The sequence below is a fragment of the Streptomyces sp. NPDC096132 genome (assembly GCF_044763345.1).
Taxonomy (GTDB): Bacteria; Actinomycetota; Actinomycetes; order Streptomycetales; family Streptomycetaceae; genus Streptomyces.
On sequence record NZ_JBIWGA010000015.1, the window covers coordinates 1 to 55,199 of the forward strand.

55 protein-coding genes, 1 tRNA gene and 1 riboswitch (1 of these 57 running past the window's edge) are annotated in these 55,199 nt (G+C 70.9%); of the genes, 23 read left to right on the plus strand and 33 right to left on the minus strand.

Annotated elements, in window-relative coordinates:
• Positions 1-295 precede the first annotated feature (295 nt).
• Entirely contained in the window at positions 296-790 is a 495-nt protein-coding gene (locus ACIRF9_RS31225) for an ATP-binding protein (protein WP_403828804.1), read from the minus strand.
• A gap of 255 nt (positions 791-1,045) precedes the next feature.
• Positions 1,046-1,423, minus strand: coding sequence for an STAS domain-containing protein (locus ACIRF9_RS31230; protein ID WP_403828807.1), 378 nt, complete (start codon positions 1,421-1,423; stop codon positions 1,046-1,048).
• A 284-nt stretch (positions 1,424-1,707) separates the two neighbouring features.
• On the opposite strand from ACIRF9_RS31230, the gene ACIRF9_RS31235 reads away from it, so the two are divergent.
• Together ACIRF9_RS31235 and ACIRF9_RS31240 are read left to right on the plus strand one after the other, a co-directional pair.
• Positions 1,708-2,598 (plus strand): RNA polymerase sigma factor SigF, encoded by an 891-nt coding sequence (locus tag ACIRF9_RS31235; RefSeq protein ID WP_403828810.1) that lies wholly within the window; start codon positions 1,708-1,710, stop codon positions 2,596-2,598.
• 168 nt (positions 2,599-2,766) lie between these two features.
• The gene (locus tag ACIRF9_RS31240; protein ID WP_403828813.1) at positions 2,767-4,296 is read left to right on the plus strand and encodes a ricin-type beta-trefoil lectin domain protein; all 1,530 of its coding nucleotides are present in this window, start codon (positions 2,767-2,769) and stop codon (positions 4,294-4,296) included.
• 9 nt (positions 4,297-4,305) lie between these two features.
• Here ACIRF9_RS31240 and ACIRF9_RS31245 read toward each other — a convergent pair whose 3' ends face one another.
• Positions 4,306-4,719 carry an ATP-binding protein gene (locus tag ACIRF9_RS31245; RefSeq protein WP_403828815.1) on the minus strand — a complete coding sequence of 138 codons (414 nt, stop codon included), beginning with the start codon at positions 4,717-4,719 and terminating at the stop codon, positions 4,306-4,308.
• A gap of 208 nt (positions 4,720-4,927) precedes the next feature.
• Here ACIRF9_RS31245 and ACIRF9_RS31250 point away from each other — a divergent pair, with 208 nt between their 5' ends.
• From ACIRF9_RS31250 to ACIRF9_RS31260, 3 genes are all read left to right on the plus strand, one after another.
• The gene (locus tag ACIRF9_RS31250) at positions 4,928-5,779 is read left to right on the plus strand and encodes a helix-turn-helix domain-containing protein (protein WP_403829426.1); all 852 of its coding nucleotides are present in this window, start codon (positions 4,928-4,930) and stop codon (positions 5,777-5,779) included.
• 8 nt (positions 5,780-5,787) lie between these two features.
• The gene (locus tag ACIRF9_RS31255) at positions 5,788-5,976 is read left to right on the plus strand and encodes a DUF397 domain-containing protein (RefSeq protein ID WP_403828817.1); all 189 of its coding nucleotides are present in this window, start codon (positions 5,788-5,790) and stop codon (positions 5,974-5,976) included.
• Positions 5,977-6,267: 291 nt separating this feature from the next.
• Positions 6,268-6,441, plus strand: a complete 174-nt coding sequence (locus ACIRF9_RS31260; RefSeq protein WP_403828820.1) for a hypothetical protein — start codon at positions 6,268-6,270, stop codon at positions 6,439-6,441.
• A 9-nt stretch (positions 6,442-6,450) separates the two neighbouring features.
• Here the strand turns inward: ACIRF9_RS31260 and hutI are convergent, their stop codons facing one another.
• Genes hutI through hutU form a run of 4 tightly spaced genes read right to left on the minus strand, consistent with a single transcriptional unit; the run spans position 6,451 to position 11,916 of the window.
• A complete protein-coding gene (hutI, locus tag ACIRF9_RS31265) occupies positions 6,451-7,626 on the minus strand; it encodes an imidazolonepropionase (protein WP_403828823.1) in 1,176 nt (391 codons plus the stop codon).
• A 23-nt stretch (positions 7,627-7,649) separates the two neighbouring features.
• The gene (locus tag ACIRF9_RS31270) at positions 7,650-8,999 is read right to left on the minus strand and encodes a formimidoylglutamate deiminase (RefSeq protein WP_403828825.1); all 1,350 of its coding nucleotides are present in this window, start codon (positions 8,997-8,999) and stop codon (positions 7,650-7,652) included.
• Positions 8,996-10,222 (minus strand): allantoate amidohydrolase, encoded by a 1,227-nt coding sequence (locus ACIRF9_RS31275; RefSeq protein ID WP_403829428.1) that lies wholly within the window; start codon positions 10,220-10,222, stop codon positions 8,996-8,998. Before ACIRF9_RS31275 ends, ACIRF9_RS31270 begins: the two co-directional genes overlap by 4 nt.
• A 14-nt stretch (positions 10,223-10,236) precedes the next feature.
• Positions 10,237-11,916, minus strand: a complete 1,680-nt coding sequence (gene hutU, locus ACIRF9_RS31280; protein WP_403828827.1) for a urocanate hydratase — start codon at positions 11,914-11,916, stop codon at positions 10,237-10,239.
• 383 nt (positions 11,917-12,299) lie between these two features.
• Between hutU and ACIRF9_RS31285 the strand changes: the two genes are divergently transcribed.
• Genes ACIRF9_RS31285 through ACIRF9_RS31300 form a run of 4 tightly spaced genes read left to right on the plus strand, consistent with a single transcriptional unit; the run spans position 12,300 to position 14,689 of the window.
• On the plus strand, positions 12,300-12,716 hold the full coding sequence (locus ACIRF9_RS31285; protein WP_403828830.1) for a hypothetical protein: 417 nt from the start codon (positions 12,300-12,302) through the stop codon (positions 12,714-12,716).
• The gene (locus ACIRF9_RS31290; protein ID WP_403828833.1) at positions 12,713-13,726 is read left to right on the plus strand and encodes a transcriptional regulator; all 1,014 of its coding nucleotides are present in this window, start codon (positions 12,713-12,715) and stop codon (positions 13,724-13,726) included. Before ACIRF9_RS31285 ends, ACIRF9_RS31290 begins: the two co-directional genes overlap by 4 nt.
• 34 nt (positions 13,727-13,760) lie before the next feature.
• Positions 13,761-14,339, plus strand: coding sequence for a roadblock/LC7 domain-containing protein (locus ACIRF9_RS31295; RefSeq protein ID WP_403828835.1), 579 nt, complete (start codon positions 13,761-13,763; stop codon positions 14,337-14,339).
• A complete protein-coding gene (locus ACIRF9_RS31300; RefSeq protein WP_403828838.1) occupies positions 14,315-14,689 on the plus strand; it encodes a hypothetical protein in 375 nt (124 codons plus the stop codon). The genes ACIRF9_RS31295 and ACIRF9_RS31300 overlap by 25 nt, the downstream gene beginning before the upstream one ends.
• On the opposite strand, the gene ACIRF9_RS31305 is transcribed toward ACIRF9_RS31300, so the two are convergent.
• The 3 genes from ACIRF9_RS31305 to ACIRF9_RS31315 all read right to left on the minus strand — a co-directional run bounded on the left by ACIRF9_RS31305 (position 14,690) and on the right by ACIRF9_RS31315 (position 18,137).
• Positions 14,690-15,274, minus strand: a complete 585-nt coding sequence (locus tag ACIRF9_RS31305; RefSeq protein WP_403828841.1) for a hypothetical protein — start codon at positions 15,272-15,274, stop codon at positions 14,690-14,692. It abuts the gene before it with no gap.
• A 98-nt stretch (positions 15,275-15,372) separates the two neighbouring features.
• On the minus strand, positions 15,373-16,254 hold the full coding sequence (locus ACIRF9_RS31310; protein ID WP_403829431.1) for a MurR/RpiR family transcriptional regulator: 882 nt from the start codon (positions 16,252-16,254) through the stop codon (positions 15,373-15,375).
• Between the two features lie 14 nt (positions 16,255-16,268).
• Positions 16,269-18,137: an aromatic amino acid ammonia-lyase gene (locus ACIRF9_RS31315; protein ID WP_403828843.1), complete on the minus strand. Its 1,869-nt coding sequence runs from the start codon at positions 18,135-18,137 to the stop codon at positions 16,269-16,271.
• A gap of 157 nt (positions 18,138-18,294) precedes the next feature.
• Between ACIRF9_RS31315 and ACIRF9_RS31320 the strand changes: the two genes are divergently transcribed.
• The 5 genes from ACIRF9_RS31320 (at position 18,295) to ACIRF9_RS31340 (ending at position 22,123) form a co-directional block, all read left to right on the plus strand.
• A complete protein-coding gene (locus tag ACIRF9_RS31320) occupies positions 18,295-19,329 on the plus strand; it encodes an ABC transporter ATP-binding protein (RefSeq protein WP_403828846.1) in 1,035 nt (344 codons plus the stop codon).
• On the plus strand, positions 19,326-19,967 hold the full coding sequence (locus ACIRF9_RS31325) for an ABC transporter permease (RefSeq protein WP_403828848.1): 642 nt from the start codon (positions 19,326-19,328) through the stop codon (positions 19,965-19,967). The genes ACIRF9_RS31320 and ACIRF9_RS31325 overlap by 4 nt, the downstream gene beginning before the upstream one ends.
• 1 nt (position 19,968) lies before the next feature.
• On the plus strand, positions 19,969-20,631 hold the full coding sequence (locus tag ACIRF9_RS31330) for an ABC transporter permease (RefSeq protein WP_403828852.1): 663 nt from the start codon (positions 19,969-19,971) through the stop codon (positions 20,629-20,631).
• Positions 20,632-20,641: 10 nt separating this feature from the next.
• Complete coding sequence (locus ACIRF9_RS31335; protein WP_403828856.1) at positions 20,642-21,574, plus strand: ABC transporter substrate-binding protein; 933 nt, start codon at positions 20,642-20,644, stop codon at positions 21,572-21,574.
• A 123-nt stretch (positions 21,575-21,697) separates the two neighbouring features.
• Positions 21,698-22,123 carry a hypothetical protein gene (locus ACIRF9_RS31340; protein WP_403829432.1) on the plus strand — a complete coding sequence of 142 codons (426 nt, stop codon included), beginning with the start codon at positions 21,698-21,700 and terminating at the stop codon, positions 22,121-22,123.
• Between the two features lie 383 nt (positions 22,124-22,506).
• Here ACIRF9_RS31340 and ACIRF9_RS31345 read toward each other — a convergent pair whose 3' ends face one another.
• Positions 22,507-23,895 carry a cystathionine beta-synthase gene (locus tag ACIRF9_RS31345; RefSeq protein WP_403828859.1) on the minus strand — a complete coding sequence of 463 codons (1,389 nt, stop codon included), beginning with the start codon at positions 23,893-23,895 and terminating at the stop codon, positions 22,507-22,509.
• Between the two features lie 149 nt (positions 23,896-24,044).
• Between ACIRF9_RS31345 and ACIRF9_RS31350 the strand changes: the two genes are divergently transcribed.
• Together ACIRF9_RS31350 and ACIRF9_RS31355 are read left to right on the plus strand one after the other, a co-directional pair.
• The gene (locus tag ACIRF9_RS31350; protein ID WP_403828862.1) at positions 24,045-25,082 is read left to right on the plus strand and encodes an SGNH/GDSL hydrolase family protein; all 1,038 of its coding nucleotides are present in this window, start codon (positions 24,045-24,047) and stop codon (positions 25,080-25,082) included.
• 111 nt (positions 25,083-25,193) lie between these two features.
• Positions 25,194-25,520, plus strand: a complete 327-nt coding sequence (locus ACIRF9_RS31355) for a protease inhibitor I42 family protein (RefSeq protein ID WP_403828865.1) — start codon at positions 25,194-25,196, stop codon at positions 25,518-25,520.
• A 55-nt stretch (positions 25,521-25,575) separates the two neighbouring features.
• On the opposite strand, the gene ACIRF9_RS31360 is transcribed toward ACIRF9_RS31355, so the two are convergent.
• The 4 genes from ACIRF9_RS31360 to ACIRF9_RS31375 all read right to left on the minus strand — a co-directional run bounded on the left by ACIRF9_RS31360 (position 25,576) and on the right by ACIRF9_RS31375 (position 28,350).
• The gene (locus tag ACIRF9_RS31360) at positions 25,576-26,091 is read right to left on the minus strand and encodes a hypothetical protein (protein ID WP_403828867.1); all 516 of its coding nucleotides are present in this window, start codon (positions 26,089-26,091) and stop codon (positions 25,576-25,578) included.
• Between the two features lie 50 nt (positions 26,092-26,141).
• Positions 26,142-27,251: a C1 family peptidase gene (locus ACIRF9_RS31365; RefSeq protein WP_403828869.1), complete on the minus strand. Its 1,110-nt coding sequence runs from the start codon at positions 27,249-27,251 to the stop codon at positions 26,142-26,144.
• Positions 27,252-27,520: 269 nt separating this feature from the next.
• Entirely contained in the window at positions 27,521-27,946 is a 426-nt protein-coding gene (locus ACIRF9_RS31370; RefSeq protein ID WP_403828872.1) for a hypothetical protein, read from the minus strand.
• A 2-nt stretch (positions 27,947-27,948) separates the two neighbouring features.
• A complete protein-coding gene (locus tag ACIRF9_RS31375; RefSeq protein ID WP_403828874.1) occupies positions 27,949-28,350 on the minus strand; it encodes a hypothetical protein in 402 nt (133 codons plus the stop codon).
• Positions 28,351-28,699: 349 nt separating this feature from the next.
• Here ACIRF9_RS31375 and ACIRF9_RS31380 point away from each other — a divergent pair, with 349 nt between their 5' ends.
• The gene (locus ACIRF9_RS31380) at positions 28,700-29,920 is read left to right on the plus strand and encodes an acetyl-CoA C-acetyltransferase (RefSeq protein ID WP_403828876.1); all 1,221 of its coding nucleotides are present in this window, start codon (positions 28,700-28,702) and stop codon (positions 29,918-29,920) included.
• Positions 29,921-30,204: 284 nt separating this feature from the next.
• A complete protein-coding gene (locus ACIRF9_RS31385; protein WP_403828879.1) occupies positions 30,205-30,996 on the plus strand; it encodes a hypothetical protein in 792 nt (263 codons plus the stop codon).
• A gap of 118 nt (positions 30,997-31,114) precedes the next feature.
• On the opposite strand, the gene ACIRF9_RS31390 is transcribed toward ACIRF9_RS31385, so the two are convergent.
• On the minus strand, positions 31,115-31,426 hold the full coding sequence (locus ACIRF9_RS31390; RefSeq protein ID WP_403828882.1) for a hypothetical protein: 312 nt from the start codon (positions 31,424-31,426) through the stop codon (positions 31,115-31,117).
• A gap of 104 nt (positions 31,427-31,530) precedes the next feature.
• Here ACIRF9_RS31390 and ACIRF9_RS31395 point away from each other — a divergent pair, with 104 nt between their 5' ends.
• Complete coding sequence (locus ACIRF9_RS31395) at positions 31,531-31,758, plus strand: DUF4287 domain-containing protein (RefSeq protein ID WP_403828884.1); 228 nt, start codon at positions 31,531-31,533, stop codon at positions 31,756-31,758.
• A 62-nt stretch (positions 31,759-31,820) separates the two neighbouring features.
• On the opposite strand, the gene ACIRF9_RS31400 is transcribed toward ACIRF9_RS31395, so the two are convergent.
• The 3 genes from ACIRF9_RS31400 to ACIRF9_RS31410 form a co-directional block, all read right to left on the minus strand.
• Positions 31,821-32,708, minus strand: coding sequence for a Bax inhibitor-1/YccA family protein (locus ACIRF9_RS31400; protein ID WP_403828887.1), 888 nt, complete (start codon positions 32,706-32,708; stop codon positions 31,821-31,823).
• A gap of 219 nt (positions 32,709-32,927) precedes the next feature.
• A complete protein-coding gene (locus ACIRF9_RS31405; protein ID WP_403828889.1) occupies positions 32,928-34,103 on the minus strand; it encodes a 4-hydroxybenzoate 3-monooxygenase in 1,176 nt (391 codons plus the stop codon).
• 179 nt (positions 34,104-34,282) lie between these two features.
• Positions 34,283-34,366 (minus strand) — tRNA-Leu (locus tag ACIRF9_RS31410).
• Positions 34,367-34,763: 397 nt separating this feature from the next.
• On the opposite strand from ACIRF9_RS31410, the gene ACIRF9_RS31415 reads away from it, so the two are divergent.
• Both ACIRF9_RS31415 and ACIRF9_RS31420 read left to right on the plus strand, forming a co-directional pair.
• On the plus strand, positions 34,764-35,564 hold the full coding sequence (locus ACIRF9_RS31415) for an ABC transporter ATP-binding protein (RefSeq protein ID WP_403828892.1): 801 nt from the start codon (positions 34,764-34,766) through the stop codon (positions 35,562-35,564).
• On the plus strand, positions 35,564-38,092 hold the full coding sequence (locus ACIRF9_RS31420; RefSeq protein WP_403828894.1) for an ABC transporter permease: 2,529 nt from the start codon (positions 35,564-35,566) through the stop codon (positions 38,090-38,092). Before ACIRF9_RS31415 ends, ACIRF9_RS31420 begins: the two co-directional genes overlap by 1 nt.
• Positions 38,093-38,139: 47 nt before the next feature.
• Here ACIRF9_RS31420 and ACIRF9_RS31425 read toward each other — a convergent pair whose 3' ends face one another.
• The 10 genes from ACIRF9_RS31425 to ACIRF9_RS31470 form a co-directional block, all read right to left on the minus strand.
• Positions 38,140-39,438 (minus strand): class I SAM-dependent methyltransferase, encoded by a 1,299-nt coding sequence (locus ACIRF9_RS31425; protein ID WP_403828897.1) that lies wholly within the window; start codon positions 39,436-39,438, stop codon positions 38,140-38,142.
• A gap of 185 nt (positions 39,439-39,623) precedes the next feature.
• Positions 39,624-41,018, minus strand: coding sequence for an FG-GAP repeat domain-containing protein (locus ACIRF9_RS31430; protein WP_403828900.1), 1,395 nt, complete (start codon positions 41,016-41,018; stop codon positions 39,624-39,626).
• A 192-nt stretch (positions 41,019-41,210) separates the two neighbouring features.
• Entirely contained in the window at positions 41,211-42,602 is a 1,392-nt protein-coding gene (locus ACIRF9_RS31435; protein ID WP_403828902.1) for an NAD(P)/FAD-dependent oxidoreductase, read from the minus strand.
• Positions 42,603-43,034: 432 nt separating this feature from the next.
• Positions 43,035-44,000 (minus strand): exopolyphosphatase, encoded by a 966-nt coding sequence (locus tag ACIRF9_RS31440; RefSeq protein ID WP_403828905.1) that lies wholly within the window; start codon positions 43,998-44,000, stop codon positions 43,035-43,037.
• Positions 43,997-44,602, minus strand: coding sequence for a DUF501 domain-containing protein (locus ACIRF9_RS31445; RefSeq protein ID WP_403828908.1), 606 nt, complete (start codon positions 44,600-44,602; stop codon positions 43,997-43,999). The genes ACIRF9_RS31440 and ACIRF9_RS31445 overlap by 4 nt, the downstream gene beginning before the upstream one ends.
• Before the next feature lie 84 nt (positions 44,603-44,686).
• A complete protein-coding gene (locus tag ACIRF9_RS31450; RefSeq protein WP_403828910.1) occupies positions 44,687-45,163 on the minus strand; it encodes a septum formation initiator family protein in 477 nt (158 codons plus the stop codon).
• A 103-nt stretch (positions 45,164-45,266) separates the two neighbouring features.
• Positions 45,267-46,565, minus strand: a complete 1,299-nt coding sequence (eno, locus tag ACIRF9_RS31455) for a phosphopyruvate hydratase (protein WP_403828912.1) — start codon at positions 46,563-46,565, stop codon at positions 45,267-45,269.
• Between the two features lie 312 nt (positions 46,566-46,877).
• Positions 46,878-47,579 carry a transglycosylase family protein gene (locus ACIRF9_RS31460; protein ID WP_403828914.1) on the minus strand — a complete coding sequence of 234 codons (702 nt, stop codon included), beginning with the start codon at positions 47,577-47,579 and terminating at the stop codon, positions 46,878-46,880.
• Between the two features lie 4 nt (positions 47,580-47,583).
• Positions 47,584-47,753: riboswitch (cyclic di-AMP (ydaO/yuaA leader) on the minus strand.
• Between the two features lie 205 nt (positions 47,754-47,958).
• Positions 47,959-48,948, minus strand: a complete 990-nt coding sequence (locus tag ACIRF9_RS31465) for a transglycosylase family protein (RefSeq protein WP_403828917.1) — start codon at positions 48,946-48,948, stop codon at positions 47,959-47,961.
• Between the two features lie 155 nt (positions 48,949-49,103).
• Positions 49,104-49,634, minus strand: coding sequence for a transposase (locus ACIRF9_RS31470; protein WP_403828920.1), 531 nt, complete (start codon positions 49,632-49,634; stop codon positions 49,104-49,106).
• Positions 49,635-50,091: 457 nt separating this feature from the next.
• Here ACIRF9_RS31470 and ACIRF9_RS31475 point away from each other — a divergent pair, with 457 nt between their 5' ends.
• Positions 50,092-51,381, plus strand: a complete 1,290-nt coding sequence (locus ACIRF9_RS31475) for a cytochrome P450 (protein WP_403828923.1) — start codon at positions 50,092-50,094, stop codon at positions 51,379-51,381.
• On the opposite strand, the gene ACIRF9_RS31480 is transcribed toward ACIRF9_RS31475, so the two are convergent.
• The 4 genes from ACIRF9_RS31480 to ACIRF9_RS31495 form a co-directional block, all read right to left on the minus strand.
• Positions 51,346-52,368, minus strand: coding sequence for a nucleoside triphosphate pyrophosphohydrolase (locus ACIRF9_RS31480; protein WP_403829433.1), 1,023 nt, complete (start codon positions 52,366-52,368; stop codon positions 51,346-51,348). The two genes, ACIRF9_RS31475 and ACIRF9_RS31480, sit on opposite strands and share 36 nt — an antisense overlap.
• Before the next feature lie 89 nt (positions 52,369-52,457).
• A complete protein-coding gene (locus ACIRF9_RS31485) occupies positions 52,458-53,054 on the minus strand; it encodes a SurA N-terminal domain-containing protein (protein WP_403829435.1) in 597 nt (198 codons plus the stop codon).
• A 244-nt stretch (positions 53,055-53,298) separates the two neighbouring features.
• A complete protein-coding gene (locus tag ACIRF9_RS31490) occupies positions 53,299-53,916 on the minus strand; it encodes a hypothetical protein (protein ID WP_403828925.1) in 618 nt (205 codons plus the stop codon).
• A 27-nt stretch (positions 53,917-53,943) separates the two neighbouring features.
• Entirely contained in the window at positions 53,944-54,774 is an 831-nt protein-coding gene (locus ACIRF9_RS31495) for a glycoside hydrolase domain-containing protein (protein WP_403829437.1), read from the minus strand.
• A gap of 208 nt (positions 54,775-54,982) precedes the next feature.
• Here ACIRF9_RS31495 and ACIRF9_RS31500 point away from each other — a divergent pair, with 208 nt between their 5' ends.
• Positions 54,983-55,199, plus strand: the 5' portion of a protein-coding gene (locus ACIRF9_RS31500) for a hypothetical protein (RefSeq protein ID WP_403828928.1). The gene runs 167 nt beyond the window's last position; the window shows 217 of its 384 coding nt (coding positions 1-217); its start codon is at positions 54,983-54,985; the stop codon falls past the right edge of the window.

The following is a 55,199-nucleotide window of genomic DNA, read 5'->3' on the forward strand; positions in this document are numbered from 1 at the left end:
CAGTGAGCGCGAGGGCCGACCGGGGGACGGGGTCGGGGGCGCCCCGGGGGGGGCGGGGGGTCCCAGGGTGCAGTGAGCGCGAGGGCCGACCGGGGGACGGGGTCGGGGGCGCCCCGGGGGGGGCGGGGGGTCCCAGGGTGCAGTGAGCGCGAGGGCCGACCGGGGCACGGGGGTCGGGGGCGCCCCGGGGGGGCGGGGGGTCCCAGGGTGCAGTGAGCGCGAGGGCCGACCGGGGGACGGGGGTCGGGGGCGGGCCAGACGGGGCCCGGGTCAGGCCGGGCGGCGGCGGCTCGGTTCAGGCCGGGGCGCCCAGTTCTGCCCATACTGTCTTGCCGGTGAGGCCCGGGGTGCGGACGACGCCCCAGTCCAGGCAGAGGCGCTGGACGATGAACATGCCGTGGCCGCCGGGGCGGCCCGCGCGGTGCGGGGTGCGGGGGGCCGGCTGGCCGGTGCCGCGGTCGGAGACCTCGACGCGGATCACCTTGTTGTCGCAGCCCAGGACCATCCGCTCCGGCCCCTCGGCGTGCAGGCAGGCGTTGGTGACCAGTTCGGAGACGACGAGCAGCACATCCTCGGCGGCGGCCCGCTGGTCGGCGGTGGCCGCGGGCAGCCAGCCCCACGCGTACAGCGCCTGCCGGGCGAAGTCGCGGGCCGCCGGAACGACCCCGCTCACGCCGTCGAAGCTCAGCCTGCGGACCTGGCGACCCGCCGACGCTCCGGAAGCGCCGCCGGCCTCCGGCTCCTGCTCCGGACCGCGGTCGCCCGGCGAGTAGGGCCGGGTGGTGCTCATCAGCGCTTCACCTCACCGATTCACCGGTTCACAATTCAACATTCACTTCAGCACAGAGTGCGGTACAGAGTGCAGTACGTGGCCCGTCGGCGTTTCCATCGAAGTCCCGCCGAAGTTTCCGTCGATGCCCACCGGCCGTGCCGCCGACAGCGCCGCCGACAGTGCCACCGACATGTTCAGGTTCAGGATGTCTCCTGCCCGACGGAACCGGCGGAACACCCCCCGTTCACATCGCGAAGAAAACGACGGCGATCCTCAGCCGTCCTCGTCGGCGAGCGCCGCGGCGAGCGTGTCGTGCACGGTGAAGACCGCGTCCGCTCCCGTGATCTCGAAGACCCGGGCCACCACGGGCTGCATCCCCGCCAGATGGACCCCGCCCCCGGCCGCCTCCGCCTTCAGGCGCGCCCCGAGCAGGACGTTCAGCCCGGTGGAGTCGCAGAACTCCAGCCGTGAGCAGTCCACGACCAGCCGACTGAGCCCCCTGGAGAGGCAGTCCTCCAGTGGTTCACGCAACAGATCGGCGGTGTGGTGATCCAACTCACCCGCCGGCGTCACGACGGCACTGGAGCCCTCTTCCCGCACCTCGACCAGAAGCCGGCCCGACTGTGCGCTGCCGACCGTCCCGCGGTCCATGCGTCTCTCTCCCGGGTTCGCTCACTGCTCGGTGATTGCCTGGCGACAGCCCGCTGAACTCCTCGCCGGCCGCCCTCGAACCCTACGCCTTCGTCACGTGCTCCAACACCCGAACAATCACGCACAAACGGACATAAGCAAACAAAACGCACTTGCGGAGGGCTCGGTAAAGCCGGTAGGGCTAGAAGGAACACGTAACCGACACGGCCGGCTTTGGAGGCGCCGCACACCGTAGTGCGCTCACTGGCTTCGGCAGCCATATGCCGAGAACGATGGAGGACACCATGTCACCCCGGCTCGACGCATCGCGTACCCCGACAGCGACGTCGACACCCCCACCGGATCAGGAACATCTGGATCCCATCGCGGAGCTCCCCGAGATTCCTCCGTACGAGGACTTCGGACAGATCGGCGCCGTCGACGCACGGGCCCTGTCCAAGACGCTGTTCGAGCGGCTGGAGTCGCTCGAGGAAGGGACGCACGACTACTCGTACGTCCGCAACACCCTCGTCGAACTGAACCTCGCCCTGGTCAAGTTCGCCGCCTCCCGCTTCCGCTCGCGCAGCGAGCCGATGGAGGACATCGTCCAGGTCGGCACGATCGGCCTGATCAAGGCGATCGACCGCTTCGAGCTGTCCCGCGGCGTGGAGTTCCCCACCTTCGCGATGCCGACCATCGTCGGCGAGATCAAGCGCTTCTTCCGGGACACGTCATGGTCCGTGCGCGTCCCGCGCCGGCTCCAGGAGCTGCGGCTCGACCTGGCCAAGGCGGGCGACGAGCTCGCCCAGAAGCTGGACCGCGCCCCCACCGTCGCGGAACTGGCGGAGCGCCTCGGCCTCACCAACGAAGAGGTCGTGGAGGGCATGGCGGCCTCCAACGCCTACACGGCGTCCTCCCTGGACGCCCAGCCCGAGGAGGACGACGCGGAGGGCGCCCTCGCCGACCGCATCGGCTACGAGGACCACGGGCTCGAAGGCATCGAGTACGTAGAGTCGTTGAAGCCCCTGATCGCCGAACTCCCGCCCCGCGAGCGCCAGATCCTCTCCCTCCGCTTCGTCGCGGGCATGACCCAGTCGGAGATCGGCGAGGAACTGGGAATCTCACAGATGCATGTGTCACGGCTGCTGTCGCGGACGCTGGTGCGACTGCGGAAGGCCCTGACGGTCGAGGAGTAACGGGCAGTAGGAGGGCGTGTGCGGGGTTCGTCCCCTCATGGGGCCGCGGCGACGACGCCGCGGCCCCTGCCCTTACCCCCGGAAACCTCCCCACGACACCCCTCACGCCACTAGGGTCACCCCCACCCCAGACTGACCAGTACGTCAGCAACGGCGAGGAGGCGGGTCGTGGTCCGTGCCGACGGAGAAGGCGTACACGCCGACGATTCCACTGGTTCCGACGATTGCGAGGATTCCGACGCCCGGCTGACGGACCTGTTGCGGGGCACGCCCGCCAGGGCCTACCCCGCGCTGCGCGCCCTCCGCACCCGGCACGAGCCCGCCGTCCTGGCGTACGCCCGTCTGTGCACGACGAGCGAACCGGCCGCCCGCCGCCTGGCCGCGGAGGCCTTCACCCTCACCGCCCGTGAGACCGCGCGCGGCAGCGAACCGGGCGGCGCCTGGCGGCACCGGCTTCTGCTGCGGGCGGGGCGACTGGCGGCGGACTGGGCCACGGACGACCGGGCGGGCGGCCTGGACGCGGGCCTGCTCCTGGTCCTCAACACCACCCCGGCACCGGGCGGCCCGCTCCCGCCCCTGCTGCCCGCCTTCCACTCCCTCCCGGCCCGCGCACAGGGCCTGCTCTGGTACGGCGTCGTCGAGCGGGAGGAGCCGGGGCGGATCGCCGTCCTGCTCGACCTGACCCCCGAGGACGTGACGTACGGAATTGCCCCCGCCCTGCACTCCCTCGCCCAGACCTGCCTGCGTCTGCGCCTCGCCGCCTCCGACGATCCCCGCTGCGGGGACTTCCGGCGCCTGATCGAGGAAGCGGTACGCCCGGAGGGCGCGAGGCGCAGTCCCGACCTTGAGGCCCACCGGGCGCACTGCCCGCACTGCGCGACGGCGTACGAGGAGCAGCGCGCGCTGCGGGACGCGCCGCGCACGGCTCTCGCGGAGGGGCTGCTGCCGTGGGGCGGGACGGCGTACGTCAGGGAGGAGCGGCAGCCGGCGGCCGGGGTGACGGCGGCGCCCCGGAAACCGGCTCGGCGCCGTTTCGTCCTCGCGTCGGCGGTGGCGGGGGTGGCGCTGGTGCCGCTGGCTGTGGCGCTGATGCCTTCGGGCGATGGACAGGACTCGACGGGCGCGGTCGCGGCCGACCCGTCGCCCGCCCCCGCGGTGACGGTCACGGCGACGGTGTCGGCACCCGCGCCCTCACCGAGCAGCAAGTCCCCGTCTCCGACGCCGAGTTCCTCTCCTCCGCGCACCAGCGCGCCTCCGAGGCCGACCTCGACCCCGTCCGCGTCTCCGACCTGGGCGCCCGGCGCGACGTACGCCCAGGTCGTGAACGTCGCCACGGGCCGCTGTCTGGAGGTGGCCGGCGACTTCGACAACGGCACGGACGTGGTGACGGTGGCGTGCACGTCCTCGCCGAGCCAGCGGTGGCGAGTGGATACCGGACGAAGGGTGGTGCAGTCGGCCGCCGACCCCGACTTCTGCCTGGACAGCAGGGGGTCGGTCGACAACGGGATCGGCGTCTGGGAGTGCGCCTCGGTGGAGGGCGACCACGGCGACAACCTGCGGTTCACGGTGGACGCCGACGGGACGATACGCCCACAGATCGCGATTCTCACGGGGGTGACGGCGGACGCGGGTGGCGGTGTGTCGCTGGAGCCGCTGGACGGGGGTGGGGATCAGCGGTGGCGGGCGGGGGCGGAGTGACCTGCCCATCTACGCGGCTCCCAGTTCGCACCACACCAGCTTGCCCCGGTGACCGAACCGGGACAGCGGCTGCCATCCCCACAGGTCGGCGCAGGCCCGTACGAGGGCGAAGCCGCGACCGCTCTCGGCGTCTTCCAGTTCCATGAAGTCGCCTGGGGGCTCAGGGGGTTCGGGGTCGGCGTCCCAGGCTCCGATCTGCAGGACGCCGTCCCGGTGACGGATGCGGAGGCAGGCGGGGCCTTTCGTGTGCAGTACGGCGTTGGAGACCAGCTCCGAGGCGAGGAGCTCGGCGGTGTCGGTGAGGTGGGCGAGGTCGTGGAGGGTGAGGATCAGGCGGAGGGTGCGGCGGGAGACCGTGACCGCTCTGGGGTCGGTGGGGATGTAGAGGGAGTACTCCCAGGAGTCGGAGTCGGTTTCAGGCATGGGGCAGCTCCGGGTTGGTGGTGGGGGGTGGGAACGCAGGCAGTGGCAGTGCCGCAGCCGCCATGGCAGGACGGCTCGGTGCGCTTCCGCTGCGTGGGCGAAGCACCACTGACGGTATTTCCTAAATTTAGGAAGGTGCAAGCCGTTGCCCTATCCTGACCCTCGAAAGAGTTACGAGTGCAAGGAAGTTGAGACGAGGGGATGCCGCTTGCCGCCAAAGAGGCATCTCACGGCGCGGCGAGTGCGCCTGGCCGCTGAACTGCGCAGACTCCGCGAGGCGACGGGCATGAAGGCCAAGGAAGCCGCAGTCTTGCTGGGAGCCGACTCTGTCCAGATGAGCCAGATCGAGTCCGGCGTCGCAGGCGTGAGCGCGGAGCGCGTGCGCCGCCTCGCAGCCCACTACGCCTGTACGGACGAGGCGTTGATCGAAGCTCTGGTGTCCATGGCCACCGACCGCACACGAGGCTGGTGGGAGGAGTACCGGGGAGTCCTGCCCCAGGTGAACCTGGACGTTGCGGAGACGGAACATCATGCGGCGTTCCTGCGCGAGGTCGTCATCAACCGCATCCCGGGCCTCCTCCAGACCCCTGACTACGCCCGGGCGGTCTTCAGGTACATGCGCCCGGAACTGCCCGAGAGCGAACTGACGCCCCGGGTCGATTACCGGCTGAGGAGACGCGCCGTCATCGAGGGGGCCGCTCCCACCCCGTACGAGACGATCGTTCACGAGTTCGCCCTGCGCGTCCGGGTGGCCGACCGCCAGACCTCACTCGCTCAACTCCATTGGATTCTGAGCCAGGTCGAACAGAATCACGTCACCGTGCGGGTCATCCCCACCGATCAGGACGGTTTCGCCGGCGCCGGAGCCTCGATGGTGTATGCGGGCGGCCCGGTACAGCGGCTGGACACATGTCTCCGGGACGCCCCCACCGGCGTCGTGTTCGTCGATGCCGAGGCCCAACTGGAACGGCTCCGAACACTCCTTCGTAGGGTGGAGGAAGCGTCGCTGGACCCGATGGCGTCGCGGGACTTCATCCACCGCCTGACGAAGGAGTTGTGAGACACCCCATGAACCACACCCTGCGCTGGCAGAAGTCCACCTTCTCCGACGGCGGCGAAGGTGACACCTGCGTCGAACTCGCCTCCACCCCCACCACCCTCCACCTCCGCGAGTCCGACGCCCCCGCAACCGTCCTCACCACCACCCGCACCCCCCTCTCCCAGCTCCTGCACGCCATACGGACGAACTCCCTCTGAATCCGCGAGTCCAGGGGAAGGAATTGCTGACCGCCCCGGTGTCGGAGGTCGCGCTGCCCGTGCACGCGCGCCATTCGTTCGGGCACGACATGCTCCCCTCGCTCATGGAGCCGGGGACGTACGCCGTCGATCCCGAGCCGCACGGCCCGCTGTGGAAGCCGTGGAGCGAGATCGGGGAGGACGAGGCGGAGGCGCGGGGCGTGTTCGCGCGGGCTCTCCGCTTCCACAGTCTCCCTTTCGGCGCGTCAGGGGCCGTCGCCGTCGCGCCGGGTGACACCCGCGACATGGTGCATGCCCGACGGTGTGCTCCGCGACGATCCCCTGCCGCTGCGCCCGCAGTGGCTGTTCCATGCCGACTCACGCGTGTTCCTCGACACGCTGGCGCGGCTGCCCGCCGTACGTGAGCCATGGCTGCGCGGGATTTTCGACCGCGTGGACGGGCAGGGGTACACCCGCCCGTTCTGACGTCCGGCCTCAGACCACCCGCACGCCCCGCTTCCACACCCCCGACACCAGCGGTACGCCGGGGCGGTAGGCGAGGTGGACGTGGCTGGGGGCGTCCAGGAGGGTCAGGTCGGCGTACGCGCCCGGGGTGAGACGCCCGACGTCGTCCCGGCGCAGGGCCGCCGCTCCGCCCGCCGTCGCCGACCAGACCGCCTCGTCGGGGGTCATGCGCATGTCCCGTACGGCGAGGGCGATGCAGAAGGGGACGGAGGAGGTGAAGGAGGAGCCCGGGTTGCAGTCCGTCGACAGGGCCACCGTCACGCCCGCGTCCAGGAGGCGGCGGGCGTTCGGCCACTCGGCGCGGGTCGAGAACTCGGCGCCGGGGAGGAGGGTGGCGACCGTGCGGCTGTTGGCCAGGGCGTCCACGTCCGCGTCGGTGAGGTGGGTGCAGTGGTCGGCGCTCGCCGCGTCCAGTTCGACGGCGAGCTGGACGCCGGGGCCGTGGGAGAGCTGGTTGGCGTGGATGCGGGGGTGCAGGCCCTTCGCCTTGCCGGCCGTGAGGACGGCGCGGGCCTGGTCGCCGTCGAAGGCGCCCTTCTCGCAGAAGACGTCGATCCAGCGGGCGTGCGGCGCGCAGGCGTCGAGCATCTCGCCGGTGACCAGGGCCACGTACGCGGCCGGGTCGTCGGCGTAGTCGGGGGAGACGATGTGGGCGCCGAGGTAGGTGACCTCGTCGGTGTGGGCGGCGGCCAGGCGCAGGGCGCGGGCCTCGTCGGTGACGGTCAGGCCGTAGCCGGACTTGGTCTCGAAGGTGGTCGTGCCCTGGTGGAGGGCCTCGGAGAGGTAACGGGTGAGGTTCGCCTCCAGTTCCTCGTCGGTCGCGGCACGGGTGGCGGCGACCGTGGTGCGGATGCCGCCCGCCGTGTACCCGCGGCCGGACATGCGGGCGTTGAACTCCTCCGTGCGGTCGCCCGCGAAGACGAGGTGGGAGTGGGAGTCGACGAAGCCGGGGAGGGCCGCCCGGCCGTCGGCGTCGACCCGATTGTCAGTGGCGGGTGCTTTGCTTGAGTCACCGGTCCACACGACGCGGTCGCCCTCGATGACGACGGCCGCGTCCCGGACCAGACCGAGGGGAGATCTGTCACCGAGGGAGGGGTCGTTGGTGACCAGCGTGGCGATGTTGGTGATGACGGTGCTGGTGCTCATCGTGTCCTCGTGGGGGGTCGTCGTCAGGCGCGCAGGGCTTCCACGGCCCGCGCCAGTTGCTGCGGCACATCCGGTACGAGCGTGTGGGCCCCGTCGCGTACGACGTGCCGGCCCGCGACGACCGTGTGCCGTACGTCCGCCGCGGTCGCCGCGAATACGGCGGTCTCGGCGCCGAGCCGGGGCAGCGGGCCCGCTGTCCTGACGGAGTCGAGGGCGATCGTCGTGAAGTCGGCGGGCGCGCCGGTCTCCAGGGTGCCCGCGTCCGGGCGGCCGAGGGCCGCGTGTCCGTCGGCGGAGGCCGCGCGCAGAAGCGCCGCCGCCGTCCAGTGACCGCGGGTGCGGGTGCGCAGGCGCTCGTTCAGCTCCATCGCGCGGGCCTCTTCGAGCAGGTCGATGACGGCGTGGCTGTCGGATCCGAGGGAGAGCGGGGAGCCCTCGTTCTGGAGGGCGACGGCCGGCCCGATGCCGTCCGCGAGGTCCCGCTCGGTCGTCGGGCACATACAGGTGCCGGTGCCGCTGCCGCCGAGGAGGGAGATGTCCTCGGCGGTGAGATGGGTGTTGTGGACGCCGGTGGTGCGCGGTCCGAGGACTCCGTGCACGGCGAGGAGCTGCGTCGGGGTGCAGCCGTGGACCTCGAGGCACGCCTCGTTCTCGGCGGTCTGCTCGGACAGGTGCACGTGCAGTGGCGCCCCGCGCTCCTCGGCCCATCCCGCCACGGTCGCCAACTGGTCGGCGGGCACGGCCCGTACCGAGTGGATCGCGGCCCCGATCCGTGCGTGATCCCGTTCCTTGAGAAGTGAACAGCGTTCGGCCCAGGCGTCCGCGCTGCCGTCGGAGAAGCGGAGCTGATGGGCGTTGGGGGGCTGTCCGAAGCCGGAGGAGAGGTAGGCGGTGTCGAGGAGGGTGATCCGGATACCGGCATCGGCGGCGGCCTCGATCAGTGCCTCGCCCATCGCGTTGGGGTCGGCGTACGGGGTGCCGCCGGGGGCGTGGTGCACATAGTGGAACTCGCCCACGGCCGTGATGCCGGCCAGCGCCATCTCCGCGTACACGGCGCGCGCGAGCGCGTGGTACGTCTCGGGGGTGAGCCGGTCCGCGAAGGAGTACATGATCTCGCGCCAGGTCCAGAAGGTGCCCGAGCCGACCTGGACGGTGCCGCGCAGGGCGCGGTGGAAGGCGTGGGAGTGGGCGTTGGCCAGGCCGGGGAGGGTGAGGCCGCGCAGGATCTCGGCGCCCGGGGGCGGGGAGTCGGCGCCCGTGCGGACGGCCGTGATGCGGCCGTCCGTCACCTCGAGGGCGACGCCCGGCTCGACGTGCGGGTCGAGCCAGGCGTGCTCCAGCCAGTAGGTCCGTGTCCGCTGCGTGGAGGTCACCTGCAGGCCAGTCCTTCCAGTACGTCGGCGAGGGCGTGCACCCCGGCCACGCAGTCGTCCTCGGCGGCGAACTCGGCCGGGGAGTGCGAGACGCCCGTGGGGTTGCGCACGAACAGCATGGCGGTCGGGATGCGTCTGGAGAGGATCCCGGCGTCATGTCCGGCGCCGGTCCCCAGGACGGGGACCCTGAGGCCGGTGTCCTTGCCGTTCTCCTTGCCGCTCTCCCTGCCCAGGATGCGGGCGAGTTCGTCGCGCAGGGCGTGGTCGAACTCGACGACCGGGGTGAAGGACTCACGGACCACGTCGAGGTCGATGCCGTGGGCGGCGGCGTACTCGCGGGCCGCCTTCTCGATGCCGCCGACGACGGTGTCCAGCGTGGCCTGGTCCTCGGCGCGCGAGTCGAGCCAGCCGCGCACCAGGGAGGGGATGGCGTTGACGCCGTTCGGCTCGACGGCGATCTTGCCGAAGGTGGCGACGGCGCCCACGAGTTCGGCCTCGCGGCGGGCGGCGAGGACCGTCTCGGCGTACGACAGCATGGGGTCGCGCCGGTCGACGAGCCTGGTCGTGCCGGCGTGGTTGGCCTCGCCCCGGAAGTCGAACCGCCAGCGGCCGTGCGGCCAGATGGCGCTGGCGATGCCCACCCGGTCGCCGGAGAGGTCCAGCGCGCGGCCCTGTTCGACGTGCAGTTCGACGAAGGCGCCGATGCGGGCGAGCCGCTCCGGGTCGGGGCCGATGGCCTCGGGGTCGTGGCCGGCGGCCTCCATGGCCCGCGGGAGGGTGATCCCGTCGCCGTCGGTGAGCCGGTGCGCCTGCTCGACGGTGAGCTGCCCGGCGGTGAGCCGGGAGCCCACGCAGGCCAGCCCGAAGCGGGCACCCTCCTCGTCCCCGAAGTTGACGAGGGCGAGGGGTTTGGTGAACGTCACCTGCCGGGCGCGCAGTTCGTCGAGCGCGGAGAACGACGACACCACCCCGAGGGGCCCGTCGAAGGCACCCCCGTCCGGCACGGAGTCGAGATGCGATCCGGTGACGACGGCGTCCCCGCCGGCCGGGTCCCCGAGCCATGCCCACTGGTTCCCGTTCCGGTCGACCTCGTACGCCAGCCCCCGCGCCTCGGCCTGGGCCCGGAACCAGGCCCGGCAGTCGGCGTCGGCGGCGGTCCAGGCGTAGCGCCGGTAGCCGCGCGAGTCGGGGTGGCGCCCGATGGGCGCCAGCTCCCGCCACATCTCCTGGAAGGAGGTCACGCCGGATCACCCTCACGCATCGGCACCCGCACGCCCCGCTCGTCGGCGACCGACTCCGCGATGTCGTAGCCGGCGTCCACGTGCCGGATGACGCCCATGCCGGGGTCGTTGGTCAGGACGCGGCGGATCTTCTCGCCGCCGAGCTTGGTGCCGTCGGCGACCGTGACCTGGCCGGCGTGGATGGAGCGGCCCATGCCGACGCCGCCGCCGTGGTGGAGGGAGACCCAGGAGGCGCCGGAGGCCACGTTGACCATGGCGTTCAGCAGCGGCCAGTCCGCGATCGCGTCGGAGCCGTCGAGCATGGCCTCGGTCTCGCGGTAGGGGGAGGCGACGGAGCCGCAGTCGAGGTGGTCGCGGCCGATGGCCAGCGGGGCGGCCAGCTCGCCGCTCGCCACCATGTCGTTGAAGCGCTCGCCGGCCTTGTCGCGCTCGCCGTAGCCGAGCCAGCAGATGCGGGCGGGCAGGCCCTGGAAGTGGACGCGCTCGCCGGCCAACTTGATCCAGCGGGCCAGGGACGCGTTTTGAATGGACTCAGCCTCCGGGAAGAGGTCGAGGATCGCCTTGTCGGTCTTGGCGATGTCCGCGGGGTCGCCGGACAGGGCCGCCCAGCGGAAGGGGCCCTTGCCCTCGCAGAACAGGGGGCGGATGTAGGCGGGGACGAAGCCGGGGAAGGCGAACGCGCGGTCGTAGCCCGCGAGCTGGGCCTCGCCGCGGATGGAGTTGCCGTAGTCGAAGACCTCGGCGCCGGCGTCCAGGAAGCCGACCATCGCCTCGACGTGCCGGGCCATGGACTCACGGGCGCGGGTGGTGAAGCCGGCCGGGTCCTTGGCGGCGGCGTCGGCCATGTCCTCGAAGGCGACGCCGGTCGGCAGGTAGGCCAGCGGGTCGTGGGCGGAGGTCTGGTCGGTGACGATGTCGATGGGGGCGCCCATCGCGAGGAGCTGCGGCACCAGGTCCGCCGCGTTGCCGAGGACGCCGATGGAGAGCGGGCGGCGGGCGTCGCGGGCCTCGACGGCCAGCTGGAGGGCGTGGTCCAGGCTGTCGGCCTTCACGTCCAGGTACCGGTGCTCGATGCGCCGGTCGATCGCGCGCGGATCGCAGTCGACACAGATCGCCACGCCGTCGTTCATGGTCACGGCGAGCGGCTGGGCGCCGCCCATGCCGCCGAGGCCGGCGGTCAGGGTGATGGTGCCGGCGAGGGTGCCGCCGAACTTCTTCGCGGCGACGGCGGCGAAGGTCTCGTAGGTGCCCTGGAGGATGCCCTGAGTGCCGATGTAGATCCAGGAACCCGCGGTCATCTGGCCGTACATGGTCAGGCCGAGGGCCTCCAGGCGGCGGAACTCCTCCCAGTTGGCCCAGTCGCCGACCAGGTTGGAGTTGGCGATGAGGACGCGCGGGGCCCACTCGTGGGTCTGCATGACGCCGACCGGGCGGCCGGACTGGACGAGCATCGTCTCGTCCTGCTTGAGGGTCCGCAGGGTGCGGACCATGGCGTCGAAGGAGCGCCAGTCGCGGGCCGCCTTGCCGGTGCCGCCGTAGACGACGAGCTTGTCGGGGTGTTCGGCGACCTCGGGGTCGAGGTTGTTCTGCAGCATCCGCAGGGCGGCTTCCTGCTGCCATCCCAGGGCGCTCAGTTCCGTACCGCGCGGCGCTCGTACGGGGCGGGGTCCTGACATGGTCTGCCTCCTTGCGGATGGTTCATCCCGGCGGATTGTTGCTCTCTCTATTCACATCCTGGCTCGCTGAATAGGACTAGTCAATACAGGGACCCGACGGATCGGCCACCGAGAGGGTGCGGAGCGAGGGGAAAGGGCGGGGAAAGGGGCGCGCGGCGCCGCGTTCACCACCCCGAACGGACGCGCGCGCCGTTGACGTATCCGGTGGTCACGGTGTTGAAGGGACGCATGGGGCGTCGTACCCCGAAACGGGGCCAGCCGACCCACCCTAGTCAGTCGGCCGCATGTTCCGCTGGAAAATGCCAGATCCCTCACCCGTCGCGCATACGTTGCGTAGCCTCCTCATCACTCATCCGAACCGCAGGCGGGAGGGGAGCCGAACGGTGCCCGGAATCGACGAGTGCCTACTGGAGGCCATGCGGCTGCCCGGGGCCCGGGGAGCCGCACTGGTCGACTGGACCAGCGGGCTGGCGCTGGGCTCCGTCGGGGAGTTCCCGGGCGGTGACCACGAGGCGGCGGCGGCCGAGGCCGCGGAGGTCGCGCGGCTCACGTCCGAGCAGCGGGCGTTCACGCCCGACGGCTTCGACGGCGGCCAGGGCGCCGACGGGCAGGGAGCGGCGGACCCACCGGTGGAGGATCTGATCATCAGCAACCGGGACAGCTACCACCTGCTGCGGTTCGTGCCGACGTCCTTCGACAGCAGTGTCTTCCTGCATGTGTGGCTGGGCCGGTCGGACGGCAATCTCGCGCTGGCCAGGATCAGGCTGGGCGAGATGGCCGGACGGCTGGTGCTGGGATGACGCTCGTGGGGACGACACCGCCGGGGACGACCCCGCCGCCCCGGCTGCCGGTGCGGGAGAGAGCGACGGCCGGAGCGCGGGCGGGCAGCGGGCTGTCACCGATGCTGACCCGACTCGCGGCCGAGCGCGCCACCGGCGTCCTGGAGCGCGAGCGCGGCTCGCTCTACCTCGCCGAGGGCCGTGTGGTGCACGCCGAGAGCCCGCTCGCCCCGGGCCTCGACGTACTCCTGCTGACCCACGGCACGCTCGACAACGCCGCCTGGCGGGAGGCGCTGGAGCGGGCCGACGAGCGACACGGCGCGCTACGGCTGCTGCTCGACGCCGAGCGGATCCCGCGCGGCGCGCTGGAGCTGTGCCATCTGGGGGCGCTGTACGACGCGGCGTACTTCGCGCTCACCCCCAGCAGCACGCCGGGCCGCTTCCGCTACGGCGCCGGGCACCCGCTCGGTGTGCTGCGGCCGGTGCCGGTGGGCGCGCTGGAGCGCGAGACGATGCGCCGCCGCGAGCTGCTGGAGCGGCTGTGGCCGGACCCGCTGGCGGACGGGGCACCGCTGCTGCGCGCCGAAGCGGTCGCCGCGCCGGCACCGACCGCGCGGCAGAACGCCGTACTGGCCCTGGTGAACGGGGTGCGCACGGCGTCGGACATCGCCCGGGAGCTGGGCCGGCAGGCGTTCCACACCCTGGTGGACGTCCGCCGACTGGCCGCGGCGGGGCTGCTGACCGCGCTGTTCCCGCCACCCCTGCCGCACCTCCCGCCGGGAGCACCGGGAGCGCCGGGAGCACTGGGAGCGCCGGGCGCCCCGGGCCCCATGCGCGCACCAGGTGCTCCGGGGACACCGGGCGGTCCCGGAGCGTCGGACGGGCCGGGTGCACCGGACACACCAGGAATACCCGGCGCGCCCGGCGCGCCCCCCACCCCCCATCCCCCGCCGGGCGTCTCCCTGCCCCGTGTCAACGACCCCGACATCACCTTGCTGAAGAGGCTCAGAGATGCGCTGGAGGCCCTTTGAGCGGCAGCGATCGCGCGACGGGAGGAGCGAGTTGATGGCCGCCGGCCCCGAGATCCTCGACGAGCTCCGCCGGCTGCGGGCCCGGGTGCCCCAGCTGACCGGCGCGCTCGCGGCCGGTGTGGACGGGCTCGTCCTCGCCCACGACACACCTGGCGTGGAGCCGGAGGGGGTCGCCGCGCTCACCGCGGCCTCCCTCGGTGTCGCCGTGCGGCTGGCGGACTCCACCGGCCAGGGCGACTTCCGCGAGCTGCTCGTGCGCGGGGTGTACGGCTATGTCGCCACGTACGCGGCGGGCGGCAGCGCCGTACTGACCGTGCTCGCGCAGGACCGCGTCAACGTCGGCCGGCTGCACCTGGAGGGCCGCCGGGCCGGTGCCCGCATCGGGGAGCTCGTCGACGCCCACGAGGCGAAGGCGCGGGAGACCCGGGCGCGCGAGCCGAAGGCCGTGCCCGCCAAGCCACCGGCGCAGCCGCCCGTGCGGACGCCCGCCAAACCCTCCGCCGCACCCCTATGGACCAGATCGGCGCGCGACACATCCACGAACGCGCGCACCACCACGGAAAGTCGAGAGGAACCGAGGAACACGTCATGGCCAACACCGAAACTGCACTGAAAGAGGCGCTCGCCGCGATCGAGGGCGCCTCCGCCGTCGCACTCGTCGACTACACCAGCGGTATGGCGCTGGGCACCCTGGGCGGCACCAAGAGCTTCGACCTGAACGTCGCCGCCGCCGGCAACACCGACGTGGTGCGCGCCAAGATGCGCACCATGGAGCACCTCGGGCTCAAGGCGCAGATCGAGGACATCCTGATCACGCTGTCCGACCAGTACCACCTGATCCGCCTGATCAGCGGGCGCGGCGGCAACGGTCTCTTCCTGTACCTCGTCCTGGACGCCAAGCGGGCCAACCTGGCGATGGCGCGCCACCAGCTCAGGAAGATCGAGGAGGACCTGGAGGTCTGACTACACGTACAGGTCGGTACGGCGGCGCGCCCCGCCCGGGGCCGCGTCGCCCGCCTCGATGCCGGTACCGCGGTACGCCTTGACGGCCTTGCCCGCCGGGCGACCGCCGTACCGGCCCAGCCAGTCGACGCGCACCCACAGCAGCGCGTCCCCGGCCCGCTCGCGCCGGCCGAGCCAGGCGGCCTTCAGCCGCAGTCCGGTGCCACAGCCCGCCAGCAGCATGCCGACGGCGGCGGGCACCGCGAACGAACTGCCCAGCGCGACCGCGAAGGCGAGCAGCAGCCACCAGCGGTGGCCGCGTCGCCAGGTGCGGACGGTGACCGCCCGGTCCTGGAGCACATCGTGCTTGCCGGCCCGGGCGGCCCCGCCCGCCAGCGCGGTGTAGCGCCGGCGGCCGTACAGCGCGACCACGGCGGCGGCCACGAGGAACAGCGCGGCCCCGGCCATGACCCCGATCCGGCGGCCGGTGAACCCGGACGGCAGCACGCCGATCCCCGCCGCGAACACCCCGCACCACCACAGCGGCGCGGCCCCCGCCCGTACGACGACGGCCACCCGAGCCAGCCCCTGACCTCCGCGTGCCACGTCCGCCTCCTTCACACTCCGGCACAGTTCTGGTGACCGGTCAGGCTAGTGACCGAACGTGAGACGAGTCTGAAAAAGCGGTCCTGCTCGATCCGGACCTACTCGACGAACAGCCCCCGGGCCGCCGCGCGCGCGTCGAACTCCTCCAGGCGGGCCTGAGCCTCAGGCAGGTCGTCGCACATCGCCTCGAGCAGGACCCGGCCCAGCAGCATCGGCGCGCACGCCGTGTCGAAGGCGAGCCCGGTGCCGACGGCGGCGGGCAGCAGCAGGTCGGAGACCTTGGCGACCGGCGCGAACGCGGAGTCGGCGACGGTCACGACGGTCAGCCCGGCCTCCTTCGCGTAGGCCAGCGTGTCCAGGACCTCGCGCGGGTGCCGGGGCAGCGCGAAGCACAGCAGCGCGGTGGCGCCCGCGCGTACGGCGGCGTCGATACGGTCCTGGATCATCGTGCCGCCCTCGTCGAGCAGGCGTACGTCCGGGTGGACCTTGGCCGCGAAGTACGAGAAGCCGTAGGCCTGGGAGGCGGCGGCCCGCAGCCCGAGCACCGGCAGCGGACGCGAGGCGGCCAGCAGCCGGCCCGCCCGCTGCACCGGGCGCGGGTCGGCGAGCAGTTCCGCGAGGTGCTTCAGGTTCTCGATCTCGGCCTCGACGGCCTGCTGGTACTCGTTGTACGACGCGGCGCCCGCCGGCTGTTCGGCCGGCGCGACCTCGCGCAGGTGCTTGCGCAGGGCGGGGTAGCCGTCGAAGCCGAGGGCGACGGCGAAACGGGTCACGGAGGGCTGGCTGACGCCGGCCAGCTCGGCCAGCTCCACGCTGGACAGGAACGGCACGTCGGCGGCGCGCCGCACCATGCTGTGGGCGATGCGCCGCTGGGTCGGAGTCAGCCGGTGCCCCTCGAAGAGCGCCTGCAGCCGTCCGGCGGGAGTGTCCGTCACACCGGTCTCGCCCACACCGGTCGTGCCCGCACCCGTGTCGCCCATGGTGGTCTCCCCGCTCATGCCCCGCTCCCCCTCCAGATGTCCGTGAACCGGTCCAGCAGCCGGGCCGCCGCGCTCACGTCGTCCGTGAGCGGCCGGTCGGCCTGTTCCGCGTCGAGCACCGCCTCGGCGAGCTCCAGTGCCCGCCCGGCCGGCAGTCCCGGCTCGGGCCGCAGCTCGCGCTGGCGCAGCGCCCGTACGGCGGCGACGAGTTCGCAGCCGACCACGAGACGGTACGCGCCGCACGCACGCAGTGTCTGCCGGGCGGCGAGCGAGGCGAAACTGGCCTGTTCCTCGACGCCTCGGGAGAGTACAGCGTGGCCGAGCGAGGCGGGCGCCGAGAAGGCCCGCAGGTCGCCGAGGGCGGCGCCGGCGGCGTACTCCAGGATCATCACGCCGGAGGAGGCGGGCCGGTCGTCGGCGAGGAAGGGGCGCAGACGGGTGTAGGCGGGCTCGTTGAGGGTGGAGAGGCGGGAGGTGGACAGCCGCGCCACCTGTGTCAGCGAGAGCCTGAAGTGGTCCAGGGCGAGGGCGAGTTGGGCCTGGTAGAAGCCGCCGTGGTGGTAGGCGGTGAGGTCCTCGGGGGAGATGAGGGGGTTCTCGGCGGCGGCGTTGATCTCGATGCCGAGCACGTCTTCCAGGGCGTCGGCGGCGTCGTGCGCGGGGCCGTGGATCTGGGGCAGGCAGCGGAAGCCGTACGGGTCCTGGATCCGGCCGAGCGGCGGGGTGGGGCGGTCCTCGGCGCCGATCAGCTCCCGCATCCGGCGGGCGACCTCGGTGGAGCCCCGGTGCGGGCGGGCGGCGTGCACGGGGGCGGCGTACGCCTCGTGCGAGCCGTCCACGGCCAGCAGGGACAGGGCTGCGACGACCTGGGTGGCCTCGAGGAGCCCGCGCAGCTCGTGCAGGGCGAGGGCGGACTGGCCGAGAGTGAGGGCGTTGCTGCTGATGAGGGCGAGGGCGTCGTTGTTGTCGAGCGCCTGCGGCGCGGGCACGCCGGCCACACCGGCCCCGGCACCGGAGGCGCCCCACGCGACGCTCGCACCACCCCCACCGAAGCCACCGGCCCCACCAGAGGCACCACCCCCACCGAAGCCACCGGCCCCACCGGAGGCACCACCCCCACCGAAGCCACCGGCCCCACCGGAGGCACCACCCCCACCGGAGGCGCCACCCCCACCGAAGCCACCGGCCCCACCGGAGGCGCCACCCCCGGCAGCGCCACCCGGCCCACCAAAGGCGCCACCTGCGGCAGAAGCGCCCGGTCCACCGGAGGCGCCGGTTCCACCGAAGCCGCCGGTTCCGGCAGAAGCACCCGGCCCACCCGAGACGCCACCCCCGGCAGCAGCACCCACCCCGCCGGGAGCCTCGCGCCAGGGATGTTCCCCCACCAGGGCCAGCCCCACCTGTGCCAGTGCCGCGAGGTCCCCGGTTCCCACCGAGCCGAACTCGTTGACCACCGGGTGGGCCCCGCTCGTCAGGGCCTCGCACAGTGCGGTGACGACGCCGGGGCGCAGACCCGCCCCGCCGGCGAGGAGCTGGTTGGCGCGGACGGCGAGCATGGCGCGCACCTGCCGGGCGGGGAGTTCCTCGCCGATGGCGCCGGCGTGGCTGCGCAGCAGCCGCAACCCGTGTTCGGCGGCCTCCTCGGTGGGCACGTCCTCGTTCCGGTTGGCGCCGACGCCGGTGGAGCGGCCGTAGACGCGTCCGGTCGCGGCGATCTGCCGGGCCGCGTCCCAGACGTCCGTCATCCGCCGCATCGCCTCGGTCCCGGGCACCGGCCGCGCGGTGCCGTCGGCGAGGCGTACGACGTCCAGGACGCCGAGGGCGACCCCGTCGAGGACCACCAGTCCGCTGTGCCCGGCCGGGGCGGCCTCAGGGGTGTCCACGATCCGAGACGACATAAGGCACCAATCTTCCCTCAATCCGGACATCCGATCTTGCTCCTCGGTCATCCGTTACCTCGGATTAACACCGAACCGTTGACAAGCTATTCAGCTACCAAGAACTCTGCATGACGTTATACAGCCGGGCAAGGGACATCTCATGATCCAGTTCGACGCGGTCCACAAGCGCTTCCCCAACGGCACGACAGCTGTCCACGACCTCACCCTGGAAATGCCGGAAGGCGGGGTGACCGTCCTCGTCGGATCCTCCGGTTGCGGCAAGACCACCACCCTGCGCATGGTCAACCGGATGGTCGAGCCGACCTCCGGCACCATCAAGGTCGGCGGCAAGGACGTCACCCGGCAGGACGCGGCCGAACTGCGCCGCTCCATCGGGTACGTCATCCAGCAGGCCGGCCTCTTCCCGCACCGCACGGTGCTCGACAACATCGCCACCGTTCCGCTGCTGCTGGGCCACGGCCGCCGCAAGGCCCGTGCCCGGGCCGCCGAGCTCCTCGAGACCGTGGGCCTGACCGCCGACGCCGGGAAGCGCTACCCCCACCAGCTCTCCGGCGGCCAGCAGCAGCGGGTCGGTGTGGCCCGCGCGCTCGCCGCCGACCCGCCGGTGCTCCTCATGGACGAGCCGTTCGGCGCGGTCGACCCGGTGGTCCGCACCCAGCTCCAGGACGAACTGCTGCGGCTCCAGAAGGAGTTGAACAAGACGATCGTCTTCGTCACGCACGACATCGACGAGGCCGTCCGGCTCGGCGACCGCATCGCCGTCTTCCGCACCGGCGGCCATCTCGTCCAGTGCGCCTCGCCCGCCGAGCTGCTCGCCCGCCCGGCCGACGACTTCGTCGCCGACTTCCTCGGCGCCGAGCGCGGTCTGAAGCTGCTCTCGCTGAAGACCCTCGCCGACGTCCCGCAGGGCCCGGCTCCCGCGGGCGGCACCTGGAACCTCGTACTCGACGAGGCGCGCAAGCCGCTCCACTGGGCCGCGAAGGACGCCGAACTGCCCGTACGGCCGCTGAAGGACACCGACTCGCTCCTCTCGGCGCTCAACGAGTCCGTCGCCTCCCCCACCGGTCTGGTCGCCCGCGTCGACGGGGCCGGCGTCCTCACCGGCGTCACCTCCCGCGACGACATCCACGCGCACGCCGGCCGGGCGCACGCGGAAGCCCGGGTGGCCGCATGACCATCGACTGGTCCTGGATATCCGGCCACACCGACGACCTGACCACGCTCACGCTCTCCCACCTCCAGGCAGCCCTCACCGCCGTCCTCCTCGGCCTGCTGATCTCGCTGCCGCTCGCCGTGGTCGCGCACCGGATCCGCCCGCTGCGCGGCTTCCTCCTCGGGCTCTCGAACGTCCTGTTCACGATCCCGTCGATCGCGATCTTCGTGCTGCTGCTGCCGGTCAGCGGTCTGACCCGCACCACGACCGTCATCGGCCTGACCGTCTACACGCTGGTCGTGCTGCTGCGGAACACGGTCGAGGGCCTGGACTCGGTCCCCGTGAAGACCAAGGAGGCGGCCAAGGCGATGGGCACGCGCCCCCTGCGCACGCTCCTCACCGTCGAGTTCCCGCTCGCCCTCCCCGTGATCATGGCGGGGGTCAGGATCGCGACCGTCATGTCGATCTCTCTCGTCTCGGTCGCGACCTACATCGGCGACGGCGGCCTCGGCCAGCTCTTCACCGACGGCTTCCAGCGCGACTTCCCGACCCCGGTGATCGCGGGCGTGGTCCTCACGATCCTCCTCGCGGTCGTCGCCGACGCGCTGCTGGTCGCCCTCCAGTACGTCCTGACCCCGTGGAAGAGGCGGCGAGCCTGACATGTACGAACTCTTCAAGAACCTGGGCGCATGGCTGGCCGGAGGCGACCAGTGGACGGGCCCGGACGGCATCGCCCACCGCCTCGCCGAGCACCTCCAGTACTCGCTGCTCGCCACCCTCGTCGCCGCCGCGATCGGACTCCCGGTCGGCCTGCTGATCGGCCACACCGGCAAGGGCGCCTTCCTCGCGATCAACCTCGCGTCCTTCGGCCGCGCACTGCCGACCGTCGGCCTGGTCGTCCTGGTCTTCCTGGCCAGCGGTCTGTCCATGTGGCCGGTGTACGTGGCGCTCGTCGCCCTCGCCGTCCCGGCGATCGTCACCAACACCTACGCGGGCATGACGGCCGTCGACCCGGACGTGCGGGACGCGGCGCGCGGACAGGGCATGCGCGGCCACCAGGTCCTGTTCCAGGTCGAGCTGCCCCTCGCCCTCCCCCTGATCATGACCGGCCTGCGGCTCGCGCTGATCCAGGTCGTCGCCACGGCGACCATCGCCGCGTACGTCTCCTTCGGCGGCCTCGGCCGCTACGTCTTCGACGGGCTCGCCCAGCGCGACCTCGTGCAGGTGCTCGGCGGCGCGGTGCTGGTCGCCGCGGTGGCCGTCGCCCTCGACCTGCTGCTCGCCGGCCTCCAGCGCTACCTCTTCCGTCACCGCACCGCATAGGGACTCCGCCATGAACCGACGTACTCTCCTCGGCGGCCTGTTCGCCGCGGCCTCCGTCCCCGCCCTCTCCGCCTGCGCGAGCGGCATCACCTCGCTCGACGGCGAGGGTACGAACACCTCCGGCGGCGGCTCCAGCAAGGGCGGGGTCACCATCGGCACCGCCAACTTCACCGAGAACCAGGTACTGGGCTACCTCTACGCGGCCGTCCTGACGCAGGCCGGGGTGAAGGTGAAGGTCCGCCCGAACCTCGGCACCCGCGAGATCGTGATCCCGGCCCTCAAGGGCGGCGACATCGACCTCCTGCCGGAGTACCAGGGCGCCCTGCTCGACTACCTGGACCCGAGGGCGACGGCGACGGAGGAGGGCGAGATGCAGAACGCCCTCACCATCGCGCTCCCGGCCGGCCTCCAGGTCCTGCCGTACGGGCTGGCCGAGGACGCCGACGCGTTCGCCGTCACCCGTGAGACGGCCGAGAAGTACGGACTGAGCTCCCTCGCCGACCTGAGGAAGCAGAACGGCAGGCTGATCCTCGGCGCCGCCCCCGAGGTGAAGAAGCGCGAGGTGGGCGTGGTCGGACTGAAGGAGGTGTACGGCGTCGAGTTCAAGGAGTTCAAGTCCCTCGACTCCTCCGGCCCCCTGGTCAAGGGCGCGCTGAAGAAGGGGGACGTCGACGTGGCGAACCTCTTCACCACCGACACCGACATCGAGGACAACGACTGGGTGGTGCTGAGCGACCCGAAGAACCTCATCCCCGGCCAGCACATCGTGCCCCTCGTCGCCGACCGCAAGGCCGACTCCACCGTCCGCAAGGCCCTCGCCCGGCTCGGCAACGTCCTCACCACCGCCCATCTCACCGAGCTCAACCGTCAGGTGGACACGGACAAGAAGGACCCGGAGGACGTGGCGAACGCGTACGCCAAGCAGCACGGCCTGGCCGCGTAAGGCCCTCGGAACCGCCTCCGCCGCCCTCCCGGCGAACCCGACCCCGAACAGGGGGGCTATCCCCAGTGCCAGGGGTGTCCCCGCTGCCTACCGTTGAAGTTCATGACGGGACGGGAGACCACCATGGACGCGCGCGACATCGACCTGAAGAAGGAACTCGACGCCACCCTGCAGACCCGCAGGGAGCTGGGCGAGGAGTACGAGTCCGCGCTGGTGGACTCGTTCCTGGAGAAGGTCGACCAGCGCATCGACGCGGCGGTCGAGCGCCGGGTGCGCAGGGGGTTCGCTCAGGCGCAGACGGCGACGGCCCGTGACGCCCGCTCACCGAAGGCCACGGACTCCTGGGGTGAGCGCTTCGGCTTCGGCATCGTCTCGCTGGTGCTGGCGATCCCGCTGTCCGCGATCGGCGCGGGCACCGCGCATCTGCCCGGCCTGATCGTCTCCTGGGTGGGCATCGTCGGCGTCAACGCGGTCCAGGCAGCCCGCACCCACCCGGGCCTCTTCGGCACCCATCGCCGCTCCTCGAAGAAGGACGGCTGGGAGGACTGAGGACGCGCTGCAGAGACCGGAAAAAAGATATGCGCGGGGACCGCCGCACCCCCGTTGCCGGGGGGCGGGACGACGGCGGTCCCCGCGAAGGACGCGGGCCGGGTCAGGCCGGGCTTGCGCGTCCATGGCGTCTGTGGAGGTCCGGGAGCCGCTCCGGAGGTCCGTGACGCCGTTCGGTTGTCGGCCGGGGCGGGGAGCCGCTCCCGCCCTGCCGACACCCACTAATGTGCCGGACGCGTGTTAAGCGAGTGCTGCGCGGACGTGACACGCTCGTACCACTTCCGCGAAGTCCACCACTTCGGTAGGCAAGCGGAACTTCGGCGGCCGGAGGGGGAGTTCACCGCAGGTTTCCCGGAGGTTTCGGCCCCGGACCCCGGTCATGCCTACTTCCCGCCCTTGGCCAGGAAGGCCAGCAGGTCCTGGCGGCTGACGACACCGGTCGGCTTGCCCTCGACGAGGACGATCGCGGCGTCCGCGTTGCCGAGGACGGACATCAGGTCGCCGACCGGCTCACCGGAGCCGACCTGCGGCAGCGGGGCGGACATGTGCTTCTCCAGCGGGTCGGAGAGGGAGGCCCGCTGGGTGAACAGCGCGTCGAGCAGCTCGCGTTCGACGACCGAGCCCACGACCTCCGCCGCCATGACGTCCGGGTGACCGGCGCCGGGCTTCACGATCGGCATCTGCGAGACGCCGTACTCGCGCAGCACCTCGATGGCCTGCCCGACGGTTTCGTCCGGGTGCATGTGGACGAGGGACGGCATGGCGCCGTGCTCCTTGTCGTTGAGGACGTCGGCGACCCGGGCGCTGGGGCCCTCGTCCTCCAGGAAGCCGTAGTCGGCCATCCACTCGTCGTTGAAGATCTTGGAGAGATAGCCGCGGCCGCTGTCGGGGAGCAGGACCACCACGACGTCGTCGGGGCCGAGCCGCTCGGCGACCCGGAGCGCGGCGACGACGGCCATGCCGCAGGAGCCGCCCACCAGCAGGCCCTCCTCCTTGGCGAGCCGGCGCGTCATCTGGAAGGAGTCCTTGTCGGACACCGCGACGATCTCGTCGGCGACGGTCCGGTCGTAGGCGGTGGGCCAGAAGTCCTCACCGACGCCCTCGACCAGGTACGGCCGCCCGGAGCCGCCGGAGTACACGGACCCCTCCGGGTCGGCGCCGACGACCTGCACCTTCCCGTCGCTGGCGTCCTTCAGATAGCGCCCGGTGCCGGAGATGGTGCCGCCGGTGCCCACGCCCGCCACGAAGTGCGTGATCTTCCCTTCCGTCTGCTCCCACAGCTCGGGACCGGTGGAGTGGTAGTGGGAGAGCGGGTTGTTGGCGTTGGAGTACTGGTCGGGCTTCCACGCGCCGGGCGTCTCGCGCACCAGCCGGTCGGAGACGTTGTAGTAGGAGTCCGGGTGCTCGGGATCCACGGCGGTCGGGCAGACGACGACCTCCGCGCCGTACGCCCGCAGCACGTTGATCTTGTCCGTCGACACCTTGTCGGGGCACACGAAGATGCACTTGTACCCCTTCTGCTGCGCCACGATCGCCAGCCCGACGCCGGTGTTGCCGCTGGTCGGCTCGACGATCGTGCCGCCCGGCTTGAGCTCCCCGCTCTGCTCGGCGGCCTCGATCATGCGCAGGGCGATGCGGTCCTTCACGGAACCGCCCGGGTTGAAGTACTCCACCTTGGCCAGGACGGTGGCCCGGATGCCCTTGGTCACGCTGTTGAGCCTCACCAGCGGGGTGTTGCCGACGAGGCTGATCATCGAGTCGTGGAATTGCACCGTTGTCTCCGGTTGCTTGCAAAAACAGTGGTCGTAGTGGTTACGCCAGCCTACGGCCCGGCGGCGAGGTTCACTCCCTGTTGAGATTGGCCGACGGTCCGTACGGGGCAAGGAGTGGTTGTACGGACACGAGGAGGTGGCGGCGAGGCATGACGAGCATGTCGAGGGCGAGGGTGGCCCGGCGCATCGCGGCCGGCGCGGCCTACGGCGGCGGCGGTATCGGCCTGGCCGGAGCGGCGGCCGTGGGACTGCTGATCGCGGAGGCACAGATGGCCCGGCGCCACGTGAACGGCAACGGCGGGCATCCCCGCGTCCCGCACGCCGACGGCCGCTACGGACGGACGTACGACGCTCCCGGCACCCCGGCAGCGGAGCCGCTGCGGCTGGTGCTGCTGGGCGACTCCACGGCGGCCGGCCAGGGCGTCCACCGCTCCGGCCAGACACCGGGCGCGCTGCTGGCGTCCGGGCTCGCGGCGGTGGCGGAACGCCCGGTGGAACTCCGTAACGTCGCCCTCCCCGGCGCCCAGTCCGACGACCTCGACCGTCAGGTCGCGCTGATCCTCGGCGGTCCGGATCAGGTGCCCGACATCTGCGTGATCATGATCGGCGCGAACGACGTGACCCAGCGCATGCCGCCGACGCGCTCGGTACGGCATCTGTCCGCCGCGGTACGACGGCTGCGGACGGCCGGCGCGGAGGTGGTGGTCGGCACCTGCCCCGACCTCGGCACGATCGAGCCGGTCCCGCAGCCCTTGCGCTGGCTGGCCCGCAGAGCCTCCCGCCAGCTGGCGGCCGCCCAGACGATCGGAGTGATCGAACAGGGCGGCCGCACGGTGTCACTGGGCGACCTGTTGGGCCCCGAGTTCGAGGCGAACCCCCGCGAGCTGTTCGGACCCGACCACTACCACCCCTCCGCCGAGGGGTACGCGACGGCCGCCATGGCGGTCCTCCCCACCGTGTGCGCCGCCCTCGGCCTCTGGCCGGCGGAGGAGGAGCGCCCGGACGTCTCCCGCCGCGAGGGCTTCCTGCCGGTGGCCCGGGCCGCGGCCGAGGCGGCCTCGGAGGCCGGTACGGAGGTCACGGCGGCCATGCCGACCGGGCCCCGGGGGCCCTGGGCCCTCCTCAAGCGTCGCAGGCGCCGGAGGGTCCCGGAGCCGGAGCCGACCCCCGCGACCCCGACGTCGTGAGGGACGCCCGGCGGCGTTCCGGGCGGCGGGGTTCGCCGATCGTGGGCAGGATGAGAGTGTCCGGCCGCGGTCCGCGGTGGGACAGGACGTGCCCGAGAGGCAGGGTGTGCGATGGGCGAGGTGCGCGTCTCACCACCGGTCTCCGAGGTCCGGGTGTCCCTGGGCGACGAGGTCGTGGTGCAGCTCCCGGAGAACGCCGGCACCGGCTACCTCTGGTCGGTCCAGCGGGTCGACGGTGCCGTGGAGGTGACCGGCGACGCCTACGAGGCGCCGGGACGCCCTGCGCCCGGGGCCGGGGGGAGGCGGATCGTGCGCATCCGGCCGACGGCGGTCGGCGAGGGGCTGGTCGTGCTGGTGCTGAAGCGGCCCTGGGAGGACCACGTCGAGGACCGGGTCGACGTCCGGATCTCGGCCGGCGGCGCCGACGCCGGAGGCTGACCGCGGGCAGGGCCGCCCCGCCTCGGGACGGCCCTGCCGGGGATGCCGGGTGGGATCACCACAGATAGATCTCGTGGACCATCCCGTCCGTCTCCTCGCGGAAGGAGATGGGCCGACCCGTCTGACGGGCCTGGGACGCCAGCACGGTCAGGGCCGTGAAGGCGGCGTCGGACCCGTTGTAGAGCTTCTTCCACACCCCGCCCTTGACGTGCAGGTGCGCGTTGCGCGCCTGGTCGATCGACCACATGCCGTCGACCATGACGTTCTGGGTCCACACACCCGAGACGGACCCGCCCGCCGCGATGGCCTGGATGGCCTGCTCGGTCGCCCTGGCGTCGGGGTGGACCAGGGGCCGGGCCTCGCCGACGGTCGTCTCCTCGAACCGGACGGCCATGGCGTCGGTCTTCGGCTTGCCGAACTCGGTGACCGGTATCGCCGAGAGACCCACGTCCACACCGGGCGGCGGCATGACCGGCCTGCCGACACCGTCCATGGCCGCGGTGGTCGCGCCGTATCCGGTACGTGCCCTGGCGGAGGGCGCTTCCAGCGTGCTCGTCTGCTGCGGACTCATCGTGTACCCACTCCTGCTGTCGCGTACGGTCTGGTTGCTCGTCGGGGTGCTCACCAGGCGTAGACCTGCTGGACTCTGCCGTTTTCCTCGAAGAGGCCCACCTTGGCTCCGGCGGACTTGGAGGCGGCGAGTTCGGCGAGCATCGCCAGGTCGGTCGTGGGCACGTTGCTGCCGAGGCTCACCCAGCCGCGGAGCTCTCCGTAGGCCCACACGTTGGCGTCGGCCTCGTTGCTCCACAGGCCGAGGATGCGCTGGTCGGCGAGCCAGGCGCGCAGGCTGACCTCCTGGACGCCGCAGGTGTGCCAGCTCTCGATGCCGGCCTCGCCGTAGCCGATCCGGAAGTAGCCCTGCTCGCCCCAGTCGGTGCCCCAGCTGTTCTTGGCGATCCAGCAGGCCTGCGCGTCGTCGTAGCCGACGAGACAGACGCAGTGACCGCCGGCGAGGTCACCGCTCTGGTGCCGGTAGACGCCTCCGCCGTAGCTGAAGAAGTCCTGGTAGACGAAGAGGCAGGCGACGACGGACCCGTAGGTGGCGATGTTGCGCTTGATCGCCACTGGGTCGTTGGTGTCGTTCGTCCAGTTCACGACGTTGGCGCGGCGGTTGGGCCAGTCCGGGTTGATCTTGCTGCCGTCCTGGTCCTTCGGCGCGTAGGGGAAGTAGTCCTCGAAGGTGATGCCCGCGTCGCGGGCCTTCTCCAGCAGGGGTTCGGGGAGCCAGCCGGTGTCGCAGGTGGCCCCGGCCGCACGGCCGTGCCCGAAGAACGCGTGGGCCTCGGAGAGGTCGGCCGGCAGATGGGGCGCGCGGTCGACGTAGCGGAGCACGTGCTCCATGGTCGCCACCGTGCCGAACGCGACACAGGAACCGCAGTCCTTCTGGTCCTTCACGGGGGTCGTGTAGTCGAGACCGCCGATGGAGCGCAGGTCGAACGCCGCGGGCAGCTCCGCCGCCTGGGCCGCGGCTTCCCGCGCGGCCTCCCGGTGCTGTTCCCGGGCCGCCATGATCTCGGCGTGCTCGGTCTCGTCGACCGGTACGCCGAGCCGGATGACGCGCTGCTCCTCGGTCAGCCGCGTCATGGAGTTGCTGCTCGATCGCCAGGGGTTGCCGGCGTTTTCCAGGGTCGCTCTGAGCTCTGCCAGATCGATCGGTTCGTTCACAGGCATGCGAACGCCTTTCGAGGTCGGGGGGAGGGTGAGGGTGGGGCGAAGGAGGCCCGCTGAGGCGGGGCGGTCCGAAGCGGCCCCGATGGGCGGCTCGGCGGCTTCGCCAACGGGAATCAGTGGACATCGCCGCACGGGTGTTCGCCACTCGAGAGCGGCCGTTCCCTCCCCCGGGCAGGCTCCTGGAGCGCGGCGCCCGCCAACGGCAGGCGCACACCACGCGCCGGGCGCGTGGTGTGCGCTGTTGGGCCGTTGGGATGACGGAGGTTCGCTCAGCGCCGTCCCGTGAGCCCCGCCGGACGGCCGGAGGCGGACAGCTCCGGCTGGCCGGCCACGGCGGCCGGGAGCGCCGTGACGGCTCTGGTCGCCGGGTTGAGGTTGACGATGCCGGACCGGACCTTGACCGTGCCCACGATGCGGCTCTGGGTGTCACCGATCAGCAGGCAGGAGTCGAAGGCCTCCTCGCGGACGTAGATCCGGGGTCCGTTCTCGTCGGTCCACAGGGTGCCGTCGGAGGCTTCCCCGTAGATGTAGGACCAGGTGTTGTTCGTGTCCAGGACGTACGCCTCGCCGCCGGGCGGGATGTTCCACCAGCCGCGCGTCCCCCACTGTCCGTAGTCGGCGCAGGTGTCGGGGCTGTAGAAGAGGATGCAGGTGGAGACGGTCAGGTGGTACCGGTTGCGGATGCGGAGTTCCATGATCAGCGCCTTCCTTCCTGGAACCGGACGCGGAGCGGCCTGCGGTCGAAGGGGCCGTCGTCCGCGGGGAGTTGGTAGTCCGACGTCCCGTCGGCCGCGCCCCGGGACACCGACGGGGTGTCACCGAAGGCGGACGTCGGGTCGGTCGGCCGTGGCTCGTCGGCTTCCGGCTGCCCTGCGAACCGCCGGCGCAGGGGTGTGAGGTCCATGGGCTCGTCGTCCGGCGGCAGTTGTTCGTCCGTCAGGGCGGCGGAGCCGGGAGAGGGACCGCCGTTCCGCGGTGACTCGGCGCCCTGGGCCGCGTGGAACGCCGCCCAGAGATCGGTGTCGGTCCGCTGCGACGCGGCTTCGAGATCGAAGTCGCCGGTGGGATCGGGCTGCTTGCGCAGCGCGTTGTCGCTCATCCTTTCCTCCCTTGTCCGTTGACACGGCAGGTGGTGGGGAAGTGCGTGAGGGGTGCGCGGGCGCGGCCGGAGCGCGGGGGGACGCCGGCGGTACGGTCGGAGAGCCGGGTGGCCCGCGGAGGGGGCTCCACGCCCCGGCGGACACATTCACCACATGGGGATCAGGCGCACCAATAACCACAATAAGGCGGTCGAGGACATCCGGCATCAGCGGTCGCCACACCCAAGCAAGCGCTTAGAAAGTGCGGTCAGAGTCACACCGCGACACCGGTGACCCCGAAGGTACGTCCGGGTAACTTCCCAACCAGCCCTGCCTGAAGAACCCCGTACGAACGCCAATGGAGCCGTCATGCCCGAAGCAGTGATCGTTTCGACCGCCCGCTCCCCCATCGGACGCGCTTTCAAGGGCTCGCTGAAGGATCTGCGCCCGGACGACCTCACCGCCACGATCATCCAGGCGGCCCTGGCCAAGGTCCCCGAGCTGGACCCGCGGGACATCGACGACCTGCACCTCGGGTGCGGTCTGCCGGGTGGCGAGCAGGGCAACAACCTCGGCCGGATCGTGGCCGTGCAGATGGGGATGGACCACCTCCCCGGCTGCACGATCACCCGTTACTGTTCCTCGTCGCTGCAGACGTCCCGCATGGCCCTGCACGCCATCAAGGCCGGCGAGGGCGACGTCTTCATCTCGGCCGGTGTCGAGATGGTCTCCCGTTTCACCAAGGGCAACTCCGACAGCCTGCCGGACACGCGCAACCCGTTCTTCGCCGAGGCCGAGGCCCGCACGGCGGAGGTGGCGCAGCAGGAGGGCACCACCTGGCACGACCCGCGTGAGGACGGCCTCGCCCCCGACGCCTACATCGCGATGGGCCAGACCGCGGAGAACCTCGCCCGGCTCAAGGGCGTCACCCGCCAGGACATGGACGAGTTCGGCGTACGGTCGCAGAACCTCGCCGAGGAAGCCATCAAGAACGGGTTCTGGGAGCGCGAGATCACCCCGGTGACCCTCCCGGACGGCACCGTCGTCTCCAAGGACGACGGTCCGCGCGCCGGCGTCACCATGGAGGCCGTCGGCGGTCTGAAGCCGGTGTTCCGCCCCGACGGGCTCGTCACGGCCGGCAACTGCTGCCCGCTGAACGACGGCGCCGCCGCGGTCGTCATCATGTCCGACACCAAGGCCCGCGAGCTGGGCCTGACCCCGCTCGCCCGCATCGTGTCGACCGGCGTCTCGGGCCTCTCCCCCGAGATCATGGGCCTCGGCCCGGTGGAGGCCTCGCAGCAGGCGCTGCGCCGCGCCGGCCTCACCATCGACGACATCGACCTGGTCGAGATCAACGAGGCGTTCGCCGCCCAGGTGATCCCCTCCTACCGCGACCTCGGCATCGACCTCGACAAGCTGAACGTCAACGGCGGCGCCATCGCCGTCGGCCACCCCTTCGGCATGACGGGCGCCCGCATCACCGGCACGCTCATCAACTCCCTCCAGTTCCACGACAAGCAGTTCGGCCTGGAGACGATGTGCGTCGGCGGCGGCCAGGGCATGGCGATGGTCATCGAGCGCCTCAGCTGACCCGCGCGCCGAGAGCCTCTGCGTAACCGTTTCGGCACCTGCCGTCACGCCATGGCCCGGAGTCCGGGAAACACCTGGACTCCGGGCCGTTTTGTGATCCAATCTCCCCCAGGATGTGACCTATCTCCCTCTCTCAGGGATTTACGCAGCTCAGCGCCTTTCACCACCAAACCCCCGACCCCATATCCTGTCCGTTTCGTGACGTTACGCACTGACAGCTGGATAGTCCGCCCTTCAAGCTGATGTAGGAAGTCGGGGGTCGACTTTGAACCGGGAGTACGTCAGTGAGCGCCATGCCGATCGCCTTGTTGGTCACCACGGCCGCCACGGGCGCCGTGGGCGTCGCCGTCCTGCGCACCCTCATGCAGCTGCGCCGGCAGGTCGCCGCTCTGCACGCCCAGCTCGCCGCGAACCACGCGGCTGAGGCGCGCGGTTTCGTGCCGGCCGCCCGCACCACGGCCGACACCGACGAGATACGCGCCGCCGTCGCCGAGGCGCTCGCGGAGGAGCGGGAGCGGGAACTGGCCGAGGCACGCGCCTTCTGGGCCGCCCAGGAGGCCCGTGACGCCTCTGACGCCCCCTCCCTGCTGGGTCTGCCGGACACCGACCTGTTCCTGCCGCGTCAGGCCGACTTCGTGGGCCTGGAGCCGCTGGAGCCGGTGACCGAGCCGACCGCGGACGCCGACGAGTTCACCGGGGAGTCGCCCGAGCTGGCCGCGGCCCGCCGCCGTCACCCCTCCCACCCCGACTTCGTCCCGGTCCAGTCACCGGTCGTGAACGACCACGAGCGCACGGTCGCCACCCTCGAGGAACTGGCCGCGTCCCGGATCGAGCTGACCGACGTCCGCCCCGGCCCGCTCGGCACCCTCGACGTCTACGTCTTCGCCGACGGCACCACCCTGTGCATGACCCCCGGCCACCGCGAAACGGCGGACCGCCTCAGCGCCGCCCTGACAGCCGGCGAAACCCCGTTCCTGCTGGGCGGCTCGGGCATCTCGGGCGCGTACACCCTGACCTTCGCGTGCGGCGAGGAGAACGTCTACATCCTGGCGGACAGGGTCATAGCGAGCCTCTGACGGCCTCGCTCGGGGCGCAGGGGACTGCAACCCCCTCAGGGGCGCGGGGCTGTATCGATTTGCGGCTCCGCCGCGTGGGCGCGACCAGCCACCACGAACCGCTGGCCGCCAACGCACCTCAGACCCCCGCCCTCTTCTGCGCCTCCTCGACAACCCGCACCGCTTCACTCACCTCGGCCTCACTGGTCAGCACAACCGCCAGATCATGCACAGCCACGGTGATCTGATCAGCCGCGGCGAACATCCCGGCATCCGGCATCTCCCGGAGTTCGACACCGGGCTCCTCGATGGCCTGCGCCCACTGAGCCAACCGCCGGGCCAGCGCCAGCGCCTCCGCGGCAGCGCTCCGCTGCAACCGACTCTGCGGCGCCGCACGCAAACGATCGGCGAAGTGATCCACCGCACGGGTCAGTGACGTCGTATCAACCACGTCGTGAGCGTACGCGTCGCACCGGGACTGTTGCCAACACGCGAACGCTCAGGCACCGTGACCTGAAGGACCGGCTTACATCCCCTTTGCAACCGGAGGCGCCGATGTCCCATGTCCTCTCCGAGGAGACCCACCGCAATATGCTCGCCCGCATCCCTCATTGCACCGGTCGTGAAGTCTCCGACTGGCTGCGCACCGTCGACGAAGGCCCTGCTCTCCGCTTCGAGGAGAAGGTCAGCTGGCTGCGTCACGAACACAACCTCGCGTACGGCCACGCCAAGGCGATCATCCACGAGTACGAGCTGAGGAGGGCAGCGCGCAAATTCCTGTAGGGCGCGCAGACGGCGAAGGGCCCCGGGGTTGTCCCCGGGGCCCTTTCACGCGCTCACGACGGTCAGTCGTTGCTGTTGAGGATCGCCAGCAGGCGCAGGAACTCCATGTAGATCCAGACCAGCGTCAGCGTGAGGCCGAAGGCGGCGAGCCATGCCTCCTCGCGCGGGGCGCCGTAGGTGATGCCGTCCTCGACCTGCTTGAAGTCCAGGGCGAGGAAGCAGGCACCGAGGATGATGCCGATGACGCCGAAGACGATGCCGAGGGCACCACTGCGGAAGCCGAGGCCGTCGCCGCCGCCGAAGACGGTGAACAGCAGGTTCACGGCCATCAGCAGGACGAAGCCGAGCGCGGCGGCCATCACGAAGCCGTAGAAGCGGCGGTTGACGCGGATCCAGCCCGCCTTGTACGCCACGAGCACGCCGGCGAAGACCGCCATGGTGCCGAGGACCGCCTGGGCGACCACGCCGTTCGCGATGTACGTGGACACCGCGGCCGAGATCACGCCGAGGAAGACGCCCTCGAGGGCGGCGTACGACAGGATCAGCGCGGGGGACGGGCGGCGCTTGAAGGACTGGACCAGGGCCAGCACCATCGCGACCAGGCCGGCCCCGACGGCGATGCCGTAGGACTTGCCGAGGTTGGCCTCGTCGACGGGCAGCAGCAGCCAGGACAGGACCGCCGTGACCACCACGGTGCCGAGCGTGGTCGCGGTGCGCGCGACGACGTCGTCCATGGTCATGGCGCCCGGGGTGACCGGGGCCTGCGGCGGGGCGCCCACGCCCTGCTGGGCGTAAGGGTTCTGCGCGTAGGGGTTGCCCGCCTGCTGGGCGTACGGGTTGGCCTGCGTGCCGACAGCGGGGCCCCCGGCCTGCGGCGCGGCGTTGAAGCCCGCGTAGCCGTTGTCGCGGCTGAACCCCCGTCGCGAGAAGACCGGGTTTCTGCTCCTCATTTCACTCCTCCATGGCCACACAGCGTGGCCTTGGCGTCAAGAGTAATAGGTAGGCAAAGGATTGACCCTAGTGCTTGGGGAGGATCTTTCCCTCGTCGTGCTGCGCAACACGCTACGTGGCGTCCTGATTCCCGGTGGCGGAGGGCCTCATTCATGACCAACCTGCGACCTGGCCGGAACCGGTCGGAGACCGGCCGGTCGCTCACCCGAACGGGGACCTCACTCGAAGGGGAAGCCGGTGTACGCCTCGGCCAGGTCGGTCTCGGCAGCGCGGGAGGAGGCGATCCGCTCCAGCCGGGCCAGCTGGAGCCGGTCCTCGAAGGGGGTGGCGTCGGGCGCGCGGTGCAGCAGGGTCGTCATGTCGTACGAGAACCGCTCGGCCTGCCAGACGCGCCGCAGACAGGTCGCGGAGTAGGCGTCGAGCAGTTCGGCCGAACCGGTCTCCTGCCGGTGCGTCAGCGCCCTCGCGAACGTCACCACGTCCCCGACGGCCAGATTCAGCCCCTTGGCGCCCGTCGGCGGGACGATGTGGGCCGCGTCCCCGGCGAGGAAGAGCCGGCCGTGCCGCATGGGCTCGTGGACGTAGGAGCGCATGGGGGTGACCGACTTCTGGGTGATCGGGCCGCGCTCCAGCGTCCAGTCGTCGTCGGTCTCGAAGCGGCGTTCCAGCTCGTCCCAGATCTCCTCGTCGCCCCACGTCTCGGCGTCGGTGTCCTCGGGCACCTGGAGGTAGAGGCGGGAGACGGACGGCGAGCGCATGGACAGCAGGGCGAAGCCGCGGTCGTGGCGGGCGTAGACCAGTTCGTCGTGCGAGGGCGGTACGTCGGCGAGGATGCCGAGCCAGCCGAAGGGGTACGTCCGTTCGAAGACGCGGGTCAGTTCGGCCGGGATCGCCTTCCGGGAGACTCCCCAGAAGCCGTCGCAGCCGACGACGTACTCGCACTCCAGGACGTCCTCGACGCCCTCGCGCCGGAACCGGACGCGGGGGCTGTCGGTGTCCGCCCCCTCCACGGCCAGCGCCTCCGCCTCGAAGAGCAGCGGGCCGCCCTCCTTCAGCTGGAGGGCGATGAGGTCCTTGCACACCTCGGTCTGCGCGTAGACCATCACGGACCGGCCGCCGGTGAGGGCGGGGAAGTCGACGCGGTGGCGTGTGCGGTCGAAGCGCAGTTCGATGCCGTCGTGGCGCAGCCCCTCCCGGTCCATGCGCTCCCCTGCGCCTGCCGCGCGCAGCACGTCCACCGTGCCCTGTTCCAGGATCCCGGCGCGCTGGCGGTGCTCGACATAGGCCCGGTCGCGGCTCTCCAGCACGACGGAGTCGATGCCGGCGTTGTGGAGCAGACGGGCGAGGAGCAGGCCGGCGGGGCCGGCGCCGATGATGCCGACGGTGGTGCGCATCGGGCTTTCCCTTCAGACAGACACGCGCGGGCGTCCCTCGCCGCCACGTGTTCGCGTAGTGAAGTTTTCTTCACTCTTGCCATGCGTGAGTCTGCGCCCGGGTTCACCCGGTGTCAACGATGGGGGTGCGGCGGTCAACGCCTCAATGGAGGATGCAGCGATCCCCGAGGCGTCGGAAGTGCCCAGAGCCGGACTTGAACCGGCACGCCCGCGAAGGGGCAGCGAGGTTTAAGCTCGCCGTGTCTGCATTCCACCATCTGGGCAGGCCTTGGGCTCCGCGTTGAGCTTCCGACCCTATCGGGATCCGTCCCCCGAACAGCGGAAGAGCAGACCGATGTTGTCTTATTTTATTGACGTCTGAGGGAGCATCAGCACCTGGAACTCGCCATCCGCACTTGCCAGTAGCCTGGCGCGCGGCAACCGCTTGCGTATGCGGAATGACGGAATTTCACCGCCCGAACGAGGTTGCTCCACCGGTTCTTGACGAACCGTCTCTCAGTGACGGGGGTCATCCCCAGGTATGACACGGCGGTCCGGGGTCCGTCCCGAGTCTGCCTTCAGAACCGGAACAGCGACTGACTACAGGCCCGCCGTCCACCGGAACGATGGTTCGAGTCCCCAAGAGACCCCCACCATCGTCCCGTCAGGAGCGCGTTTCCCGTGACCACCAGCCCCCTCGCCGAACGGACCACCACCGTGGCCGCACGTGCCACGGACCTGTCGAAGATCTACGGGCAGGGCGAGACCCAGGTGGTCGCCCTGGACCGGGTCTCCGTCGACTTCCGGCAGGCCGAGTTCACCGCGATCATGGGCCCCTCCGGGTCCGGCAAGTCCACGCTGATGCACTGCGTGGCCGGCCTCGACACCTTCTCGTCCGGGTCCGTGCGGATCGGCGAGACGGAGCTCGGCTCGCTGAAGGACAAGCAGCTCACCAAGCTCCGCCGGGACAAGATCGGGTTCATCTTCCAGGCGTTCAACCTGCTGCCGACGCTGACCGCGCTGGAGAACATCACCCTTCCGATGGACATCGCGGGGCGTAAACCGGACAAGGAGTGGCTGGACAACGTCATCCGGATGGTCGGCCTCAAGGACCGGCTGAGCCACCGCCCCGCCCAGCTCTCCGGCGGTCAGCAGCAGCGTGTCGCCGTCGCCCGCGCCCTGGCCTCCCGGCCCGACATCATCTTCGGCGACGAGCCGACCGGAAACCTCGACTCGCGCTCCGGCGCGGAGGTCCTCGGCTTCCTGCGCAACTCCGTGCGCGAGCTCGGCCAGACGGTGGTGATGGTGACCCACGACCCGGTGGCGGCGGCGTACGCGGACCGGGTGGTGTTCCTCGCGGACGGGCGGATCGTCGACGAGGTGTACGGGCCGACGGCCGACTCCGTCCTCGACCGGATGCTGCGTCTTTCCGGGGGAACCCCCCAGACCCCCGAATTCGACGCGAAGGGCCGGACCAGCTGATGTTCCGCACCGCCCTGCGCAACGTCCTCGCGCACAAGGCCCGGCTCCTGATGACCGTCCTCGCCGTGATGCTCGGCGTGGCCTTCGTGTCCGGGACGCTCGTCTTCACCAACACCCTGTCCAACGCCCTGCAGAACAGCTCCGCCAAGGGCTTCGACCAGGTCGACGTCGCCGTCACCGCCGAGGCCCAGGAGGACGTCGGCGACCGCATCGGCAAGACGTCCGAGCTGACCGAGGCGCTGCGCGAGCAGAGCGCGAAGGTGCCCGGCGCGGCCTCCGCCGTGGGCGTCGTGAGCGGCTTCACCGCCATCGCCGACAAGGACGGCAAGCTCGTCGGCGGCGGCTTCCAGTCCCAGGGCGGCAACTACTGGGGCGACAAGGACACCCGGTACCCGCTGAAGGAGGGGGCCGCCCCGCACGGCGCGGACGAGGTCGTCATCGACTCCGAGACCGCCCGGCGGGCCGGCTACGAGGTCGGCGACACCGTACGGATCTCGGTCGACGGGCCGGTCCTCACCCCGAGGATCACCGGCATCTTCACCACCGACGACGGCAATGTCGCGGCCGGCGGCAGCCTCGCCCTGTTCGACACGGCCACCGCGCAGCGGCTGTTCGGCAAGACCGGCACGTACGACGAGATCGACGTGAAGGCCGCCGCCGGGACCTCGCAGGCCGCGCTGAAGGCCGCGCTGGACGCCGCCCTGCCGAAGGGCGAGGTGGAGACCATCACCAGCCAGGAGCTCGCCGACGACCAGGCGAAGGCGATCTCCGCCTCGATGAGCGGGCTGAAGCAGGGCCTGCTGGTGTTCGCCGGGATCGCGCTGTTCGTCGGCACGTTCATCATCGCCAACACCTTCACCATGCTGGTCGCCCAGCGCACCAAGGAGCTCGCGCTGCTGCGGGCCGTGGGCGCCTCGCGCCGGCAGGTGACGCGGTCGGTGCTGATCGAGGCGTTCGTGGTGGGCGTGGTGGCCGGCGTGACCGGTCTGCTGGCCGGTATCGGCATCGGCGCGGGACTGCGGGCGCTGTTGAACACGCTCGGCGCGACCGTCCCCGACGGCCCGCTGGTGGTCTCGCCCGGCACGGTCGGGGCCTCCCTCGCCGTCGGCGTCGTGATCACCGTGCTGGCCGCGTGGCTGCCCGGCCGCCGGGCCGCGAAGATCCCGCCGGTCGCGGCGATGAGCAGTGTGCACGCCAAGGCCACCACCAGGTCGCTGGTGCTGCGCAACACACTGGGCGCGCTGTTCTCGGCGGCGGGCGTCGCGGTGGTCCTGACGGCCACGACGATGAACGGCTCCGACGGCCAGGCCCCCATGGGACTCGGCGCGGTCCTGCTGATCGTCGGCGTGTTCATCCTGACCCCGCTGCTGTCCCGCCCGCTGATCGCGGCCGCGGCACCGGTCCTGCGGATCTTCGGGGTCTCCGGCAAGCTGGCCCGGCAGAACTCGGTGCGCAACCCGCGCCGTACGGCCGCCACCGCCTCGGCGCTGATGATCGGCCTCACCCTGATCACCGGGATGACGGTGATGGCGGGCAGCCTGCAGAAGTCGATCGACAAGATGGCGTCCTCGGCGATCCGCGCCGACTACGTGGTGTCGATGGCGAACGGCAACGAACTCTCCCCCGACGTCGAGGAGAAGCTGAAGGCGACCGACGGCGTGACCACCACCAGTCCGATGCGCAACGCGCCCGCCCGCATCGACGACACGACCGAGTACCTCACCGGCGTCAACGGCGCAGCCTTCGGCGAGCTCACCGACCTCGCGGTCGACGACGGCAGCTTCGAGGTGGGCGGCACGCGGGTCGTCGTGGACGAGGACACGGCGAAGGTCCACGGCTGGAAGGCCGGTTCCGGCTTCACCGTCTCCTACGAGGACGGCGCGAAGCAGAAGCTGACGGTCGCCGGGGTCTACCAGGCCAACGAGCTGATCTCGGGCATCCTGCTCGACACCTCCGCGCTCTCGCCGCACCAGGAGGACCCGGCCGACATGCAGGTCATGGTCAAGACGTCCGGCGGCGCCTCGGACGGGACCAAGGACCGGCTGGAGAAGGCCCTCGGCTCCAACCCGGCCATCCAGGTGCAGAGCAAGAAGGACCTGTCCGACAGCATCGCGAAGATGTTCACGCTGATGCTGAACATGCTCTACGGCCTGCTGGCCATGGCCGTGATCGTCGCGGTCCTCGGGGTGATCAACACCCTGGCGATGTCGGTCTTCGAGCGTTCGCAGGAGATCGGCATGCTGCGGGCGATCGGCCTGGACCGCCGCTCGGTCAAGCGGATGGTCCGTCTGGAGTCCCTCGTCATCTCCCTGTTCGGCGGGGTGCTGGGCATCGGTCTGGGCGTGTTCTTCGGCTGGGCGGCCGGTGAGCTGATCGGCACGAGGATGGCGACGTACGAACTCGTCCTGCCGTGGGGCCGGATGGCCGTGTTCCTGCTGCTGGCCGCCGGTGTGGGCGTCCTGGCGGCGCTGTGGCCGGCCCGGCGGGCGTCCCGGCTGAACATGCTGGCTGTGATCAAGTCGGAGTAGCGGACGACCGGTCGGGGCCCCATGCCGTGGTGCACGGGGCCCCGTTCTCATGCGTTCTCGGTCCAGGTACGGGCGCGCAGCGGCATCCCGGAGCCGCCGGACTCGGGTGTCCTGACGGCGAGGACCTGGTTGACGCCGATGCGGTTGCGTGCGAACCCGACGGCGCAGGCGGCCATGTACAGCCGCCAGACGCGGGCCCGGCCGGGGCCGGTGAGCCGGACGGCGCGCTGCCAGTCGTCCTCCAGCCGGGCGACCCAGTGGCGCAGGGTGAGGGCGTAGTGCTCGCGGATGGACTCGACGTCACGGACCTCGAAGCCGGCCCGTTCGAGCTGGGTGACGGTGGTGCCCACGGGGGCCAGCTCGCCGTCCGGGAAGACGTAGGAGTCGATGAACCCGTCGAGGTGGTAGGTGGACTCGTCGCGCTGGGGGCGCCGGGAGATCTGGTGGTTGAGCAGCCGTCCGCCGGGCGCGAGCAGCTCGTACAGATCGGTCGCGTAGTCCAGATACCGCTCGGCGCCGACGTGCTCGGCCATCCCGATGGACGAGATCGCCTCGTACGGCCCGTCGCCGACGTCCCGGTAGTCCTGCACCCGGATCTCGACCCGGTCGGTGAGACCGGCGTCGGCGACGCGCTTGCGGGCGTAGGCCGCCTGCTCCTGGGAGAGGGTGATCCCGACGACGCGCACCCCGTGCTCGCGGGCGGCGTGGACGGCCATGGATCCCCAGCCGCAGCCGACGTCGAGCAGTCGCTGACCGGGGGTCAGGGCGAGCTTGCGGCAGACGAGTTCGAGTTTGTCGCGCTGGGCTTCTTCGAGGCCGGCGTCGGGGTGGGGCCAGTAGGCGCAGGAGTACACCATGGACGGGCCGAGGACGATCTCGTAGAAGTCGTTGCCGACGTCGTAGTGGTGGCTGATGGCGCGTCGGTCGGTGCGTCTCGTGTGGAGGTGCCGGGTGCGGCGGACCTCCTCCGGGGGCGGCGCCGGCGGGAGCGGGGGTCCGGCGAGCTTCAGCAGGCCGCCGACGGCCGTGCGGAACTGCGGGTCGCGCAGGGCCTGGCCGAGGGTACGGGCGTCCTCGTCCCGCTCCCAGATCAGGCCCGAGAGCAGATCGAGGGTGAGGAAGAGGTCGCCCTCGATCTCCAGGTCCCCCGCGACCCAGGCACGGGCGAGTCCCAGCTCGCCGGGCTTGAACAGCAGGCGGCGCAGGGCCCTTCGGTTGCGCACGACCAGGCTGGGCGCGTCGGGCGGGCCCGCCTGCGAACCGTCCCAGGCGCGGATGCGCACCGGGAGCGGAACTCCCAGCAACTGTTCGACCAGGGCGTGGAGCCGCGGCGCGGCGTCGGTCATGGAGCACACCTCCGTGACGGTGATCCCGAATGTCCGGTCTCCACGTAAACACCTGGGGGCTGCGCACGCAGTCCCCCACGCGCGTCACGGCTGCGCAAACTCCACCGAGGTGACCAGGGACGGATGAGTACGGCGACTCAAACCCGGCCGGGCCCCGCTGCGGAAGTGACCGTCCTCCTCCCGCGTCACTGCGGGAAGCTCGGCCACACGCCCAGCTCCGTCACGGCGGCGGTGGTGACACCCGAGGCGCCGCCCGGGAGGAGCAGGCTCGTCTGCTCGTAGTCGTCGTCGCCGATCACCAGGTCCGCGTCGCCGTCCTGGTCGGTGTCGCGCAGCCGGAGGTTCAGCCCGAACCTCTCGTACGCCGCGGGGTCGCCCGGTACTCCGGCGGTGGCGCGGGTGAACCACTGCGAACCGGCGCCGGTCAGGCCCTTCGAACCGCCGCGCAGGATGTGGACGCCGCCCGCCGAGGCGGCCGAGCCGACCTTCTCCTCCTCCGAGCTCACCGCGAGGTCCGGGTAGCCGTCGCGGTTGGTGTCGCCGGCGGAGAGCGCGCCGCCGAAGCCGTCGTTCTTGGTGGCGGCCGTGGCGACGCCCGAAGTGGCCTGGGTGAGCCGGTACTTGGTGGTGGGGCCGGACGCCCCGCCGCGGACGACGACGACCGAGCCGGCGCCGTTGTCGTAGCGGGTGTCGCCGACGGCCAGGTCGCCGTAGCCGTTCTTGTCGAAGTCCGCGATGACGCCCGTGGGGCTGTAGTCGGTGCCCGCGTTGTTGATCGGCGTGACCTTGGCGGCGGGCTTGACGGTGGTGCCTCCGCGCAGGAACCAGGCGTCCTGGGTCATCTTGTCGTTGCGGTAGCCCTGGCCGAGGACGTACAGGTCGGTGGCCTTGTCCTTGGTGACCTTCCCGGCGACGAGTCCGGCGGGTTCGAGGATGTCGGGCGAGCTCAGGGGCAGGCGGTGCTTGGTGACCTTGCCGGTCGTCCCGGTCTTGGAGAAGCCGCCCCGGAAGATGTAGGTGGTGTTGATGGAGTCCACGACCGCCAGGTCCGCCTTGCCGTCGCCGTTGAAGTCACCGGTCTCGACGGCCTTGCCGAAGCCCCGGTGGGTGACGGCGCCGACGGGGAGCCGGGTGGCCTTGGTGCCGAGGCCGGACTTCGCGCCCCACATGATGGTGACCGCTCCCGAGCTGACCTTGCCGCTCACCTTCTCGGTGAAGTCGGTGACCGCGAGGTCGGCGTAGCCGTCCCGGTTCAGGTCGGCGGCGGCCAGGTCCTCGCCGAAGGTGTCCCCGAAGCCGCCGGCGTCCCCGGAGGTCCCGGGAATGCCCGAGCTGTTCTGTGTGAACGTCTTCGTCACGGTGCCGGGACCGGTCGCCGTCCCGTACGTCACGGTGAAGGAACCGCCGAGGGATGCCTGGGCGTAGTCCCGGTAGCCGTCGCCGTTGAAGTCGTCGGCGTACTTCGCGGGCGCGGCCGCGGCCGTCCCCGAGAGGGCCAGCAGCCCGCCGCCCGTGAGGGACACGGCGGTCGCGGTCGCGAGAGCGAGCCGGAGCGGGCGGGACGTCCTGCGCGTGAACATGCGTCTCCTGCGTGCGCACGGGACCGGGCGGGCCGGTCCCCGGTGATCTTGTGGTGCGGGGTACAGGGGAGACGCCTGACGGCGCGAGAGGGTTGTACGCCGAAGAGCCGTACCACGCGGGGGTGTACGCCGAAGGGGCCGCCCGCACCACGGATGGCGGGCGGCCCCTTCAGGGGTGTGTGCGACCGGAGGTCAGGAGGCCTTGGCCTTCTCGTTCTCCGGCTTCGCCGCGGCCGGGGCCGGGGCGGGGGCCGGCTTGGCGGCCTCGTAGAACTCCTCGCGGGGGTTCTCCATGGCGCCCAGGGCGACGACCTCGCGCTTGAGGAACATGCCGAGGGTCCAGTCGGCGAAGACGCGGATCTTGCGGTTCCAGGTCGGCATCGCCAGACCGTGGTAGCCACGGTGCATGTACCAGGCGAGCCGGCCCTTGAGCTTGATCTTCATCTTGCCCATGACGATCATCGCGACGCCCTTGTGCAGGCCCAGGCCCGCGACGGCGCCCTTGTTGGAGTGGCTGTACTCCTTCTGCGGGAAGCCCCGCATGCCGGACACCACGTTGTCGCCGAGGACCTTGGCCTGGCGCAGCGCGTGCTGGGCGTTCGGCGGGCACCAGGCGTTCTCGACACCGGCCTTGCGGGCGGCGACGTCCGGGACCTGGGCGTTGTCGCCGGCGGCCCAGATGTAGTCGGTGCCCTGGACCTGGAGGGTCGGGGCGGTGTCGACGTGACCGCGCGGGCCGAGCGGGAGGCCGTAGCGGGCGAGGACCGGGTTCGGCTTGACGCCGGCGGTCCACACGATGGTGTTGGAGTCGACCTCGAGGCCGTTCTTCAGGACGACGTGGCCGTCGACGCAGGAGTCCATGGAGGTGGAGAGGTAGATCTCCACGCCGCGGCTCTCCAGGTGCGCCTTGCCGTACTGGCCGAGCTTGGGGCCGACCTCCGGCAGGATCTTGTCGGCGGCGTCGACCAGGATGAAGCGCATGTCCTCGCGGGACACGGTCTTGTAGTACTTGGCCGCGTCGCGGGCCAGGTCCTCGACCTCACCGATGGTCTCCGCGCCGGCGAAACCGCCGCCGATGAAGACGAAGGTGAGCGCCTTGCGGCGGATCTCCTCGTCGGTGGTGGAGTCGGCCTTGTCCAGCTGCTCGAGGACGTGGTTGCGCAGGCCGATGGCCTCCTCGACGCCCTTCATACCGATGCCCTGCTCGGCGAGGCCGGGGATCGGGAAGGTGCGGGAGACCGCGCCGAGCGCGATCACCAGGTAGTCGAAGGGCAGCTCGTACGCCTCGCCGACCAGCGGGGCGACCGTGGCGACCTTGCGGTCCTGGTCGATGGTGGTGACCCGGCCGGTGAGGACCTCCGCCTTGGGCAGCACGCGTCGCAGCGGGACGACGACGTGGCGCGGGGAGATGTTGCCGGCGGCGGTTTCGGGGAGGAAAGGCTGGTAGGTCATGTACGACCGGGGGTCGACGACCGTGACGGTCGCCTCTCCGTAGCGCATCTTCTTGAGGATGCGCCGAGCTGCGTACAGGCCTACGTACCCACCGCCTACTACGAGGATCCTGGGACGCTCCGTGGTGCTCATGCCATCGAGTATCCACCCGGCCCAGGGGGGTCGCTCGTGCGCCCCTTCACAAGCTTGTGGAGGGTGTGTGCTATCCTCCGCGACCCGCGTGATCCACGTCATGGCGCGGAGGGGGAACCAGCGTGTAGGGCGGGGCGTTGTCAATGCCGCGTGAGCTGCCTCTCCGGGTGCGGAGGGGGTGCGTGAGGGGTCCGAAACACTCCCTCGCGAGACCTCCGCGATACGTCCGCGCGCGCCTCTTTTGAACACGTTCACACAGGTGTTGACCCCCCGGAAGGGTCAACGGGGACACGTTCGTCCTCCGACAGGGCCGAATTCCTTGTGAAGAACTTCACGAAGTTTTCCGACGGAGTCTCGCGGAGGGGCCCACCGGGGCCCCTCCGGCCCGCTCAAACGGGCATCCTGCCTGCTCAGCAGAGTGCAAGTAGCGCGTTACGCCACGGACCACGCGATGCCGTCGAGGATGTCGTGCTCGCTCACGACGACCTCCTCGGCGCCGATCCGCTCCATGATCGCCAGCAGCACGAGGGCGCCCGCCGCGATCACGTCCACCCGGCCCGGGTGCATCGACGGCACCGCCGCGCGCTCGGCGTGCGTGGAGCGCAGCAGCCACTCGGTGATCTCACGGACCCTGTCGTGCGAGACGCGCGAGTGGTGGATGGCCGCCGAGTCGTACTCGGGGAGGTCCTGCGCGATCGCCGAGACCGTCGTCACGGAGCCCGCCAGACCCACCAGCGTGTGCGCCTCGCGCAGCGGGACCGTCTCCTCGGCGAGGTCCAGGGCCGCCTCGATGTCGGCGCGCATCGCCGCGATCTGCTCCGCGGTCGGCGGATCGGTCACCTTCCCGTCCACGACCAGGTGGCGCTCGGTCATCCGCACACAGCCGACGTCCACCGAGCGGGCCGCCCGTACGTGCTCGTCGCCGACCACGAACTCCGTCGAACCGCCGCCGATGTCCACCACCAGGTAGGGCCGGGTGAGGTCGGCACGGCCCGTGAGCTCCTTCGTGGCGCCCGTGAAGGAGAACTCGGCCTCCTGGTCGCCGCTGATGACCTCGGGCTCGACACCCAGGATGTCCAGCACGCCCCGGACGAACTCGTCGCGGTTCTCGGCGTCCCGGGAGGCGGAGGTGGCGACGAAGCGCAGCCGCTCCGCGCCGTGCTCCTTGATCACCGCCGCGTACTCACGGCACGCGGCGAACGTCCGCTCCAGCGCCTCGGGCGCCAGCCGGCCGGTCCGGTCGACGCCCTGGCCGAGCCGGACGATCGTCATACGGCGGTCCAGGTCGACCAGTTCGCCGGTCATCCCCGCGCCGGAGGCGCTATGGGACACAGTGCAGTCGGCGACGAGGAGGCGGATGGAGTTCGTACCGCAGTCGATGGCGGCGACGCGGGTCACCGGGCGTCTCCCTCGATCGGCTTGAAGGCGAAGTGGCCCGCGCCGTCCTGAGAGGTCTCCACCTGCCATCCCTCGCCGGACGGCGGCTCGGGCAGCGTCACGCACGTCCCCTTGGCCCACCACTCCGGCAGCATGGCCAGCGCCTCGTCCCCCAGCGGGTTCACGCCGGGCCCCGCGGCCAGCGAGTGGGCCACCAGGACGTGCAGACACTTCACCCGGTCCGGCATACCACCGGCGCTGGGGAAGCCCTTCAGCTCCTCGATCTCGTCCCGGCGCCGGACGTAGTCCTCGTGCGCGGCACGGTAGGCCGCGGCCAGCTCCGGGTCGGTCCGCAGCCGCTCCGTCATCTCCTTCATGACGCCGTTCGCCTCGAGGGTGCCGATCGCGGAGTTCGCCTTGGGGCACGTCAGGTAGTACAGCGTCGGGAAGGGGGTGCCGTCGGGCAGGCGGGGGGCCGTCTCGACGACGTCCGGCCGGCCGCAGGGGCACCGGTGCGCGATCGCGCGCAGCCCGCGCGGCGGACGGCCGAGCTGCTGCTTGAAGGCCTCGACGTCCGCGTCGGTGGGCTCGGTGCGCGGGGTGGTCGGCGGGGGCGTTTCCATACCTGTCTTTCTACATGCACGGTTCACTGGTGGGGGCGATCGGTCTCACGACCGGTCTCACGGGCCGGACTCACCCGGTCGGTCTCACCGGTCGGAGGCGTCCGACTTGTCGACCCCGTCCCAGACGTTCGAGTACCAGGGGCGGTCGGCCGCCCCGAGGTCGGCGCGGGTCTGCCGGGCCGCGTCCGGGTCGATCACGATGTAGCCGGTCTCCCCCGGCATCACGTAGTGCAGCCGCTCCCGGATCTGCTGCTCGGCGTACGCGTCGTCCTGCCAGCGTGCCTTGAGATCGCGCAGCTGCTCCACCCGCCGGCTGGCCTCTTCCTTCTCCCGCTCCAGGTCGGCGACCTCGGCGCGCTGGGAGACGTACTGCCGCATCGGGTAGGCGAGGGCGACGATCAGGGTGCACAGGACCAGCGCCAGCAGGGCGGCGCGGCTGGTGAGGCGGGAGCGGCGGGCCTGACGCTTGGTCTGGGAGCGGTAGACACGGGCCGCCGTCTGCTCACCGAGCAGCCGCAGCCTGGTCGCGGTGGAGAAACGGTCCCGGTCCTTCACGGCCATCGGTACTGCCTCCCCTTTTCACACGCGCGTACGTCCCCGCACACGGTACGGGACCGAGTACGGGGACGTACGTACGACTGGCTATCGCTTGACCCGGGCGGGGTCAGCCCTTGGAGACCCCACGGAACCGCGGGAAGGCCGAGCGGCCGGCGTACACCGCGGCGTCGTCGAGGATCTCCTCGATGCGCAGCAGCTGGTTGTACTTGGCGACGCGCTCGGAGCGGGCCGGGGCGCCGGTCTTGATCTGGCCGCAGTTGGTGGCGACGGCCAGGTCGGCGATGGTGACGTCCTCGGTCTCGCCGGAGCGGTGCGACATCATGCACTTGAAGCCGTTGCGCTGGGCCAGCTCGACGGCGTCCAGGGTCTCGGTCAGCGAACCGATCTGGTTCACCTTCACGAGCAGGGCGTTGGCGGTGCCCTCCTCGATGCCGCGGGCGAGGCGCTCGGGGTTGGTGACGAACAGGTCGTCGCCGACGAGCTGGACCTTGTCGCCCAGACGGTCGGTGATGACCTTCCAGCCGGCCCAGTCGTCCTCGAACAGCGGATCCTCGATGGAGACGAGCGGGTAGGCCGCGACGAGCTCCTCGTAGTACTCCGTCATCTCGGCGGCGGAGCGGTCCTTGCCCTCGAAGAGGTACTTGCCGTCCTTGTAGAACTCGGAGGCGGCGACGTCGAGGGCGAGGGCGATCTGCTCGCCGGGGATGTAACCGGCTTCCTTGATGGCCTCGAGGATGAGGTCGAGGGCCTCGCGGTTGGAGCCGAGGTTCGGGGCGAAGCCGCCCTCGTCGCCGAGGCCGGTGGACAGGCCCTTGGACTTCAGGACCTTCTTGAGGGTGTGGTAGACCTCGGTGCCCCAGCGCAGGGCCTCGGAGAAGGACTCCGCGCCGATCGGCGCGATCATGAACTCCTGGATGTCCACGTTGGAGTCGGCGTGCGAGCCGCCGTTCAGGATGTTCATCATCGGCACCGGCAGCAGGTGCGCGTTGGGGCCGCCCAGGTAGCGGAAGAGCGGGAGGTCGCTGGCCTCGGAGGCGGCGTGGGCGACGGCGAGCGAGACGCCGAGGATGGCGTTGGCGCCGAGGGAGCCCTTGTTGTCGGTGGCGTCCAGGTCGAACATGGCCTGGTCGATCAGACGCTGCTCGGTGGCGTCGTAGCCGACCAGCTCCGGGCCGATCTGCTCGATGACGGCGAGGACGGCCTTCTCGACACCCTTGCCCTGGTAGCGGTTGGGGTCACCGTCGCGGAGCTCGATGGCCTCGAAGGCGCCGGTGGAAGCGCCGGACGGGACGGCGGCACGACCCGTGCTGCCGTCGTCGAGGCCGACCTCGACCTCGACCGTGGGGTTGCCTCGGGAGTCCAGGATTTCCCGGGCTACGACGACGTCGATGGACGGCACGAGCATCTCCTTCTTGGGATGTGACGCTGGTTGTGCGGGGCCGCGTGGGCCTTGCGACTAGAGCCTAACCGCCTTCGGGGCGTCGGCAGCCGACCGACCGCCCCGTGGACAAACTGACCGTACACATTGTTCCCCATCGGAACAAAGGGCGGGTGGCGCGGAGGCGAACACACGGGCAAAGAAAAACCCCGCCCCGGTGCGTACGGGGGAACACGCACCGGAGCGGGGAGCCCGTGGGGACGGGGGGTGACCCTCACGAGGCCTTCAGTGTGCGGGGCCACCTTGTGAGCGGCCTGTGGCCCCGCTGGGAAGCAGGTGTCACTTCAGGTGCAGCTGCTGACCCGGGTAGATGAGGTCGGCGTCCTCGACGATGTCCTTGTTCAGCTGGAACAGCTTCTGCCAGCCGCCCTTGACCTTGTGCTTCTCGGCGATGGAGCTGAGGGTGTCGCCCTTGACGACCTTGTACTCGCCGTCGCCCTTCTTCACCTTCTTGCCGGTCGGGGTGGTGACCGTCTTGGAGGCGGCGGGGCGCTCGGCGGAGCGGGAGGCGCTCTGCTGCTCGGTCGAACGCGTGGTGGTGTCCGAGGAGCCGGCGCTGCTCGACGAGGAGGAGTCGGCGGAGCTGGAGGAGCCGCCACCGGCGTACGGGGTGCTGGACAGACCCGTGCCGCAGACCGGCCAGGCGCCCTTGCCCTGACCCGCGAGGACCTTCTCGGCGACGGTGATCTGCTGTTCCTTGCCGGCGAGGTCGGCGCGCGCGGCGTAGGCGGTGCCGCCGTAGGCGGCCCAGGTGGAGGCCGAGAACTGCAGGCCGCCGTAGTAGCCGTTGCCGGTGTTGATGGACCAGTTGCCGCCGGACTCGCACTGGGCGACCGCGTCCCACTCGGAGGCGGTGGCGGCGGAGGCGTTGCCGGCCGCCATCAGCGGGGCGGCGATGGCGACACCGGTGACGCCGGCGAGCGCGGCGACGCGGGTGGCCTTGTTCGGACGACGGTGCTTGCCCTTGCCGGAAAACAGCATGGATCGATCCCCTCACCGACGCCTGCGAGGTGAGCTGTCGGGTTCGGGCCGGTTGAGTTGCCCGGCCGCGCACCTCATGGTGCGCGGCTTCACCCCGAGCCGGTTCCGGCGGTCAACCGCCGGGCCCGGCACTTACCTTGGGTCCCCCGCTCCTGCCTACGGCGCTTGACGCGACGACTGTTCCCGGGCTGCCACTGGCAGGATTCGGCGTTACGGCAGCCGGGGCTCGGGTTGCCGAGCGGTCATGACCGTAGACACGCGATCCGGGGAATTTCAAAGACGATCACGACTTCTGAGACTCATCCCACACTTTCACCAAACCGGACATTCGGCGCGAAGCGGGACGTGAACTCCCGGTGTTTTTCTGGGTGTTCCGCCCCTATTCGACGCCGGTGTCCAGGGTCTGACCGGGGGTGATGTCGCTCGGGTCGGCGCCGATGACGTCCTTGTTCTCGGCGTAGAGCGCACGCCATCCGCCGTCGAGGTCAAGGGAGTCGGCGATGGAGGCGAGGGTGTCACCCTCCTGGACCGTGTAGACGCTCGCCGCGTGCCGGCCGGAGGAGGCGGTGGAGGTGTTGTCCGCCACGGTCTCGTCGGCGGTGGCGCCACGATGGCGGCCGGAGCCGAGGGAGCCGGTGTCCACGAGGCTCCAAGAACCCTCCGCCTGGGCCGGATTGTCCGAGTCGTCCACTTCCGGGATGGCCGTGGGCGAACTGTCGGCACCCTCCGCGTCATCGGAGGCTTCATCCGAAGTGCCCGACTTGTCGGAGTCGTTCGCCTCCGGGGACGAAGAGGACGAAGGGGACTCAGAGGCCGAACCGGACGAATCGCCGGAGGAATCGGCCGAGTCTTCGTCGGAGTTGCCGGAGCCGCCTGAGTCGCCGGACTTTCCGGAGTCGGACGACGAACCCTTGGACAGGTCGGACAATCCGGAGGATGCGGACGAGTCGGACTCTTCGTCCCCCACCCCGGTGTCCACGCTCAACGCACCGTTCTCCTTGGTGAGCCCGGACGTCAGCCCGCAGGTGCCCCAGGCGCCGACGCCCTCGGCCGCGAGGACCTTCTGCGCCACGGCTATCTGCTGGTTGCGGCTGGCCAGGTCGGGGCCGGCGGCGTAGTCGAGTCCGTCGTAGGTCTCCCAGTCCTCCTGGGTGAGGCTCAGACCGCCGTACTCGCCGTTGCCCTCGTCGGCGCTCCAGGAACCGCCGGTCTCGCACTGCGCCACCTTGTCCCACACCGTGCCGTCGGCGGCGCTCGCGCCGCTTGCGGCGAACAGCGGGAGGGCGATGGCGGAGCCGGTCACTCCGGCCGCGACGAGGAGGGCCGGAGCCTGACGGGGGCGACGGTGACGACCGTTCCCGGTGAGCATGCGGGGGCCTTTCTCTGGACAGCAGTGACCGGCGCGGCGTGCGATGCGAGCGCACACGCGTTCGCCGCGCTGACGAGTGAACGTATCGGCAGACGATCACTTGTCACAAGTTAATGCCGCGCAGATCACGTGAAGATCACAGAGTTGAGGGTCGGTCACCTTTGGTCGACCGCGGTGTTATCCCTGGCGACCTCAAGGGGCGGGACGTCCCAGAGACAGCCGGTGCGCAACCGGTGGAGGATCCCGTTCAGTTGCGTGCGAACGTCCACGGCACCGCGCGCGAACTGGCGACGTCGGAAATACGCTGTCATCAGCTCTTCCACGACAGGCCACACCGATTCAAGCACGTCAGCAGGAACCAACGTCCCCGTCAGTGCGTGCCATTCGGTCACCTTGCACTTGACCCCGGATCGCTTACGCGCCTCTCCGAGCGGCTTCACCGTGATGCCCAGCAGATCGATCACTTCCCTCATGTCGGAGAGAGCCACGTCCTGTAGCTCCTCCCCAGCGACCCGCGTGAGATCTGAGAACTTCTTCGCATCCAACTCCGCCTTCTCCTGTTCCGCGAGCACCTCCCTCGCTGTGGCGAGGAGCCCCCGTGCGCTGCGTACGTCCTCTGCGAGTTTCTGCACAGCCGCGTCCTTCACCACCTGGCCGACTACGGGGATGTGGGCGAGGTCGGCCACCGCCCGCGTCATGACCTCGGTCCACACCGCCGCCTCGACGTCATCGGCAGTCAGGTAGGGGTCGGAACAGGACGCTCGACGATCGCCCCGGACACCCCTTCGTCCCGGAAAATCAGCTCAGGACACAGGGCCCACCCTGGTCGGTTACTGATGTAGGCACGGCCTGCACTCTCCTGGACACCGAGCCCATAGCCCCGCGTCTGCTCCCGCGTCGAGACCCGCAGCATCAACGCTGCACGAACGACACGCGTCGGCTCTGACTCACGGTGGGCAACAGGCATGGGCACAGCTGTAGCGTTGAACACCTCGGCCCCTTCACGGCTGGCAAGGCCCCGGAGCTCTGACCAGCTCTGGGGCCCCTGGCGTTTCTCGGAATCCAGGGCTCTTCCAAGCACAGCGTCGGAAAACGCATGAAAGTCATGCCATCCGGCTATATGCCGATACATCAGCCTCAGTCATGGTCTCAGTGGCTGCGCAGACCCGGACCGGTTCTGGATACGGTCATCTTGTGAACGTCCCGAACGCCGCCCCCGAACTCTTCACATGGGAGTTCGCCGCCGACCCTTACCCGGCCTACGCCTGGCTGCGTGAGCACTCCCCCGTCCATTGGACAAAGCTTCCCAGTGGGGTCGAAGCATGGCTGGTGACCACCTACGCGGATGCACGTCAGGCTCTCGCGGACGGGCGACTCTCAAAGAACCCCGATCACCACGCCGAAGACGCACAAGGCAGGAGCAGGACCGGCATCCCTGGTGAGCGCAGCGCCAATCTCATGACGCATCTGCTCAACATCGACCCACCGGACCACACCCGGCTGCGCCGCCTCGTCTCCAAGGCATTCACGCCACGCCGTGTGGCGGAGTTCGCACCCCGCGTGCAGGAGCTGACGAACGACCTCATCGACCGGTTCGCGTCACAGGGCGAGGCCGACCTCATCCACGACTTCGCCTTCCCTCTCCCCATCTACGCGATCTGCGACCTGCTCGGCGTTCCGCACGAGGATCAGGACGACTTCCGTGACTGGGCAGGAATGATGATCCGCCACGGCGGAGGCCCGCGCGGCGGAGTCGCCCGTTCCGTCAAGAAGATCCGTGGCTACCTCGCCGAGCTCATCCACCGCAAACGCAACGACCTCGACAACGACCTGATCTCAGGCCTCATCCGCGCTTCTGACCACGGCGAACACCTCTCGGAGAACGAAGCTGCCGCGATGTGCTTCGTGCTTCTGTTCGCGGGCTTCGAAACGACCATCAACCTCATCGGCAATGGCGTCTACGCGCTGCTGCGCAACCCCGGGCAGCGGGCCCGCCTCCAAGAGTCGATCGAGCGTGGTGAGACCGAACTGCTCGACACCGGCATCGAAGAGCTGCTCCGCTACGACGGTCCTGTGGAACTGGCCACCTGGCGCTTCGCCACCGAGCCCCTCACCATCGGTGGGCAGCGTGTGGCCACCGGCGACCCGGTGTTGGTCGTTCTTGCCGCGGCAGACCGCGACCCCGCCCGGTTCGCCGAACCGAACACGCTCGACCTCTCCCGTCACGACAATCAACACCTCGGATACGGCCACGGCATCCATTACTGCCTCGGTGCACCCTTGGCCCGTCTCGAAGGCCGCACGGCTCTCGAGACGCTGCTGCGCCGCCTGCCCGATCTCCAGCTTGCCGCCGACCCTGCCGACCTACGTTGGCGGGGCGGACTCATCATGCGTGGGCTACGGAACCTCCCGGTGCGGTTCACGGCCATCTGATCGGCCTCGGCTCTCCGTTTCCCTGATCGCATCCCGGTAAGCCCGAGCCGCCGCCCGAAGCGACGTCTCCGGGTCCACCCCCTCCGCCTCTGCTCGGGTGGCCAGGGTGAGGAGTTCGTAGCCGATGCCCTCGGCCGTGGGGAGCGGGACCCGCAGGCCCGCCGTGCGTACGCGGGAGCCGAGCTTGGCCGCCAGGGCCAGGCCGGGCTGGTGGAGGGGGATGCCGTCCGTGACGGACTCGCGGCGCTTCTCCACGGCCTTGGTGCGCAGCCAGTGGGCCTTGACCTCTTCCGGGGTGGTGGCCGTGGCGTCGCCGAAGACGTGGGGGTGGCGGTGGATGAGCTTGGTGACGATCGTGGCCGCCACGTCGTCGATGGAGAAGGGGGCCTCCGGGTCCTCCTCGGCGATGCGGGCGTGGAAGACGACCTGGAGCAGGACGTCGCCCAGTTCCTCGCGGAGTTCGTCGCGGTCGCCGTCCTCGATGGCCTCGACGAGTTCGTAGGACTCCTCGATGCCGTACTTCGCTAGGCCCTTGTGGGTCTGCTGCGAGGACCAGGGGCACTCCCGGCGGATGCGGTCCATGACCTGGATCAGGTCGAGGAGACGGGCGCCGGGGAGGTCGTAGGAGGCGGGGAGCAGTTCCAGCTCGGGCATCGACACCCGGCCCGAGCCGGCCAGCCGGGCCAGGCCGTCCGTCAGGGTCGGCTCGCCCTCGCCGGTCGCGACGATCACCACCGTGCGGCCGCCGGCGCAGGCGGTGATCAGGTCCTCGGCGGACACCGACGTCTCCTCGACCCGTATGCCCGCCTCGCGCAGGTACGGCAGCTGCGGATGGGCGCCGTCCGCGCACAGGACACGGTCCGCCGTGCGCAGGGCCTGCCAGGCAGGCCAGGACAGCAGGCCGGGGGCGACCCGGTGGCTGGTGGTGAGCAGGACGACTCGGCCGGTGCCGGGGGTGCCTTCGGGAGTCTCGCTCGTCGCGCTGATTGCGTTCACACCCCGAACGTAACCCACTCCCGCCGGCCGCCTCGCTCAGTTGTCCACAGGCAGGGGCGACCGGTCATACGGTCGTATCGTCACGTGGTCTGCGTGCCCGCCGAGGTGACCTCCCGTACCCACGGCGTCTTGGCGTCCACACGGCTCACCTTCTGGGCGTCCCAGCTGCCGTAACGCGGGTTGACGTCGACGTCGAGTGTCTTCGACGTGGCGGACAGGGCGCTCCAGAAGGCGGCCTCGCTGGTGGTGGTGCCGAGCTGCGTGGCGAGTTTCTGGGCCTCGAGCTGGAGCCGGAGGTTCTCGTCGAGGCGCTGCGGCGGGATGCCGTACTGCTGGAGCCACGCCGTCTCCAGGCCCTTCGCGCCGCCCCACTGCTGTTCCAGGCCGGCCCGCGCCTGCTGGACCTCCCGGCGGCTCACGGAGATGCCCGCGTCCTGCGCCGCGCGGTCCAGCACCCGGTCCAGGACCATGCCGTGCAGGGTGTCCCGGGTGAGCGTGCCGGTCTGGGCGACGACCTGCGCGTACTGGGCGTCGTCGGTGACGACGGCCCGCTGGGCCGCGCGTACCTCGTCCACCCGGGTCTCGAGCTGGGCGACGGTGATCCGCTGGCCGCCGACGACGGCCGCCGCGCCGGGATGCGCGTCACTCCCGCAGGCGGTGAGAAGGGGAGCCGCCATGATCGCGGCGGACAGCAGGAGCGCGGTGCGACGACGACGGCGGAGCAAGGGAACCTCCCGGTCGGAGATTGTGCGACGGTGCACAAAGTCTTGCGGTGATCGATGGTAGGCAGTGGGGCGCCTGGGGCCAACCCATTCGACCAACGATTCACCAGGACTTCGGGCACCGCCGCGCCCGCACACCCCCCGCTCGTCGGTACGAGAGGTCAGCCCCGCCCGTCAGCCCCGCCCGTCGGCCCGAGGCTCAGTCCCGCGCGTCCACCACCTTCTCGACCGCCTGGGCGACTCCCGCGCGCAGTCCGTCGCCCGTGCTCACCGTGCTCACGTTCGCTCCCGCGCGCGTGCCGCCCACGAGGACGAAGTCGACCTTCTTGTTGCGCGCGGCCGTCTCCTGGGCCGCCGCGACCTCCGGCCCGCCCACGGCCAGGACGACGTCGCAGGAGCGCTGGAGGAGGCCGTTGAGGAAGGGGCGCGCGTTGCCGGTGCTCTGCTCGCCGGTCACCGGCGCGTAGCTCACGCGCGCGTGTGTCTTCAGGGAGGCGTCCTGCATGCCCTGCCAGACCGCGGCCGCGGTGGTGCCGGCCGTGATGCCCTGCTCGCCGGTGAGGAGGCAGGCGTCGACGTCGGTGTAGGCACGGGCGCGGGTGGCGGGGATCGGCGGGCGGTCGTCGTGCGAGAAGAGGAGTACGGCGGTGACCACCAGGGCGGCGCTCACGGCGAGCGCGCCCGCCGTGAGGGCGATCGTGCGTCCGCTCAGGTCGCGCAGCCGGCCGGCGACGGCGCGCCCGAGAGCGCTCGCACGCCCCTCACTCCCCGACTGCGCCGGCTGCGTCCGGGACACCTGTCTCACCTGCTTGGCCATGCGCGCGTACCCCCTGATCCCTTCTGGTCAGCCGACGATGGCGACGGGGGCGTCCCACGCGTCGCGGTCCACCGTGATGGTGTAGCCGCCGCGGGTCTCCTTGCTGTTGACGAGGTACTGATGGCCACGGCTGTGGTTGGTGTACTGCGTCGAGCCCCACGGCCAGTCGGCGGTCGTGGTGTTCTGCTTGTCCCACAGCGCGTACCAGAGGTTGCCCGGCAGGTCCGTCTTGTCGGTGGCGTTGGCGATCGCCTTGGCGCTGGAGCTGCTGAAGCCGTAGTAGCCGGCGCGGTAGACCTTGGCGCGCAGGGTCTTGGTGAAGGAGCGGACGTATGCGAGGACGGCGTCGTTGCACGACTTGTTCGTGATGTCGTACGCCTCCATGTCGAGGTAGATCGGGCTGCCGGCCTTCATGCCGAGGGCCGAGGCCTTGGCGACGGCGTCGGCCGCGTCCGTGGCGCCGAGGGAGGTGGCCGTGGAGGCGGTGATCTTCTCGGGGCTGGAGCCGGTCTGGCAGGGCGGCTGGGCGCCGACGTAGAGCGGGATGAGCTTCCAGCCGAGCGAGTTGACCGACTTCACCCAGGACGCGGTGAGGTTGGGCTGGTTGCAGCCGCGGTTCTTGCCGCCGACGTAGACGGCCGCCCCGCCGTAGAAGCCGTCGGCCTTCCATGCCTTCATCGCGGCCAGGGAGGGCGCGGCGCAGGTGTCGAAGGCACGGCCCGTGTACGTCTTCTGGGCGGGCCAGGTGGTGGCGGCCATCGAGGTCTGCGCGGCGATCCCGGCCCCCGCGAGGACGGCGGCGCCGGCCACGCCCCACGTGATGTATCTGCGCTTCCTGGACTGCCGGTGCTCGGCCATTCCCACCCCACCGTTCATTGAATCGATCATCTGTGCGTATGTACGTGCTGAGCGGATCGCACCGTAACGTGCGGCACCCCTGTGATCGGGAAACACAGGATCCCCGTAGCCACAAGATTCACTCATGTCACAGTAAAGAAAGGGAGTATCCGGGAACGCCCGACCGTGGCCTACCCTTGCCCCCTGATGACCTGGGGGCGGGATGAGCATGGCGACGAACACGGGTGCGGGCGCGGAGAAGCGGCTCGAGGCCGGCTGGTTCCAGCGGCTGGCCTGGGCTGCCCTGGGGTGGTTCTCCCTGGGCCTGCTGGTGTGGGTGCCCTTCCTCTATGTGGCGCTGCGCCGCGGCCGCCCTTCCGACTGGGGCGCGTTCCTGTCGTTCGCGCTGTACGAGGTCGTGACCCTGCCGTGGGCGATGAACTCGA

Coding starts and splice junctions, on each gene's coding strand:
- hutI (WP_403828823.1), bottom strand. CDS start 7,626: ATGAGCACCAGCACCGTCATCACCAACATCGCCACGCTGGTCACCAAC.
- eno (WP_403828912.1), bottom strand. CDS start 46,565: ATGCTCGTGCCGTCCATCGACGTCGTCGTAGCCCGGGAAATCCTGGAC.
- ACIRF9_RS31255 (WP_403828817.1), top strand. CDS start 5,788: ATGAACCACACCCTGCGCTGGCAGAAGTCCACCTTCTCCGACGGCGGC.
- ACIRF9_RS31310 (WP_403829431.1), bottom strand. CDS start 16,254: ATGGGCGACACGGGTGCGGGCACGACCGGTGTGGGCGAGACCGGTGTG.
- ACIRF9_RS31330 (WP_403828852.1), top strand. CDS start 19,969: ATGTACGAACTCTTCAAGAACCTGGGCGCATGGCTGGCCGGAGGCGAC.
- ACIRF9_RS31425 (WP_403828897.1), bottom strand. CDS start 39,438: ATGACCGACGCCGCGCCGCGGCTCCACGCCCTGGTCGAACAGTTGCTG.
- ACIRF9_RS31365 (WP_403828869.1), bottom strand. CDS start 27,251: ATGCCTGTGAACGAACCGATCGATCTGGCAGAGCTCAGAGCGACCCTG.
- ACIRF9_RS31355 (WP_403828865.1), top strand. CDS start 25,194: ATGGGCGAGGTGCGCGTCTCACCACCGGTCTCCGAGGTCCGGGTGTCC.
- ACIRF9_RS31395 (WP_403828884.1), top strand. CDS start 31,531: ATGTCCCATGTCCTCTCCGAGGAGACCCACCGCAATATGCTCGCCCGC.
- ACIRF9_RS31300 (WP_403828838.1), top strand. CDS start 14,315: ATGGCCAACACCGAAACTGCACTGAAAGAGGCGCTCGCCGCGATCGAG.
- ACIRF9_RS31380 (WP_403828876.1), top strand. CDS start 28,700: ATGCCCGAAGCAGTGATCGTTTCGACCGCCCGCTCCCCCATCGGACGC.
- ACIRF9_RS31465 (WP_403828917.1), bottom strand. CDS start 48,948: ATGCTCACCGGGAACGGTCGTCACCGTCGCCCCCGTCAGGCTCCGGCC.
- ACIRF9_RS31245 (WP_403828815.1), bottom strand. CDS start 4,719: ATGCCTGAAACCGACTCCGACTCCTGGGAGTACTCCCTCTACATCCCC.
- ACIRF9_RS31420 (WP_403828894.1), top strand. CDS start 35,564: ATGTTCCGCACCGCCCTGCGCAACGTCCTCGCGCACAAGGCCCGGCTC.
- ACIRF9_RS31230 (WP_403828807.1), bottom strand. CDS start 1,423: ATGGACCGCGGGACGGTCGGCAGCGCACAGTCGGGCCGGCTTCTGGTC.
- ACIRF9_RS31430 (WP_403828900.1), bottom strand. CDS start 41,018: ATGTTCACGCGCAGGACGTCCCGCCCGCTCCGGCTCGCTCTCGCGACC.
- hutU (WP_403828827.1), bottom strand. CDS start 11,916: ATGTCAGGACCCCGCCCCGTACGAGCGCCGCGCGGTACGGAACTGAGC.
- ACIRF9_RS31290 (WP_403828833.1), top strand. CDS start 12,713: ATGACGCTCGTGGGGACGACACCGCCGGGGACGACCCCGCCGCCCCGG.
- ACIRF9_RS31275 (WP_403829428.1), bottom strand. CDS start 10,222: ATGTGGCGGGAGCTGGCGCCCATCGGGCGCCACCCCGACTCGCGCGGC.
- ACIRF9_RS31405 (WP_403828889.1), bottom strand. CDS start 34,103: ATGCGCACCACCGTCGGCATCATCGGCGCCGGCCCCGCCGGCCTGCTC.
- ACIRF9_RS31485 (WP_403829435.1), bottom strand. CDS start 53,054: ATGGCGGCTCCCCTTCTCACCGCCTGCGGGAGTGACGCGCATCCCGGC.
- ACIRF9_RS31360 (WP_403828867.1), bottom strand. CDS start 26,091: ATGAGTCCGCAGCAGACGAGCACGCTGGAAGCGCCCTCCGCCAGGGCA.
- ACIRF9_RS31295 (WP_403828835.1), top strand. CDS start 13,761: ATGGCCGCCGGCCCCGAGATCCTCGACGAGCTCCGCCGGCTGCGGGCC.
- ACIRF9_RS31400 (WP_403828887.1), bottom strand. CDS start 32,708: ATGAGGAGCAGAAACCCGGTCTTCTCGCGACGGGGGTTCAGCCGCGAC.
- ACIRF9_RS31340 (WP_403829432.1), top strand. CDS start 21,698: ATGGACGCGCGCGACATCGACCTGAAGAAGGAACTCGACGCCACCCTG.
- ACIRF9_RS31435 (WP_403828902.1), bottom strand. CDS start 42,602: ATGAGCACCACGGAGCGTCCCAGGATCCTCGTAGTAGGCGGTGGGTAC.
- ACIRF9_RS31350 (WP_403828862.1), top strand. CDS start 24,045: ATGACGAGCATGTCGAGGGCGAGGGTGGCCCGGCGCATCGCGGCCGGC.
- ACIRF9_RS31450 (WP_403828910.1), bottom strand. CDS start 45,163: ATGGCCGTGAAGGACCGGGACCGTTTCTCCACCGCGACCAGGCTGCGG.
- ACIRF9_RS31325 (WP_403828848.1), top strand. CDS start 19,326: ATGACCATCGACTGGTCCTGGATATCCGGCCACACCGACGACCTGACC.
- ACIRF9_RS31320 (WP_403828846.1), top strand. CDS start 18,295: ATGATCCAGTTCGACGCGGTCCACAAGCGCTTCCCCAACGGCACGACA.
- ACIRF9_RS31445 (WP_403828908.1), bottom strand. CDS start 44,602: ATGGAAACGCCCCCGCCGACCACCCCGCGCACCGAGCCCACCGACGCG.
- ACIRF9_RS31225 (WP_403828804.1), bottom strand. CDS start 790: ATGAGCACCACCCGGCCCTACTCGCCGGGCGACCGCGGTCCGGAGCAG.
- ACIRF9_RS31475 (WP_403828923.1), top strand. CDS start 50,092: ATGGTCTCAGTGGCTGCGCAGACCCGGACCGGTTCTGGATACGGTCAT.
- ACIRF9_RS31370 (WP_403828872.1), bottom strand. CDS start 27,946: ATGGAACTCCGCATCCGCAACCGGTACCACCTGACCGTCTCCACCTGC.
- ACIRF9_RS31490 (WP_403828925.1), bottom strand. CDS start 53,916: ATGGCCAAGCAGGTGAGACAGGTGTCCCGGACGCAGCCGGCGCAGTCG.
- ACIRF9_RS31235 (WP_403828810.1), top strand. CDS start 1,708: ATGTCACCCCGGCTCGACGCATCGCGTACCCCGACAGCGACGTCGACA.
- ACIRF9_RS31495 (WP_403829437.1), bottom strand. CDS start 54,774: ATGGCCGAGCACCGGCAGTCCAGGAAGCGCAGATACATCACGTGGGGC.
- ACIRF9_RS31335 (WP_403828856.1), top strand. CDS start 20,642: ATGAACCGACGTACTCTCCTCGGCGGCCTGTTCGCCGCGGCCTCCGTC.
- ACIRF9_RS31375 (WP_403828874.1), bottom strand. CDS start 28,350: ATGAGCGACAACGCGCTGCGCAAGCAGCCCGATCCCACCGGCGACTTC.
- ACIRF9_RS31260 (WP_403828820.1), top strand. CDS start 6,268: ATGCCCGACGGTGTGCTCCGCGACGATCCCCTGCCGCTGCGCCCGCAG.
- ACIRF9_RS31460 (WP_403828914.1), bottom strand. CDS start 47,579: ATGCTGTTTTCCGGCAAGGGCAAGCACCGTCGTCCGAACAAGGCCACC.